40 protein-coding genes, 1 tRNA gene and 3 pseudogenes are annotated in these 48,477 nt (G+C 74.9%); 22 read left to right on the top strand and 22 right to left on the bottom strand.

The features are described 5' to 3' along the window. The 6 genes and pseudogenes from AB0E96_RS05510 to AB0E96_RS05485 all read right to left on the bottom strand — a co-directional run. Window positions 1–172, bottom strand: a 172-nt coding sequence (locus AB0E96_RS05510; protein ID WP_359818841.1) for a transposase domain-containing protein, incomplete at its 3' end; no start/stop codon positions are given. Window positions 173–271: 99 nt separating this feature from the next. Then, window positions 272–469 (bottom strand): annotated as a pseudogene (locus AB0E96_RS05505) (transposase); the annotation flags it as partial. Between the two features lie 92 nt (window positions 470–561). Beyond that, on the bottom strand, window positions 562–1,470 hold the full coding sequence (locus tag AB0E96_RS05500; protein ID WP_359818840.1) for a hypothetical protein: 909 nt from the start codon (window positions 1,468–1,470) through the stop codon (window positions 562–564). Window positions 1,471–1,568: 98 nt separating this feature from the next. Further along, a complete protein-coding gene (locus AB0E96_RS05495) occupies window positions 1,569–1,928 on the bottom strand; it encodes a hypothetical protein (RefSeq protein WP_359818837.1) in 360 nt (119 codons plus the stop codon). 465 nt (window positions 1,929–2,393) lie between these two features. Further along, window positions 2,394–2,885, bottom strand: a complete 492-nt coding sequence (locus AB0E96_RS05490; protein WP_359818835.1) for a YfbM family protein — start codon at window positions 2,883–2,885, stop codon at window positions 2,394–2,396. Between the two features lie 85 nt (window positions 2,886–2,970). Then, on the bottom strand, window positions 2,971–4,578 hold the full coding sequence (locus AB0E96_RS05485) for an alpha/beta fold hydrolase (RefSeq protein ID WP_359818833.1): 1,608 nt from the start codon (window positions 4,576–4,578) through the stop codon (window positions 2,971–2,973). Between the two features lie 316 nt (window positions 4,579–4,894). On the opposite strand from AB0E96_RS05485, the gene AB0E96_RS05480 reads away from it, so the two are divergent. Continuing rightward, window positions 4,895–5,590 (top strand): alpha/beta fold hydrolase, encoded by a 696-nt coding sequence (locus AB0E96_RS05480; RefSeq protein WP_359818831.1) that lies wholly within the window; start codon window positions 4,895–4,897, stop codon window positions 5,588–5,590. Window positions 5,591–5,614: 24 nt separating this feature from the next. On the opposite strand, the gene AB0E96_RS05475 is transcribed toward AB0E96_RS05480, so the two are convergent. The 4 genes from AB0E96_RS05475 to AB0E96_RS05460 all read right to left on the bottom strand — a co-directional run bounded on the left by AB0E96_RS05475 (window position 5,615) and on the right by AB0E96_RS05460 (window position 10,779). Then, entirely contained in the window at window positions 5,615–6,124 is a 510-nt protein-coding gene (locus tag AB0E96_RS05475) for a DUF2690 domain-containing protein (RefSeq protein ID WP_359818828.1), read from the bottom strand. A gap of 258 nt (window positions 6,125–6,382) precedes the next feature. Further along, a complete protein-coding gene (locus AB0E96_RS05470) occupies window positions 6,383–9,748 on the bottom strand; it encodes a hypothetical protein (protein ID WP_359818826.1) in 3,366 nt (1,121 codons plus the stop codon). A 205-nt stretch (window positions 9,749–9,953) separates the two neighbouring features. After that, the gene (locus tag AB0E96_RS05465; protein WP_359818824.1) at window positions 9,954–10,259 is read right to left on the bottom strand and encodes a hypothetical protein; all 306 of its coding nucleotides are present in this window, start codon (window positions 10,257–10,259) and stop codon (window positions 9,954–9,956) included. Window positions 10,260–10,431: 172 nt separating this feature from the next. After that, the gene (locus AB0E96_RS05460) at window positions 10,432–10,779 is read right to left on the bottom strand and encodes a VOC family protein (protein WP_359818821.1); all 348 of its coding nucleotides are present in this window, start codon (window positions 10,777–10,779) and stop codon (window positions 10,432–10,434) included. A 277-nt stretch (window positions 10,780–11,056) separates the two neighbouring features. Between AB0E96_RS05460 and AB0E96_RS05455 the strand changes: the two genes are divergently transcribed. Continuing rightward, window positions 11,057–12,514 (top strand): erythromycin esterase family protein, encoded by a 1,458-nt coding sequence (locus tag AB0E96_RS05455; protein WP_359818819.1) that lies wholly within the window; start codon window positions 11,057–11,059, stop codon window positions 12,512–12,514. Between the two features lie 228 nt (window positions 12,515–12,742). On the opposite strand, the gene AB0E96_RS05450 is transcribed toward AB0E96_RS05455, so the two are convergent. The 4 genes from AB0E96_RS05450 to AB0E96_RS05435 all read right to left on the bottom strand — a co-directional run bounded on the left by AB0E96_RS05450 (window position 12,743) and on the right by AB0E96_RS05435 (window position 16,918). Beyond that, entirely contained in the window at window positions 12,743–14,209 is a 1,467-nt protein-coding gene (locus AB0E96_RS05450) for an alpha/beta hydrolase (protein WP_359818816.1), read from the bottom strand. 247 nt (window positions 14,210–14,456) lie between these two features. Next, entirely contained in the window at window positions 14,457–14,813 is a 357-nt protein-coding gene (locus AB0E96_RS05445) for a beta/gamma crystallin domain-containing protein (RefSeq protein ID WP_359818814.1), read from the bottom strand. 296 nt (window positions 14,814–15,109) lie between these two features. After that, the gene (locus tag AB0E96_RS05440) at window positions 15,110–15,862 is read right to left on the bottom strand and encodes an SMI1/KNR4 family protein (RefSeq protein ID WP_359818812.1); all 753 of its coding nucleotides are present in this window, start codon (window positions 15,860–15,862) and stop codon (window positions 15,110–15,112) included. Window positions 15,863–15,922: 60 nt separating this feature from the next. Next, the gene (locus AB0E96_RS05435) at window positions 15,923–16,918 is read right to left on the bottom strand and encodes a YafY family protein (protein WP_359818809.1); all 996 of its coding nucleotides are present in this window, start codon (window positions 16,916–16,918) and stop codon (window positions 15,923–15,925) included. Window positions 16,919–17,069: 151 nt separating this feature from the next. On the opposite strand from AB0E96_RS05435, the gene AB0E96_RS05430 reads away from it, so the two are divergent. The 4 genes from AB0E96_RS05430 (at window position 17,070) to AB0E96_RS05415 (ending at window position 20,926) form a co-directional block, all read left to right on the top strand. Continuing rightward, window positions 17,070–17,468, top strand: coding sequence for a VOC family protein (locus tag AB0E96_RS05430; RefSeq protein WP_359818806.1), 399 nt, complete (start codon window positions 17,070–17,072; stop codon window positions 17,466–17,468). Between the two features lie 365 nt (window positions 17,469–17,833). Beyond that, window positions 17,834–19,378, top strand: coding sequence for a S8 family serine peptidase (locus AB0E96_RS05425; protein ID WP_359818803.1), 1,545 nt, complete (start codon window positions 17,834–17,836; stop codon window positions 19,376–19,378). A gap of 469 nt (window positions 19,379–19,847) precedes the next feature. Then, entirely contained in the window at window positions 19,848–20,315 is a 468-nt protein-coding gene (locus tag AB0E96_RS05420) for a hypothetical protein (RefSeq protein WP_359818800.1), read from the top strand. Between the two features lie 218 nt (window positions 20,316–20,533). Next, a complete protein-coding gene (locus AB0E96_RS05415) occupies window positions 20,534–20,926 on the top strand; it encodes a peptidoglycan-binding protein (RefSeq protein WP_359818798.1) in 393 nt (130 codons plus the stop codon). A 51-nt stretch (window positions 20,927–20,977) separates the two neighbouring features. Here the strand turns inward: AB0E96_RS05415 and AB0E96_RS05410 are convergent, their stop codons facing one another. The 3 genes from AB0E96_RS05410 to AB0E96_RS05400 all read right to left on the bottom strand — a co-directional run bounded on the left by AB0E96_RS05410 (window position 20,978) and on the right by AB0E96_RS05400 (window position 25,171). Then, on the bottom strand, window positions 20,978–22,777 hold the full coding sequence (locus AB0E96_RS05410; RefSeq protein WP_359818795.1) for a hypothetical protein: 1,800 nt from the start codon (window positions 22,775–22,777) through the stop codon (window positions 20,978–20,980). Beyond that, window positions 22,774–23,838 (bottom strand): MoxR family ATPase, encoded by a 1,065-nt coding sequence (locus tag AB0E96_RS05405; protein WP_359818793.1) that lies wholly within the window; start codon window positions 23,836–23,838, stop codon window positions 22,774–22,776. Before AB0E96_RS05405 ends, AB0E96_RS05410 begins: the two co-directional genes overlap by 4 nt. 88 nt (window positions 23,839–23,926) lie before the next feature. Beyond that, the gene (locus AB0E96_RS05400) at window positions 23,927–25,171 is read right to left on the bottom strand and encodes a serine hydrolase domain-containing protein (RefSeq protein ID WP_359818791.1); all 1,245 of its coding nucleotides are present in this window, start codon (window positions 25,169–25,171) and stop codon (window positions 23,927–23,929) included. A 223-nt stretch (window positions 25,172–25,394) separates the two neighbouring features. On the opposite strand from AB0E96_RS05400, the gene AB0E96_RS05395 reads away from it, so the two are divergent. From AB0E96_RS05395 to AB0E96_RS05380, 4 genes are all read left to right on the top strand, one after another. Then, a complete protein-coding gene (locus AB0E96_RS05395) occupies window positions 25,395–26,192 on the top strand; it encodes a MarR family transcriptional regulator (RefSeq protein WP_359818790.1) in 798 nt (265 codons plus the stop codon). Window positions 26,193–26,394: 202 nt separating this feature from the next. Further along, complete coding sequence (locus AB0E96_RS05390; RefSeq protein ID WP_359818789.1) at window positions 26,395–28,578, top strand: SdrD B-like domain-containing protein; 2,184 nt, start codon at window positions 26,395–26,397, stop codon at window positions 28,576–28,578. Between the two features lie 110 nt (window positions 28,579–28,688). After that, complete coding sequence (locus AB0E96_RS05385) at window positions 28,689–29,282, top strand: transglutaminase family protein (protein WP_359818788.1); 594 nt, start codon at window positions 28,689–28,691, stop codon at window positions 29,280–29,282. Between the two features lie 200 nt (window positions 29,283–29,482). Continuing rightward, a complete protein-coding gene (locus AB0E96_RS05380; RefSeq protein ID WP_359818785.1) occupies window positions 29,483–30,961 on the top strand; it encodes a cytosine permease in 1,479 nt (492 codons plus the stop codon). A 105-nt stretch (window positions 30,962–31,066) separates the two neighbouring features. On the opposite strand, the gene AB0E96_RS05375 is transcribed toward AB0E96_RS05380, so the two are convergent. Further along, window positions 31,067–31,137 (bottom strand) — tRNA-Cys (locus AB0E96_RS05375). Between the two features lie 195 nt (window positions 31,138–31,332). On the opposite strand from AB0E96_RS05375, the gene AB0E96_RS05370 reads away from it, so the two are divergent. Beyond that, on the top strand, window positions 31,333–32,178 hold the full coding sequence (locus tag AB0E96_RS05370; protein WP_359818783.1) for a hypothetical protein: 846 nt from the start codon (window positions 31,333–31,335) through the stop codon (window positions 32,176–32,178). 7 nt (window positions 32,179–32,185) lie between these two features. Here the strand turns inward: AB0E96_RS05370 and AB0E96_RS05365 are convergent, their stop codons facing one another. After that, window positions 32,186–32,857: a polysaccharide deacetylase family protein gene (locus AB0E96_RS05365; RefSeq protein ID WP_359818780.1), complete on the bottom strand. Its 672-nt coding sequence runs from the start codon at window positions 32,855–32,857 to the stop codon at window positions 32,186–32,188. 370 nt (window positions 32,858–33,227) lie between these two features. On the opposite strand from AB0E96_RS05365, the gene AB0E96_RS05360 reads away from it, so the two are divergent. Next, the gene (locus AB0E96_RS05360; RefSeq protein WP_359818777.1) at window positions 33,228–33,875 is read left to right on the top strand and encodes a hypothetical protein; all 648 of its coding nucleotides are present in this window, start codon (window positions 33,228–33,230) and stop codon (window positions 33,873–33,875) included. Between the two features lie 46 nt (window positions 33,876–33,921). On the opposite strand, the gene AB0E96_RS05355 is transcribed toward AB0E96_RS05360, so the two are convergent. After that, window positions 33,922–35,328, bottom strand: coding sequence for a DUF4157 domain-containing protein (locus AB0E96_RS05355; protein ID WP_359818775.1), 1,407 nt, complete (start codon window positions 35,326–35,328; stop codon window positions 33,922–33,924). A 209-nt stretch (window positions 35,329–35,537) separates the two neighbouring features. Here AB0E96_RS05355 and AB0E96_RS05350 point away from each other — a divergent pair, with 209 nt between their 5' ends. From AB0E96_RS05350 to AB0E96_RS05340, 3 genes are all read left to right on the top strand, one after another. Then, window positions 35,538–35,828, top strand: a complete 291-nt coding sequence (locus AB0E96_RS05350; RefSeq protein ID WP_359818772.1) for a hypothetical protein — start codon at window positions 35,538–35,540, stop codon at window positions 35,826–35,828. A gap of 296 nt (window positions 35,829–36,124) precedes the next feature. Continuing rightward, window positions 36,125–36,649 (top strand): SigE family RNA polymerase sigma factor, encoded by a 525-nt coding sequence (locus AB0E96_RS05345; protein ID WP_359818769.1) that lies wholly within the window; start codon window positions 36,125–36,127, stop codon window positions 36,647–36,649. Continuing rightward, the gene (locus tag AB0E96_RS05340; protein WP_359818767.1) at window positions 36,636–37,493 is read left to right on the top strand and encodes a hypothetical protein; all 858 of its coding nucleotides are present in this window, start codon (window positions 36,636–36,638) and stop codon (window positions 37,491–37,493) included. The genes AB0E96_RS05345 and AB0E96_RS05340 overlap by 14 nt, the downstream gene beginning before the upstream one ends. 136 nt (window positions 37,494–37,629) lie before the next feature. Here the strand turns inward: AB0E96_RS05340 and AB0E96_RS05335 are convergent. Together AB0E96_RS05335 and AB0E96_RS05330 are read right to left on the bottom strand one after the other, a co-directional pair. Beyond that, window positions 37,630–37,755: pseudogene (locus tag AB0E96_RS05335) on the bottom strand (carbohydrate-binding protein); the annotation flags it as partial. Window positions 37,756–37,767: 12 nt separating this feature from the next. Continuing rightward, window positions 37,768–39,642 (bottom strand): annotated as a pseudogene (locus tag AB0E96_RS05330) (M4 family metallopeptidase); the annotation flags it as partial. 928 nt (window positions 39,643–40,570) lie between these two features. Between AB0E96_RS05330 and AB0E96_RS05325 the strand changes: the two are divergent. From AB0E96_RS05325 to AB0E96_RS05295, 7 genes are all read left to right on the top strand, one after another. Continuing rightward, window positions 40,571–41,908 (top strand): PLP-dependent aminotransferase family protein, encoded by a 1,338-nt coding sequence (locus AB0E96_RS05325; RefSeq protein WP_359818764.1) that lies wholly within the window; start codon window positions 40,571–40,573, stop codon window positions 41,906–41,908. Continuing rightward, a complete protein-coding gene (gene dpgA, locus AB0E96_RS05320) occupies window positions 41,905–43,026 on the top strand; it encodes a 3,5-dihydroxyphenylacetyl-CoA synthase DpgA (RefSeq protein ID WP_359818761.1) in 1,122 nt (373 codons plus the stop codon). Before AB0E96_RS05325 ends, dpgA begins: the two co-directional genes overlap by 4 nt. A gap of 30 nt (window positions 43,027–43,056) precedes the next feature. Further along, window positions 43,057–43,740, top strand: coding sequence for an enoyl-CoA-hydratase DpgB (gene dpgB / locus AB0E96_RS05315; protein ID WP_359818758.1), 684 nt, complete (start codon window positions 43,057–43,059; stop codon window positions 43,738–43,740). Continuing rightward, a complete protein-coding gene (gene dpgC, locus AB0E96_RS05310; protein WP_359818756.1) occupies window positions 43,737–45,023 on the top strand; it encodes a (3,5-dihydroxyphenyl)acetyl-CoA 1,2-dioxygenase DpgC in 1,287 nt (428 codons plus the stop codon). The genes dpgB and dpgC overlap by 4 nt, the downstream gene beginning before the upstream one ends. 70 nt (window positions 45,024–45,093) lie before the next feature. Next, a complete protein-coding gene (locus AB0E96_RS05305) occupies window positions 45,094–45,321 on the top strand; it encodes an MbtH family protein (protein ID WP_359818754.1) in 228 nt (75 codons plus the stop codon). After that, window positions 45,318–47,345 carry an ABC transporter ATP-binding protein gene (locus AB0E96_RS05300; RefSeq protein ID WP_359818751.1) on the top strand — a complete coding sequence of 676 codons (2,028 nt, stop codon included), beginning with the start codon at window positions 45,318–45,320 and terminating at the stop codon, window positions 47,343–47,345. The genes AB0E96_RS05305 and AB0E96_RS05300 overlap by 4 nt, the downstream gene beginning before the upstream one ends. Continuing rightward, the coding region (locus tag AB0E96_RS05295; protein WP_359818749.1) for a condensation domain-containing protein at window positions 47,345–48,477 on the top strand (1,133 nt) is incomplete at its 3' end. The genes AB0E96_RS05300 and AB0E96_RS05295, both read left to right, overlap by 1 nt.

Genomic DNA, 48,477 nt, shown 5'->3' with positions numbered 1-48,477 from the left:
AGTACACGACCACCCGCGCCGGCAGCAGACGGCTGCGCTTCTCACCCCGACCGGTCTCGGCGATCACCTCATCGACCAGACCCGGAGGAAACGCCCGGGTCAGCACCCCGATCGCGATCCGGTCCGACAACCGCTCACCCGCAGGCGACTTGACCTGCCCCACCCTCGCCACACCACGACCAACGAGGCATGGACCACAAAGTCACCGGCATTGCGCCTAAGCCCCATCCGGGCGATCATGTGCGGAGCCAGATGACGAGGGCGGCTCCCGCTGGAGCAGGCGCTCCCAGGTCCCGTCGGCCGACCACAGCCGGTGGCGCTCGTGGACCGTCGTCCAGGGACCGAACCGCTCGGGCAGATCCCGCCAGTGCACGCCGGTCCGCACCCGGTGCAGGATCCCGTCGATCACCTGCCGGTGGTCCCCCCAGCGGCCACAACGCCTGTTGCTGACCGGCGGGAACGGCCGCAGCCGCTCCCACTCGGCATCCGTGAGATCTCCCCGCCCCGTGCCCGGACCAACGAGCACAGCGAGCGATAGTCACATGATCGACCGGGCAAGTCCTAGCCGGCGGCGCCCGCCGCGATGACCTGCTCCGCGTCGGCGACGTGCCTGCTGACGCCCTGGGCGAACGTGGCCAGTTCCGCCGGGTGGGCCGCGATGTACTGCCGGTCGTAGGCGGCCTGGACGGCCACCGTGATCCCCATGAAGTTGGTGGACCGTTTGCAGGCGTCGTCGGCGGTCGCGGTGGCGAGTTCGGCCGGGGTGTGGCTGACGGGCGTCTCGGCACTCCGTGTCCGGTCGCGCCAGCGCGGGTCCATGTAGGCGGCCGCCGGGGTGGCGTAGGTGAAGCCTCGGTCCTTCATGCAGGTGCTCCACTGCCGGTCGGCGGCCACGACGCGGGGGTCCGTCAGGGGTTCTTTCGGCCCGCCGCCGGGCAGGGCCGAGGGGTCGGAGTTCAGGAACATCGCTCCGCCGACGGCGTCCAGGCCCGCTTGGAGGCAGCCGCCCTTGGGGACGGCCCGGCCCTGGAACTCGGTGACCGGGGTGCCGGTCGCATCCCGTCCGGTGAGTACCTGCCGGGTGGCGGCGGAGGCCGGCTGCCCGGTACCGACGGCCACGACGGCGTCGTAGCCGGTGGCGGCGACGCGGTCGGGCGCGAAGTAGCCGTAGAGCTGGGACCGGATGTCCCGGGCGGCGGGTTCGGTCCCGGCCGGGTCCGGGCCGGGGGCCTCCGTGATGCCGAGCCGTCGCAGGCAGTCGGCGCTCGTCAGATAGGCGGCCCGTTCCACGGTCCGGGTCTGCGCCGTGGTGGGGAGGTAGGCGTCGATCGGGCGTATCACCTGGGCGACGCCGGTGATGGTGGGGATCTCGCCCAGTTGCGGGGGCGCCGGGCGGGCGTCTCCGGTGCCGCAGCCCGCGAGGGCCGCCAGCAGGGCGAGCGTCAGGGCCGAGGTCGTGGAGCGTTTCATTTCCGTCCTCCGGGGGCGGGCGCGGCGGAACGGCACCCGCCACGGGCGACCGTGGGTCGGTGGCGGGTGCCGGATTCACGGGCCGGTGGGGCCGGGGATCACGTCCAGTTCGGGTTGTCGATCTCCAGCGCGTAGGTGATCACGCCGCCGAGGTAGCCGGTGGACTGACCGGGCTGCAGCTTGATGACGCCGCTGGAGTTGTAGAAGGCGGCCCAGTTCCACTGGGTCGACTCGTAGGTGACGTGGTCGATCTGGCCGATCCCGAACAGGCTGCTGGTGTTCTTGTAGCCGATGGAGCCCGCCGCGCAGTAGTTGCCGTTGCCGCTGGTGGTGACCGTGAGCCCGTTGGTGGGGCAGCCCACTCCGCCGATGGCGTTCGCCGGTGCCGCCACGGCCACCCCGGCCAGGGCGAGGCCGGCGGTGGCGGTGAGGGTGAGGAGCTTCCTGCCGATCTGCATGGGGAATCCTTCGGTCGAGGTATCGGGTACCGGGTGTCGAGGCGCCGGGGTGATCGCGGCCCATGAAGAGAATGGCCGTCGGACGCAACGGCGGTGCGAGTTGTTCGACCGGGGTCGGAGGATGGCAAACCGCCCCGAACTTGCACGGAACATGCCAAGAAATCCCCTGCAGGTCGCCGGACCGCCGAGGGAAGGAACGCGCTCGTCTTGCGCTCCACCGTACGGCCCCGGCGGCCGGGAGTGCGGATCGCGAGGTCCGACCGCGGCCGCCGGGGGGCGGCGTGGGCCGTCGGCATCCCAGGAACCTGGGATACCGGCGATCGAGCGCGCGCTGACAAGCTGACGGCGGTCGGCCGGCCGGTCCCCGGAGCCGACCGCACAGCCCCGCCTCGGGGAGGAGGCGGAAGGGGGGAACAGGGGCGGGCGTCCGCACAGGGGGTGCCCGCCCCCGCTGCTACTGGTCGACTACTGGTCGACGGTGAAGACCACCGCCAGGCCGTCCGCCGCCGCCGTCCGGTAGAACTCCCGCAGGTCGGGGAAGAAGGCCTCCGTGTAGTCGAGGTCCTCGTCTCCGCGCTCGCCGTCGTAGTCCTCGAACTCCAGCTCCGCGTACCGCTGCCGCAGCCACGCCCCGTCCAGCGGGGCGAGCGCCTCGGCCACCGCCCGGACCTGGGCCGGGTCCAGGTAGCTGACCTCGTAGTCCTCCCCCTCGTGCAGCGGCCGTCCGCCGAGGACCGCGTGCGACAGCGGGAACTCCCCGTTGTCGCCGTGCAGCCGGCCGTCCGTCAGGCAGCGGTGCAGCGCGTCCCACGCCTTGTCCAGCTCGCACACCCGCGGCACGTCCCAGGCCTCCTCGATCTCCTCCACCACCTCCCGCACCCGCTCGTCTCCGCCGCCCGCCAGCAGCCGCGCCGACTGGTCCCGCGTCAACGCGAACAGCACTCCCAAGCACGCCATCCCGGTGCCTCCTCTCCGCCCCGGATCCAACCGCACGCCACTGACAGCCGGTCGGCCGGTCGGCCTGGCGCCGGGGCGGCGGGGCCTACGCGGCGCAGGTGCGGTCGCGGGCGGGGAGGCGGCCGGTGGCGAGGTAGGCGTTGACGGCGGTGTCGACGCAGGAGCTGCCGTGGACGCCGTAGTTGGCGTGCTGGTTGGCGCCCGCGAGGGTGAGCAGGCGGGAGCCGGGGAGGCGGTCGTGCAGGGCGGTGCTGTCGGTGTAGGGGACGCGGGGGTCCCCGGTGGAGGCGACGATCAGGGCCGGGGCGTCGCAGCGGACCCGGACGGGGGCCTCGCGGGGGCTGTCCCAGAAGGCGCAGGGGGTGATGTTCTCGGCCAGCGGGGCGAACAGCGGGTGGGCGGCGCGCTCGCGCTGGATGTCGCGCCAGTACGTCTCGGGGTCGCGCGGAGCGGGCACGTCACCGCACAGGATCGCGGTCTGGACGCTGCCGACGGCGGAGCCGGCGGAGGTGAACACCGAGCGCAGGAACTCGGCGAACGCGGGCGGCAGGGGGGCGGTGCGGCCCTGGGCGGCCCGGGCGAGCAGGGCCGCCTGCTCGGCCAGGGCGGCGCGCGCCGGGTCGGTGTCGTCGGCCATCCCCGTGAAGAGCAGCGCGGGGACCTGGCTGTCGTCGAGGCGGAAGGTGTCGGGGGCGGTGCCGACGGTGAGCGGTTCCCGGGAGGAGGCGGCGATGACGCCGTCGACGGTGGCGCGCACCTCGCCGCGGGTGCGGCCGAGGCCGTAGGTGCTGTCGCGCGCGGCCGTCCAGTCGGCCCAGTCGTCGTACGCCTTCTCGTTCGCGGCCTCGGTTCCCTTCATGAGGCGGGGGTTGTAGCGGTCGGGGTCCAGGGCGCTGTCGAGGACCACCCGGTCGTAGCGGGTGGGGAACATCTGGGTGTAGGCCGTGCCCAGGTAGGTGCCGTAGGAGTAGCCCAGGTAGGAGATCTTCCGTTCGCCGAGCACGCCGCGGACGACGTCGATGTCGCGGGCGGTGTTGCGCGTGGTGACGTGCGGCAGGACGTCGGCGTTGGTGGCCCGGCAGCGCTCCGCGACGTCCCGGGCCCGGGCGGTCTGGCGGTCGAAGCCGGCCCGGTCGGGGCCGGCCGACAGCAGGCCGGGCCCGGAGGACAGCCCGCAGTCCAGCGGGGTGCTGCGGCCGGTGAAGCGCGGGTCCATGCCGATCACGTCGTAGCGGGCGCCGGTCTCCTTCATCGCGGGGCGCACGGTGAGCCCGATGCCGAGGCCGGGGCCGCCCGGGCCTCCGGGGTTGACCAGCAGGGAGCCGATGCGGTGGCGGGTGTCGGTGGCCTTGAGCCGGGATATCGCGACGGTGATGGTCCGGCCGCCGGGGTCGCCGTAGTCGAGCGGGACGGTCACGTCCGCGCAGCGCGCGCCCGCGGCGTCGAGGGCGCGGCCCGTCGGGTCGTCCCCGGCCCGGGCGCAGCCGTGCCAGTCGGGGCGCTGCTGGTAGTAGCGGCCGAGTCCGGCGGCGGGGGCCGCGTCGGCGGAGGCGGAGGCGGAGGCGGAGGCGGAGGCTGCGGGGGGTGCCGCGGCGAGGGCGGCGGGGGCGGCGGCCAGGCAGGTGGTGAGGCCGGCGGCGAGGGCGAGTCCCGCGGCCGAGGCGCGCCGGGCGGTGGTGCCGGTGGTGGTCATGCTGCTTTCTCCCGGGGGTGGCGGACACGTGCGGCCCGGAGGGCGTCCGGGCCGTGCCGGTCGAGCCTCCCAGCGCGCCCCGCCCGCGGGCATCGCCGTACGGCACGAACTGGCGGTACGTCAGACGCAGCAGGGCCGGCCTTCCGTGTACGTCCGGTGCAGCACCCGGCCGCAGCCGGTCGGCGGGCGCGGGCGCGGTGCGGGAGCGTGTCGGGGAATCCGCGGGGCCGGCGGCCCACTCCGTCACACGGCCGAAACGCCCACGAAGTATCGTCGGGCCCCTGAGCGCGATCACTGGACAACGGAGGTACTGCGCATGGGCGTTGACACCGAGCGGCCCACCTTCCTGCTGGTCCACGGCGCCTGGCACGGGGCCTGGTGCTGGGATCCGGTGCGCGAGGCGCTGGACGGCGACGGCTGGCGCTCGCACACCGTGGACCTGCCCAGCACCGGCTCCCCGGACGGCCGGCCGGCGGGTGTGCCGGACGACGCGCGGGCCGTCCGGGAGGGCCTGCGGCGCATCGACGGACCGGTGGTGGTGGTCGCCCACTCCTACGGCGGCGTGCCCGCGACGGAGGCCGTCGCGGGTGCCGCCGGCGTGGTCCGGGTGGTGTACGTCGCGGGGTTCCAACTGGACGTGGGCGAGAGCCTGTTCAGCTGTCTCGGCGCGCCCGTGCCGGACGACGACAGCGGCCAGGCCCCGCCCTACCGGGACGCGCGGAACGTCCTGTTCGCCGACGTGCCCGAGGCCGAGGCGGAGCGTGCCGTCGCCCGGCTGCGGCCGCAGAGCGTCCGTTCCTTCACCGGGCCGGTGACCACGGCGGGTTGGCGCACCGTGCCGTCCAGCTACGTCGTCTGCGAGCACGACCGGGCGCTCGATCCGGCCCGGCAGCACCGGCTCGCCGCCCGGGCCGGTTCCGTCCACCGGCTGCCGAGCGGCCACTCGCCGTTCCTCTCCATGCCCCGGCGGCTCGCCGCCCTGCTGGGCCGGACCGCGTCCTGCGGGGGGTGAGCGGCGGCGCCGGGGCGGGGTTCGTCACCCGCAGATCTGGGAGCCCGCGCTTCCGTTGGGGTAGGCGAGGTTGACGCCGGTGTCGGCGTACCCGGTGCCGCACGCGCGCGTGTTCGGCGTGTGGACCATGAGGCTCCACTGGTACGGCTGGCCGGACGCGGAGGACGGGCTGCGGCCGTACCAGCCGGTGCCGCCGTCCGACGTCGACGCCGTGCGGTGGATCTTCGCGCCGTTGCCGCACGGCTGGCCGCTGCAGTTGGTGACCTGCGAGTACACGCGGATCCACTGCGTCAGGCAGCTGGGGCTGTACCGCATCTCGATCGTGCCGATCCGGTCGCCGGCGCTGGTCTTCAGCGGGGCGGAGGACAGCGTCGTGGAGTTGTTCGAACAGCCGGTGCTCTGGGGGTCCTTTCCGTCGTAGGAACCGGCGGCCTGGGCCTGGGAGGTGCCGCCGAGCGTCAGGCCGATCGTGCAGGCGAGGACGGCCAACGCCGACGCCGCCGTCTTGCGGCGGGCACTGCTGGTGTCGCGCATCGAAAGGTCCCTTCGTGGGTGAGCCGATCGCTCGCACCAGCGTGACCGGCGCCCGTTGACGGCCGATAAACCGTCGATGGACACCGTCTCGTCGGCCGGGCGAGGGGCTTCGTTCACCGAAGGGCGGAGTGGACCGGCGGGCCGCCTCCCCCGTCCTCGGCGGTCGGGACGGGCTTCGGGGGGCCGTCCGGCCCCTCGCCCGGGGCGGTCGGGCTCCGGGCGAGGGGCCGGGCGAGGGGCCGGGTGAGGGGCCTGCGGTCACTCCCGGTGCGTGACGACCGCGAGGGCCCGTTCGCGGACGTCCGCGCTGGGGTGGCGGCGCAGTTCGCGCAGCAGGTCCCGCCATTCCGGGGGCCAGCCGAGACGGCTGCCGCAGGCTTCCGTCAGCGCCGTCGCGAACAGGGCGGCGGCCGGGCCGGTGTCGCCCTGGCGGCGGGCGGTCCGGGCCAGCGCGTCGGGTGTGCCGGGCGGCGGCAGCGGGCCCGAGGCGTGTTCGCCCAGCAGGGCCTGGGCGGTGAGGGCGGCTGCGGCGGGCCGGCCGTGGTGGGCGGCGGCGAGGGCATCGAGCGCGGCCGTCAGGGCCTGCGGTCCGGCGGCCGGGTCGACCAGCCGGCGCAGCGCGGTCGTCCTGACGCCGGCGAGCTCGGGTTCGGCGGCGAGCAGCTCGGCGACGCCGGCGAGCAGCGGGCGGTGGCGGTCGTCGGCGGGGAGGTCGACGAGGTGGGTCAGCCTCCGGCGGGCCGGCAGGTCCCGGTCGTCCCCGGCGTCGGGGGCGTCCGCCCGTGCGGCGGCGGCGAGTTCGGCGAGGGTGTCGTGCAGCAGGCTGCCGGGGGCGGCGCCGCCGAGCGGGTGCGGCAGCCCGGAGGCCGCGAGGGCGCGGACGGCGTCCGCACCCTGGCGCCAGCCGCCGCGGACGGCCGGATCGGTGACGGCCCGCCGGGCCACGTCCGCGGTGTCCGGGGCCCAGGCGGCCCACTGCGGCAGGACGGCGAGGGCGGGTGCCGCGACCTCCGGGTCGGACGCGGCGGCGACGGAGGCCACCAGGCGGGCATAGCGGGCCCGGTGGGCGGCGGGCAGGTGGCGCGGGTCGGTGCGCAGGACGGCGAGGCGCACGGGCGGCGGGGCCTGCCCGGCGGCCTCGGCGAGCAGGCCCCAGACGGGTTCGGCGTCCAGCAGCGCGGTGCTGAAGGCGACCGCGGCGGCACGGACGTCGCGGTGCTGGTCCTCGGTGCGGTACGCGGCCACCAGGAGGTCGGCGGCGGTGCGCGGCGGCAGGTGTTCGGCGGCCAGCCGTACGGCTTCCTTGCGGCTGGTCACCTTGCTGCCCCGGGTCCCGGAGAGCAGCGTGCCGAGGTGTCCGGCGAGTTCGCCGGGCGGGGTGAAGCGGGCGGCGCGGGTGGCGGCGTACACCGCGACCCGGGCGCGGTCGCCGCCCGCGTGGGCCAGCAGGTCGGGCAGGGCGTCGGCGGGCCGGTCGGTCCGGGCGAGCGCGGCGAGGGCGGCCTCGGCGAGCACCACCTCGGCGGAGTCCAGTCGGGCGCGGATGACCGCCTCGCCGTACTCGGGGATCGCGGCGGCGGCGTGGACGGCGGCGGCGCGTCCGTGCAGCGGCAGGGTGGGGTCGTCGGCGGTCGCGGCGGCGAGCCGGGCGGCGGCCTGCCACTGGCGGGGCGTCCAGCGCTTCGCCGACCAGGTGGGGGGCATGGGTGCCCGCCGCGGGCGCTTCAGGAACCTCCCGTACGGCGGTACGGGGGCGAGCAGCGGGTCGAGCAGGTCGGTGCGCCGTTCGGCCAGCACGTGGTGGACGGCCGGCAGGACGGCGGCGGAGGGTTCGAGTTCGAGGATCCCGGCGACCCTGGCGTCGCGGGTGCGCGGGTCGTCCAGCCACAGGGAGGCGGCGGTCGTGAACGCGCCGTCCGACCCGAACTGGAGGGCGTGCAGGAGGAGTTCCTGCAGTTCGGGGATGCCGCGGGCGCGGCGGCCGAGCGAGCGGGCCAGGGTGAACAGCAGCCAGTACTCGGCGGTGTCGGCCATGGCGTCGAGCCATGGCCGCAGGGTCGCGAACACGGCGTGCTCCTGGCCGCGCCGCAGCCGGTGCTCCAGTCGGCCGAGTTCGACCGTGCCGGTCTGCCCGGCGATCCGCCGCAGGCTCCGCAGCGCCCAGTCGACCAGTTCGGTGGCGCCGGTGACGGCGTGTTCGCGCAGCACGTCGGCGATCAGTCGCTGGAGGGCGGCCCGGGTGGCGTAGGAGCAGTCGCGGGCGTCGACCGCGTCCCCCACGGCGGTGTCGAGGGCGGGCACCGCCGCCGGGGTCAGCAGCCGGGCGGGCACCCGGGCGAGCGCGGTCAGGGCCGCGCAGCGCACCGGGTCCTGTTCGTTGCGCAGCCGCGGGAGCAGCCCGAGGGCGTCCTGGACGGCGGCCCGGTCGTCGCCGGCGGCGGCGTTGGCGAGCAGGCCGGTCCAGGCGGCGGCCCGGTCGGCGGCGTCCGCGCGGGAGAGGGCGGCCCGCAGTTCCGGCTGGGCCTCCTCGGGGGGCAGGTGGGCCAGGACGGGGACGACCTGGGGCCAGGGGCGGCCCTCGGCGCGGCGTGCGGCGGCCTGCCGCCGGGCCTCGGCGTGGCGGCGGGCGTGGGGGAACAGCGGTAGCAGCAGGGCCAGTTCGGCTTCCTGCGGGAGGGCGTCGGCGTACACGGCGTCGAGGAAGGCGTCGCGCCGGGACGGCGGAAGGGCGCGCAGCAGGGCGGCGAGGCAGGTGGGTGAGGCCAGCCAGTGGCGGCCGAGGGCGGGGAGCGAGGGCGGGTCGGCGCGCGCCAGTCGGCGCAGTGTGCCGCTGGTGGGCGGCGCGGTGTACCGCTCGACCGCGCCGCGTCGCGGGTCGGCGAGGACGCGGACGGTGCGTTCGGCGTCCGCGGCGGCCAGCGCCGACAGGGAGGAGCGGCGCAGCGGGAGGTCCGGGCCGAACCGCTCCAGCAGGTCGAGGACCCGTTCGGGGCGGGTGCGCGCGGTGGTGGCGAGGACGTCGGCGAGGGCGGGCCAGTGCCTGAGCCGCAGTGTCTCGGGGTGCTCGGCGAGGACCTGGTCGAGGTGGTCCAGGACCTCGTCGGGGAAGCGTGCGGCGAGGCGGGCGAGCGGTGCGGCGTGGGCGAGGTGGGGCAGGGTCCGGGCGACGAACGCGGGGCCGCAGGCGGGGAGCAGGCGGGCGGCTTCGGCGTCGCCCCATTCGGCGCGCAGGCGCTCGACCAGTCGTTCGGCGAGCCGGTGGCGGCGGCCCTGCCGGACGATGCCGGTCAGCTGGCGGCGCAGGACGCAGGAGGCTCCGGTGAAGGCCGCCTCGATCGCCTCGTCCGGGACGTCCTGGGTGCGGGCGGCGCGCAGGGCGTGTGCGCGGACCACCGGGTCGGGGTCGGTCAGCCGCTCGGCGAGGTGGCCGGTGGCGCGGGCGGCGGTCGCGGCGAGGGCGGCCAGCCGTCGGCCGTGGGTGCCGGAGCGTTCGAGCGCGGACAGCAGTCCGGGGAGTTCCTTGTCGGGGTCGAGTTGTCGGGCCGTGCGGGCGACGAGCTGTTGGCGCTCCGGGTGGGAGAGCGGGTCGAGGTCGGCGAGCAGCTGATCGGCTTCGTACGGCATGCGGTCATTGTGGCCGGGCCGGGCGGTGCCTCCCACTGGTTTTCCGCTGCCGCGACCGCGTGCGGGGGTGTCGGCCGGGCGGCGGGCGGCTCGGGTTCGGGGGTTCGGGGCTCGGGCAGCCCCGCGGTGTGGCGGGGCCGCCGGAGCGCGGCGCTCGGGGTGGCCACCGGTCCGCCCGGGGCGGACCGGTGGCGGACCGGTGGCGTCAGGCCGTCTGGTACCCGCCGAGCATGAGCGAGGAGCCCACGCTGGTGCAGTACGCGTAGCTCCAGACGCCCTTGCCGACCGGCTGCCAGGGGCCGTACACCCGCACGCCGTTGTTGCACGTGGCGACGGCCCGGAAGGAGGTCGCGCCGGTGTAGTCGGCGCAGTGGACGCCGGTGGTGTTGTTGTCGTTCCAGCTGCTGCAGTCGGCCGTCGCCGTGGTCGCCGACGCCGGGGTGGCGGCGGCTCCGAGCGCGAGCGAGGCCGCGGCGACGGCCGCCGCGGCGAGCGTACGCATCTTGATCATGGGGTTCCCCTCCTGTGTGCGACGGCGGGCCGCTCTCGGGTGGACGCGGCCGCCGTCTCCGAGGAGGTTAGGAGCCGGAGCGTTCCGGTCGGCGGCTCCTGACGGCCGGGAAGACGCGCTGTCGAGAACCGGCGACGCCGTGCCGAGTCGGCGCCGGCGCGGGGACGGGCCGTCAGCGGTGGCCCAGCACGTTGACCACCCGTCCGCTGGGGTCGCGGACGAAGAACCGCCGCACGCCCCACTCCTCGTCCTGCAGCGGGTGGACGATCTCCGCGCCGCTCGCCCGCATGACCGCGTAGGCCGCGTCCACGTCGTCCACCTCGATGCTCATGTCGGGGGCGACGGGCGCGGTCCGGTCCCCGGCCATGACGCTGATCTGCGCCGCGGGGGCGGACGGGGAGGCGAGCGTCATGATCCAGCCGTGGTTCATCACCTCCTCGAAGCCCAGCAGGCCGTAGAACTCCCGGCTCTCCTGCGCGGCCTGCGACCGGATGTTGGGCACGACACGGCGAACTGCCATCGACGACTCCGAACGAGAGCGAACCTGTTTTCTGTGTCTCCGCAGGCGTACTACAGCACGTCCGGCCGCGCGTGCGGCATCGGGGGCGGGGCGTCGCGGCCGTAACGGACGGCGGGCGGGCGCCGGCCGGGGGGCCTGCCTCAGGATCCGGCCCCGGGGGTGCCCCCCGGTGAGGACGGTGGTCCTCCCCAGCGCGCCGCGGGCACCGCCGGCGTGAGGATCGACCCATCGAACGCCGAGGTCGTCGGCGTTCCCTCGAGTCGGGGTGATCACAACGATGGCAGGCAACGAGCGGATCGCGCGGCGCGGACTGCTGGCGGCGACGGCGGCGGCCACCGCGGCGGCCGTGCTGGCACCGGTGACGGCGGTCGCCGCGCCGGCCGCGGCCAAGGACGCCGGTACGGGCGCGGGTACCGGTACGGGCGCGGGCGCGGATCCGGCGACGGCGCGGCGCTCCGTCGTGGTGGAGGCGTTGGAGGGCGTCGCCCGGCCGCTGCGGACGACGGAACCCGGCGGTGGCACCGCCGATCTGAGCGCGCTGGTCCGGATGATCGGCGACGCCGAGGTGGTCGGCCTCGGCGAGGCCACCCACGGCTCGCACGAGTTCTTCGCGATGAAGCACCGCCTGTTCCGCTGCCTCGTCGAGGAGCGGGGCTTCACCACCTTCGCCCTGGAGACGAGTTGGACCAGCGGTCTGCGGATCGACGAGTACGTCCGGGGCGGCCCCGGCGACGCGCGGCAGGTCGTCAAGGAGGCCCTGGGCGACAGCCCGTGGGACCGCGAGGAGTTCGCCGACCTGATCGCCTGGATGCGGTCCTACAACGCGGGCCACCCGCGGAAGCCGGTCCGCTTCCTGGGCGACGACCTCGGCCTGCCGAGGCTCGGCGACCGGATCTTCGACGAGGTCACCTCCTACGTGCGCGGGGCCCGCCCCGACCTCCTCCCCCGGCTCGAGGGGCTCTACGCGGGCCTGCGGCCGTTCGACGACGCCTTCGCCCACCTGAAGAGGCCGCTCGCCGAGCGCCGGGACGACGCCGCCACCGCGCAGCGGGCGCTCGACCTGGTCACCGCGGTCGGGGCCGGGGACGGGGACGGGACGACGGACGGGACGACGGACGGGGCGAGGGGCGGGGCCTCCGGCGACGACGCCCACGCGTGGGCCGTGCAGCACGCCCGGAACATCGCCCAGACCTTCGCCTTCGCCGCGATGGACCTCGACGACCCCGCCTCCGTGTCCGCCTCGGAGCAGCTGCGCGACCGGGCGATGGCGGACAACACCGCGTGGTGGCAGCGCCGTACCGGCGGCAGGGTGCTGCTGTCGGCGCACAACGGGCACGTCGGCTACCTGTCCACCGACACCTTCCTGTACCCCCACCCGCAGGGCGCCCGGCTGCGGGAGGCCTACGGCGGCGGCTACGTGGCGGTGGGCTTCTCCTTCGCCGGCGGCTCCTTCCTCACCAACGACGCGGTGCTGAGCAGCGATTGGAAGACCGTCACCGTGCCGGCGGCCACGCCGGAGATGAACGAGTACACCCTCGACCGGGTCCGCCACCGGGACTACTACGTCGACCTGCGCACCGCTCCCCGGGCGGCACGCGACTGGCTGGACGTCTCCCGTCCCACCTACGACGCGGGCTCGGTCTACGTCGCCGACCCGATGCCGCGGCTCGCGATCGGCCGGGCCTACGACGTCCTGGTCCACCTGCACCAGGTCACCCAGGCACGCAAGTTCTGACCGCGCGCGTTCCGGCCGCGGCGCGGAGGCCGTCCCGGCCGTCGGCACCCCTCGCGCCCGGCCGCCGGTGCGTGGTCGTCACGGTGGCCGGGCTCTGCGCCGTCGGCGGCGGGCCCGGACGGCCACCCCGAGGGGAGGGGGTGGGTGCCGTCCGGGCCGCTCCCTGCCGACCCGTTCCTCGTCTCACCCCGATCCGGCCGGCCAAACCTGCGGATCGGGGGCTCGGCCTCAACCGCCGCAGGTCTGGTCCTTCGCGGGCAGCCGGCCCGTGGTCAGGTAGCGGGTGACGTCGGCGTCCGCGCAGGACGGGCCGGCCACCACGACGCCGTGGCCCTCGCCGCCGTTCACCGTGACCATCCGCGCGCCGTGCAGGGCCCGGCGCATGCCCCGGGCCATCTCCAGCGTCGCCTGCGGGTCCCACTGGTTCTGCACGATCAGCGCGTTGACGTCGTTGTCGACCACGGTGGCGGGTTCCCCGCCCGTCGGCTTCCAGAACGCGCACGGCTGGATGTTGGCTCCCAGGTCGCCGGCCAGCGGGTACCTGGCCCGGTCGCGGGCCGCGTCGCGGCGGTACTGCTCGGGGTCGCGCGGCCAGTCGCGGGAGTCGCCGCAGAAGACGGCCCACACGGCGGCGGTCGTGTTGTCGGAGGCGACGCCCGCCGGTACGGCCGGAACGGCGGGCCCGCCCGCGGCCGCGGCCTTCAGCGCGGCGATCCAGGGGGTGACGGCCTCGACGTGGACGAAGGCGGCGTACCCGGCGCGGATGGCGTCGCCGTCGAGCGTGCCGTCCTCGGTCGGGACGGGCGTGCGGTCGGCGTGGGCGACCAGGTCCCAGTAGGTCCTGCGGACCTCGGCGGCGGTGGCGCCCAGGCCGTAGGTGGCGTCGCGGGCGGCGGCCCACTCGGTCCACCGGGTGAAGGCGCGTTCGGCCCCCACCGACGCCTCCCGGAGCGTCCCCCGCCACGCGAGCGCCGGGTCGAGCGCGCTGTCGAGCACGAACCGGTCCGAGCGCTGGGGGAACATCTGGGTGTAGACGGCGCCCAGGTAAGTCCCGTAGGAGTACCCGAAGTAGGAGATCCTCCGCTCGCCCAGCACCGCCCGGACGACGTCCATGTCGCGGGCCGTGTTGCGGGTGGTGAGGTGCGGCAGCACGTCCCCGGACTTGGCCCGGCACTTGTCGGCCACCGACTTGGCCCGGTCCACGTCCTTCGCGAACGTCCGTGCGTTGTAGGGGTGTTGGAAGGTCCGCTCGTCTTCCGTCAGGTCGCAGCCGATCGGCGAGCTCTGCCCGACCCCGCGCGGGTCGAAGCCGATCAGGTCGAACCGCTCCCGCACCTGCGCGGACAGCAGCGGCTCCATCTCCACGGGCATGGTCAGCCCCGGGACGCCCGGGCCCCCGGGGTTCATCAGCAGCACGCCGTGCCGTTCCTTCGCGCTGCCCGCCTTGACCCGCGATATCGCGATGTCGATCTTCCGGCCCGCCGGGGCCCCGTAGTCGAGCGGCACCTTGACCTTCGCGCACTCGAACGCGGCCGGCCCGCCCGCGTCGCAGCGCTCCCACCGGAGTTCCTGCTGCGCGTACCGCTGGAGCGGATCGCCCGCCGCGAACGCCGTCGCGGGGGTGAGGGCCGCCAGCGCGGCCGTCACCGCCCCGACCGTGACCACGGAAATCGTTCGCCCGTCCTGCAGCGCCATGCCGGTCCTCCGTACGGAATCAAGTGCCTCGGTGCCTCCAGTCTCCGGGCGGCCCGGCCCGCGCCGCGTACGGCGCGGGAACGGGCTCGGGATCCGACTCACGGCGTACGGCGGAGCACGGACGTCCTGCCGGAGTGGCATGTTCCCCTTGTCTGTCGCCTCGGGGTGAACGGCCGACGGGCCGCGAGCCGTTCCGGCCGCGGCGATCGCGGCGATCGCGGCGGTCGCGCGGGCCGCTGCCGGCATGTCACCCGATCTGGATGGCGGCGACCCTCGGCGGGCGGTTCGGGAAGGTGATGTCGGTCCAGCGTTCGATCCGCACGGAGTCGCCGTTCACGTCGTCGTAGGTCAGGTCGTTGTTGCCGGTGGAGATCCGGTCGACCCACCACCCGCCGAAGTCGGTCCTCCCCCCGTTCGCGTAGCAGTCGACGCTGTCCCGGCCGTCGAGGTGCGACCAGATCTTCAGGAAGTCGTTGCGGCCCCCGTCGCACGGGACGTGGTCGATGGCGAAGGCGCCGGAGTTCGGCAGGCCGACGGTGAAGGTGGCGGCCGCGGCGAGCGCCACGGCCAGGGAACGGACGGCCCTCTTGGTCGTCGAGATCACGGGTTCTCCCTCGTGCGAGGGCCGGGACGCGGCCCGGCGCTGTCGGTGACGCCACGTCATGACGCGACGCGCGAACGGGGTTTCGCCGGTGCGGCGCGCGGCCGGCCGCGCGCCGGTCCGGCTCCTCACGGGCGTGCCTTCCGGTGGCACGGCCGCGGGACCCGAGGCCTCAACGTAGTGACCCCCGTCCCCCGTCCGGCCGCAACACTCCGCGTCCGGACCGACGGGCCGGGACATCACCCGATCGTGGCGCGGGCGGCAGCGCACGGGGTCTCGACGCCGGCCCGCTCCGGGGGTCAGCCGTTCGCCGGCCCGGGGAGCCGGTCGAGCCAGTCGAAGAGGTCCGTGCCCAGCAGCTCGCCGTGGTCCGCGACATCGCCCCGCAGGGGGCCCGGCGCGAGCCGGTACAGGGACGAGCGGTCCCGGCCGTGCCGGCGCATGAACAGGCCCGCTCCCCCGCCGTCCTCGCCGACCAGGACCCAGTGCGGCGCGTACGTACGCACCTCCCAGGCGTCGTTGCGGGCCCGGAAGGCGTGCGGCCCGAACAGCGCGCCGCCGTCCGGCAGTCGGAGCCCCGGGGTGGCGCGCCACAACCGGGCGACGGCCGGGTTCGGCCCCTCCCGCAGCCCGACGGCGAGCGCCGTCCACACCGTCAGGAACCCGGCGAAGGAGTCCGCGACCGGCCACTCCTCACCGGTGACCCGGCTGTGCGCCACGACGGGCCACTCACCGTCGGCGGCCCGGTCGAGGGCGAAGCCGTGGCGCTCGTGGTCGTCGTCCTCGTGGAACCAGAGCCGGTCCCCGCCCGACCGGCCGTCGAGGAGCCCGGGTTCACCGAGCCCGGGCACGGGCTCCACCGTGGCGATCGGACGGCCGCGCAGCGAGCCCTCCCCGTACGCGGCCAGCCACCAGCGGTACGAGCGCGGCAGCGGACCGGTGACGGACTCCGCCGCGCGGATCACGGCCTCGGGTCGGCCCCGGCCCGGCCGGGTGGCGATCCCCGGCGTCGTGGCGATCAGGTCCCGCAGAAGTTCTGGATCGGCCCGCATGACGGGCAGTCTCACACGAATGGCGGGGCAAGCCTTACCCGGCCCCCTGACCGCCCCTCGTCAGGTCCGGCGGGCGCGGGCGGCCAGGCGGTCGGCGAAGGCGGTGACGAGGGTGCGCAGCTCCTCCGGGCGCTCGATGACGAAGGGCCGGTCGAGCGAGGCGAGCAGCGGCGGCAGCCAGTCGAGGCGCTCCGCCCGCAGCTCGGCGCGCAGCCAGCGCTCCGCGGCCGGGCCCCCGTCCGGCGGCGGTGCCGGTCCGTCCTCCTCCAGCGTCGCGAGGCCGGCGGGCAGGTGGGCGCGGACCTGGTCGGGCGTCCCGTGGATCCGCAGCGTCACCTCGTACCGGTAGCCGGCCGTGGCGAAGCCCGACAGCACGCGCTCGGCCGGGTCGGGGCCGGCGGGGACGTCGAACGAGCCGGGCAGGGCCCGCGCGTCGGTGACGCGGTCGAGGCGGAAGGTCCGGTCCTCGCCGACCCCGGGGTCCGCGCCGGTGACGTACCACCGGTTCGCGTGGGCGACGATCCCGTACGGGTGCACCGTGCGCTCGCTGGGCCGGCCCTCGCGGTCGGTGTACCGGACGGAGACCGGCCTGCGGTGGCGCACGGCGTCGGCCAGGGTGAGCAGGACCCCGGCGTCCGGGACGGCGTCCGCGCCGGAGCCGTCCGTGAAGGAGAGGGCGTCCAGGAGCGCGTCGAGCCGAGCCGCGACGTGCCGGGGCAGCACCCGCCGGATCTTGGCCGCCGCGGTCTCGCCCGCCGTGCGCTCGGCCGTCGCCAGTCCCGTACGGCGCCCGGCGATCAGCCCGAGCAGCACGGCCAGCGCCTCGTCCTCGCCGAGCATGAGCGGGGGCAGGCGGTGGCCCGGGGAGATCCGGTAGCCGCCGTACCGGCCGCGCACCGACTCCACCGGCACGTCGAGGTCGATCAGGTGGTCCACGTAGCGCCGCACGGTGCGGCCGTCGACGCCGAGGCGGTCGGCCAGTTCGGCCACCGTCCGGGTGCCGCCCGACTGCAGCAGTTCCAGGAGGGTCAGCACGCGGCCGGTGGGTCGGGACATGTCCACAGCCTAGGCGGATAGTGGACGGATTCTGTCCACTATCCCTCCTAGTCTGCGGAGCGCACGACGGCACCGCCGTCCAGCCAACCGCGCGGCCGTCAGCCGCGGCCGCCCGGCCGTGGCCGGCCCAGGCACATCCCAGGAGGACACCATGGAGTTCGTTTCGATCCGCGTCATCACCGGCGACGTCGCGCGCCTGGTCGGGTTCTACGAGCGCGCCACGGGGGTCCGGGCGCAGTGGGCGACCGAGGACTTCGCCGAACTCCGGACCCCGGGCGCCGCCCTCGCGATCGCGAGCACCCGCACCGTCCCACTGTTCGCCCCGGGCTCCGCCCGCCCGGCCGCCAACCAGAGCGTCATCACCGAGTTCCTCGTCGACGACGTGGACCGCGTCCACCGCGACCTGGCCGGCTTCGTCACGGACTTCGTCACCGAGCCCACCACCATGCCCTGGGGCAACCGCTCCCTGCTGCTGCGCGACCCCGACGGCAACCTCGTCAACTTCTTCACACCCGTCACCCCGGCGGCCCTCGCGAAGTTCGCCCGCTGACCGGGCCGTGGCGCCCGCGGGGGGCGCCGGCGACGGGCCCCGCGCGGCCGGCGGCCGGAGGGCAAGCCGTTTTCGTGCGCGGGTGGGGGTCACTTTTCGGATAGTCGCGACGGCCGGGGCGGGTGAGGCTTGGGGCGTTCCCCGGGGACCGAGTGGGCCGGCACACCGCTCCCCGGAGACGCGCCGCCCTCTCGACGGCCCGTCAAAGAAGGGGAACCCCACCACGCGGGCCGTCCTGGCCGCGGCCGGCGCCCCCACAGGGCGGGGCGGCGGGAAGGCTCCCTTCCCGTACCGGCCGCCCCGCACCCGCCCGGCCGGCGCTCCCACCCCGGCCGGGCCCGGCACCCGGAAGATGCGGAGACCACATGGCCCGACGACGTTCCCTGCCCCGGCTCGGCCTGGCCGTACCGATCGCGCTGTCGCTGACCGCCTCGCTCGGATTCCTGCCCGCCCCGGCCTCGGCGACGCCCCGGACACCGTCCGCCACCCAGGCCGAGGACGCGAACACCCTCGCGTACGTCGTCAACACCAAGACCGACCGCCGCACCGTCGCGGCCGTGCAGCGGGCCGTCACCGCGGCCGGCGGCACCGTCGTCGTCACGTACGACGAGATCGGCGTCATCGTCGCCCACTCGGCGAACCCCGACTTCGGCAGGCAGCTGCGCGCGGTGCGCGGAGTGGAGTCGGCGGGCGCCACCCGGACCGCACCGCTGAGCGCCGCGGGCACCACCGACGACGGCGGGGTACGGCCCCTCTCCGAGGCCGAGGCGGCGAGGATCGCCGAGGCCGCGAGGACCGGAGAGGCCGCCGGCGACGGCGCCGAACCCCTCGAAGCCGAGCAGTGGGCCCTGCGGGCGATCGGCGCCGACAAGGCCGCGAAGACCGACCCCGGCAGCAGGGACGTCACCGTCGCCGTGATCGACACCGGCGTCGACGACACCCACCCCGACCTCGCCGCGAACTTCTCCCCGTCGCAGTCCGCGAGCTGCGCCAGCGGCAAGGCCGACACCACGTACGGCTCCTGGCGGCCGGTGGACCCGGACTACTTCCACGGCACCCACGTGGCGGGCACCATAGCCGCCGCCCGCAACGGCATCGGCGTCGCGGGCGTGGCACCCGGCGTGCGGGTCTCCGGCATCACCGTCTCCCAGCCCACCCCGCGCCAGCTGATCTACGCCGAGAGCGTCGTCTGCGCCTTCGTGTTCGCCGCCGACCACGACGTGCAGATCACCAACAACAGCTACTACATCGACCCGTGGCAGTACAACTGCCTGGACGACCCCGACCAGAAGGCCATCGTCGACGCGGTCGACCGCGCCCAGCGCTACGCGCAGCGCAAGGGCACCCTCACCGTCGCCGGAGCCGGCAACGCCAACCACGACCTCGACTCCCACGCCTTCACCGACCCCGGCAGCCCCGACGACTCCACCCCGGCGAGCCGGACCGTCGACCCCCACACGTGCTGGGACCTGCCCGCACAACTGCCGGGCGTCGTCACGGTCAGCGCCACCGGCGCCAAGAACGCGAAGGCGTACTACTCCAACTACGGCCTCGGCGTGATCGACGTCGCGGCGCCGGGCGGCGACCGGTACGTGGCCTCGGACACGCCGTCCGGGCACCCCGGCGTCCTGTCGACGCTGCCGAACAACCAGTACGGCTACGAGCAGGGCACCTCCATGGCCACGCCCCACGCCGCCGGCGTGGCCGCACTCCTGAAGTCCGCCCACCCCGACGCCACCCCGGCCCGGCTGCAGGCGATGCTCAAGGCCCAGGCGGACAACCCGGGGTGCCCGGCCGCCCCGTACGACGGCAACGGCGACGGCGTCGTGGACGCCACCTGCGCGGGCGGCAAGCGCGTCAACGGCTTCTACGGCTTCGGCGTCGTCAACGCGCTGCGCGCCGTCGAGTAGCCCCCTGTCCCACCCCGGGCGAAGCGCCCCCGGCCGCCGGCGGGGGCGCTTCGCCACGCCCGGCCACCGGCGCGAACGGGGCCGCGGGGAGGACGGGTCGGCGGGTCAGGGAAGCGGCTGTGGAGGCCGCTTCTCGGCCACCGTCAACGACCGTCGGCCCGGCCCGGCCGGATGCGGGAGCGGAGGAGCGGCGACGCGCTGGGGCGCGGACAGCACGGTCCGTCGGGTACTGACCATCCGCCAACGGACAATCCGTTTTCGGCTCGCTGACGCGGACGGTTTTGGATAGCGGCGACGATCACCGGCACGCGAGACTCAGAACGTTCCCGGGGCCTGAACAGAGCGGTGCACGACGCCGGCCCCGCGGTATGCCGCGTGTTCGGCAGACCGCCCCAGAAGAGGGAGTTCACACAAGAGCGCGCACAACGCCATGGTCGCGGCCCGCGCTCTCGAGTCTCAAGGAGAAGAAATGAACCGTGTCATCCGAACCGCCACCGTGGTGTCGGCCCTGTGCCTGGCGGGCCTGAGTGTGACGGCCAGTCCGGCCTCTGCCACCGCCGGGTTCCAGATCCAGAACAAGGCGACGGGGCTCTGCCTCGCCGGGACGGTCGACAGCCCCGACCACACCCCCGCCGTCTACGAGGCGCCTTGTGGCAGCCGGGACACCCAGCGCTGGGCGAACAGCCGGAACACGTTCATCATGACCGCCGGCGGAATGGTCAGCCTCTGTATGAGCGCGGACAGCTACGGCGACGTCTTCACCGCGGGATGCTCCCTGGGCACTGCCTACGGGCAGAACTGGAAGGTCGCCTCGCTCAACGGCTCCTACACCAACTTCTACAACGAGACCAAGGGCTGCTACCTGCAGGTCATCTCCGGTCAGGCCGCCTGCATGCCGGGCTGGACCGGTGACTCCAAGCAGTTCCGTGTGATCTGACGGAGCGCAGCACCCGGCCGCGGCCGACCGGGGTTCGAAGCCGAGGCGCCGGCCCGTAGGGCCCGCGCCTCGGCTTTCCCACCGGCCCGGTCGGCCGCGGCGCGGCACGGCGCCCGCACGGCATTGTGCCGCGACGCGCCGATACGAACCAGGAACCACCCGTACCGAGGGCTGCCGGCAGGTGTCCGGGCGTGCCCCGGCCGAGCAGGAGGTATGAGATGAACCTTGTGACAAGGGGCGCCAAGTTCGCCGTGGCGCTGGCGATGGCCGGCGCATCGGTGCTGGGCGTGGCGGGCAGCGCGGACGCGGCCCCCGGCGCGCCGTATCTCGGATACGGCCACACCACCTCGGGCACCGGGGTGTGGTGCGTGCAGCACCTGGTCAACGACTGGCTGCGGCTGGGCGGCCGGTCCACCATCGATGAGGACGGCCAGTGGGGCCCGAAGACCGACGGCGCCGTGCGGTACTTCCAGCAGAGCATCCTCGGCAGCGCCCAGGCGGACGGCGTCGTCGGTCCGCAGACCGGCAACAAGCTGATGAACATCGACTGGACCGACCCGTACGGCGGGCCCGACGGCAGCTGCCGGCCGTTCATCCCCACCACCAGCTGATCGCCGGACCGGACCGCTTCGCGGCCCGGGACCGGGTGCGGTCCCGGGCCGTCAGCCGGCGGGGCTCATCCGGAAGACCGGGCCGCGTGGGGTGAACGGCAGGACGGCGCCGCGCGGGACGAGGAAGGCGTGTTCGCGGCGCAGCCGCAGGACGTCGCACTCGCCGTCGGTGATGACCAGGACGGGTGCGCCGGGCGGGAAGTCCTCGGCCCGTTCGAGGAGGTCGATGCCGGGCTGGAGGACGGTGCCGCCGCGTCCGTGCACCCGCAGGCGGCCGGCGATCTCCTCGACCGGGAGGTATCCGGCGTCGTGCGGGGCGGCGTCGCAGTGCACCAGCCGGGCGGCGGGGACGTCCCGGGCGGCGGCGTAGGAGGCGATCGCGCCGAGGGCCTTGCCGAGCAGGGCCCGGTCCATCGAGCCGGAGGTGTCCAGGACGACCCCGAAGGTGCAGCGCGGCACCTCCTCCTCGGGGAAATGGCGGCCGGCCCGGGGGATGTCCGGGGTCACGGACTGGCGGCGGGCGGGGCGGGAGTAGCTGCGCACCGGTTCCGGGCTCGGCACGAACTCGTCGAACCAGCGGGCCAGTCGGGCGTCCCAGGGCAGTGGGGGGTGGGCGAGTGCGCGGATCTCCTCGACCAATCCGGCCGGGAGCAGGCCGCGTTCGCGCTGGTGCAGTTCGAAGCCCTGTTGGAGGCCGCGCCGGTAGAAGTCGTCGAGGTCGACGTAGTCCCGGGGCGGGCCGAGGGGCTCGCCGAGGACGTCGGGGCGGTTCTTGCCGGCCAGGGTGGCGAGGCGGCGGATGCGGCGCTGGTCGCGGGCGATCCGGTCGTACACCTCCTCGGCGGACAGCCCCTTGAGCCGCGGGTCGTGCAGCAGCCCGTCGGGCATCTCGCCGACGCCCATCTCCAGCAGCCAGCCGTTGATGACGTAGTCGGCGGCGACGTTGAACAGGAACGGGTCGCGGCCGCCGCGGCGTTCGCCGTGCCGCAGGGCGGCGTGCAGGATCTCGTGGCCGAGGATGAACCGCCATTCCTCGTCGGTGTGGTGGCGCAGCGGGTTGACGTAGATCTCGGCGGCCTCGGCGTTGACGGCGGCGACGGCGATGTCGTGGGCGCGGGCGAGTTCGGCGTCGGCGACGACGGTGAGGCCGGCCGCGATGCCGCCGAGCAGGGGGTAGGAGGAGACGAACCAGTTGAGGGCCCGGGTCCAGGGCCGTTCGGGCAGGCGTTCGCCGGTGTCGGCGTCGATCCGGCCGCCGGCCCGGTCCATCGCGGCGGACATGGTGCGGGTGAGGGCGGCGGCGAAGGCCGTCGGCCAGTCCTCGCGGGCCTGGCCGTGGCCGCGCCACTCGACGAGCAGTTGGTCGCGTTCGGCGGTGCCGGCCGTCCCGGCGGTGGTGGGCGGCAGGCCGTCGCGGCGCCAGCGGGCGGCCAGTTCCTCCTCGTCGCCGCCGGGGTACTCCTGGGGCAGGACGACCGGGGCACGGCCGACGGGGAAGGTGGCGAGGAAGCGGTTGACGACCGCGCAGCGGGCGGCGGCCTGGTGGGCGTCGGGCTGGGTGCGGGGGCCGCGGGCGCCCGGGAGGTGGCCGAAGCCGAGGTGCAGCAGGCAGTGCGCCAGGACCCAGGCCCACTCCTCGGGTTCGGCCCGGCGGCGCGGGTTGACGTGCAGGGTGCCGTTGGAGTCGGCCACCGCCCAGCCGTCGGGCGGGGCGGTGGTGCAGTTCTCGGTGCGGCAGACGTCGGCGCGCAGGGCGGCGAGGGCCGGGTTGCGGCGCAGCAGTCGGACGCCCTCGTCGAAGGCCTCGGTGCCCGGGTCGGGCTTCTTCGCGGCGGTGTGGGCGTGCTTCACCGGCGGGCCTCGACCAGGCGGGGCATGTCCCGGGCGGCCTCGATCAGGAACCAGGCGGGCAGCAGCGGGTTGCCGTCCGGGCCGTCGGCGATCACCGTCTGGGCGACCTCCACCGAGATCTCGGCCAGTTGAACGAGCAGCGACTTGGCGCGGAAGGCGGTCTGCCGCTGCGCGCCGGAGGCGTGCTCCTTGCGGGCGGGCAGTTCCTTGACGAGCCGGCCGCGGAAGGCGTCGGCGAGGTAGTAGAGCAGGTCGCGGTCCTCCAGCCGGTGCGGCCAGCGGGCGTCGCCCTTGAGGATCGCCTCCAGGCCGTAGGAGTTGCGGACGATCTTCGCGTAGCCGCAGAAGGCGACGGCGTGGGGCGCGGTGAGCAGGCCGTGGGCGACGACCTTGAGGGTCTCCTCGTCCAGGGTGGGGCCGAAGGAGTGCAGCGCGTCGGAGAGCATGTGCCAGGCGCGCGGGGTGGAGAACGGCTCCTCGGTCTTGGGCGGGGCGGACCACAGGTGGTCGGGCCGGTCGGTGAGGTGGTCGACGATCCAGGGGTGGATGCCGGCGCCGGCCGCCCAGTGCAGCCAGTCCCGGGCGCTGGCCCGCAGGTGGACGTGGACCATGCGGTTGACCAGTGCGGAGGCCATCGGGCGGGCGAGCGCGCCGTCGGTGGCGCGGTTGCCGGCGCCGATCACGATCGAGCCGGGCGGCAGTTCGTACGAGCCGATCCGGCGGTCCAGGATCAGTGAGTAGAAGGCCTTCTGGACGTCCGGTGAGGCCGCGTTGAGCTCGTCCAGGAACAGGCAGTAGGGCTCGTCGCGGGCGATCTGCTCGGGCGGGCAGAACCGGGAGCGGCCCTCGGGGGTGAGCTGCGGGACGCCGATCAGGTCCTCGGGGGCGAGCTGGGTGCCGACGAGGCTCACGCATTCCAGGCCGAGCGATTCGGCGAACGCCCTGACCAGGGAGGACTTCCCGATCCCGGGGGCGCCCCAGAGGAACACGGGGCGGACGGTGGCCAGGCCGAGCAGCAGCTCGGGGGCCTGGGCGGGCGAGACGCTGACTGCTCCCTGCACGGGGCTCCTTCGTGGCGACGGTGCGTGACCGGCCCAGTGTGCGGCGGGAGTCGGTGCGGGCGCACCCGGATTTCCGGCGGGCGCGGTCTCAGAGGGCGGCGGGGGCCTCCGGGGCAGCCGGGGCGGCGGGGGCGGCGGGGCAGAACTCGGCCTCCAGTTCGGCCGTGAAGACCCCGACCGGCGAGCCCCAACTCCCGGCGGCCCAGTCGCCGTTCACCTCGGTGGCGAGCAGGTGGCGGCCGTCGCGGGTGCCGAAGGTGTAGGACCAGGAGCCGTTGATGGCGCCGCCCATCCCCCACACCGTGCCGCAGGACAGCTTCTGCTCGGCGATGCCCAGGCCGTAGCGGGTGTCCGGGATCCAGTGGCCCTGCGGGTCCAGCGTGGTGAACATCTCGCGCTGCTGGGCGGGCGGCAGCAGCCGTCCTTCGAGCAGCGCGCGGAAGAAGACGGCGAGGTCGCCGGTGGTGGAGATCATGTCGCCGGAGGCGTACCCCCAGGAGGGGTTGAGGTCGGTGACGTCGTGGACGGGGGCGTCCGCGCGCTGCTCCATCAGCTTGGAGTAGTGGCGGGCGTGCGGGCCGTGGATGCGCATGTCGCCGGCGGCCGGTTCGTAGGTGTTCGCGAGGTGCAGCGGCCCGGTGATCCGGTCGGCGATCTCCTGGGCGAGGCGGCGGCCGGTGGCCTTCTCGACGATCAGGCCGGCGAGCGCGTAGTTGGTGTCGGAGTAGGCGAAGCCGGTCCCGGGGGCGAACTTCGGCCCGTTGGCGACGGCGACCTCGACGAGGCGGCGCGGCGTGAAGTCGTCGAAGCGGTGCGCCAGGAACGACGGGCCGGTGAACTCGCGTGCGAGCTCCGGGTCTTCGGCGTAGTTGTAGACGCCGCTGGTGTGGTTCAGCAGCTGGCGGACGGTGATCCTGGAGCCGTCGTAGCCGTTGCCGTCCAGCAGGCCGGGCAGCCAGTGCTCGACGCTGTCGTCCAGGCCGAGCCGCTGCTCGGCGGCGAGTTGGAGGACGACGGTGGCGACGAAGGTCTTGGTGGTGCTGCCGATCCGGAACCGGTCGCGGGGCGTGATCGCGCGGCCGGTGTCCAGGTCGGCGGTGCCGGTCGCGGCGAACCAGGTCGCGTCGCCGTCCCGGACCTCGGCCCGCGCCCCCGGCAGGCCGGCCTCGGTCACCGCGCGCTCCAGCACGGAGCGGACGCCGTCGTGCGGGCGGGCGGTGTGCGGGCGGGAGCCCTCGGCGGAGGCGGCCGGGGCGGCTGCCAGCAGGGCGCCGGCGAGAGCGGCGGTGAGCGCGGCGCGGGCGGTACGGGCGGTACGGGCGGTGGTCTTCACGGTGGTCTCCCCCTGGTCGCGAACTGTTTCGCGTTCGAGGAAAAGGCTAGGCCCGTGTTCGCCTTTCCATCAATGCCCTGACCTTCCTTCAGGGACGTTCTCCCAGGCCAGCACGGGTAATTCCTTGCAATGGCCCTGCCGACTAATGCAATCGGCTTGAGGGCCGGCTGTTGCAATGGGATCGTGGGGGCCCGTAGGTCCGGCAGCGACGAGAGGAGCGCCCGTGCCAGGCGCCAGGCTGACCCAGGAAGAACGCCGGCGGATCGCCGCCGGGCTCACCGCGGGGCTGGGCTACGGGGAGATCGCCCGGGGGCTCGCGCGCCCCGCCTCCACCGTCACCCGCGAGATCGCCCGCAACGGCGGCCCGTCCGGCTACCGGGCGGACAACGCCCAGCGCGCCACCGCGCGGCGTTCCCGGCGCGGCAGGAGCGCGTTGCCCCGGGTGCCGGAGGGCAGCGCGCGCCCGGACGACGGGCGCGATCCGGCCGCGCTGGAGGAGTACGCGGCGCGGCTGGCCGAACTGCTGGCGCACCTGGGCATGCCGCGCATGGTGGGCCGGGTCCTCGCCTGCCTCTACCTCACCGACTCCGGCAGCCTCACCGCCACCGACCTGGTGCGGCGTCTCGGGGTGAGCCCGGCGTCGGTCTCGAAGGCGATCGGCTACCTGGAGGGCCAGCAGCTGGTGCGGCGCGAGAAGGAGGGCGGCTCGCACCGCGAGCGGTACGTCGTCGACGACGACATCTGGTACCGGGCGCTGCTGGCGAGCGCGCGGCGCAACACGCTGCTGGCCGAGTTCGCGCGCGACGGGGCGGACCTGCTCGGCGCGGCCACCCCGGCCGGGGCGAGGATGGCCGAGGCCTCGGTGTTCCTGGAGCACATGGGAGCGGACATCGTCCGCGCGGCGCAGCGCAGGCGCCGGCGGCCCGGGGAGGCCGGGGAGGCCGGGGAGGCCGACGCCATCGAGGAGGCCGACGCCGTCGAGGAGGCCGGGAACGAGGGGGCGCCCGGGCCGCGGGCGTGAGGGGCCGCGGCCGGAGCGGGAAGTCGGCCCGGCGGGGCTCGCGGGGCCGGGCCCGCGGTGATGATCCGATGTGCGACGGCCCGCGTGTCACACGCACCGGTGAACGTGCCCCGAAGCGCGGGCGCGGGCGGCCGGTTGCCGTTCTCCTGGGGGTCCTGTCCGGATCGGGCGTCATGCCCGCCGATCGGAGAGTGGGGCCCAGATGGGGACGAGAAGACGAAGGACGGCCGTCGGGCGGGCCGCGGTGCTCGCCGTCGCGCTGGCCGGCGGCGGGCTGCTGACGGCTCCGCCGGCGTTCCCGCAGAGCGCGGACGGGACGGTGACGGTCCGGGTGGTGCGGGCCGTGGACGCCTCGGGCGCGTGGACGCCCGCGCTGGAACCGGGGCTGGCGGGCGTGACGGTGACGCTCACCGGCGCCGGCCGGACCCGCGTCGAGGGCACCACGGGGGCCGACGGGACGGTGACGCTGGCCCCGCCGCCGCACGGGCCGGAGCGCGGCGGCACGTACCGGGTGCAGGTGGTGAACCCGAGGCCGGGCGTGCTGTTCCCCGCCTTCGCCTCGCGGCAGGGGCTGGACGGCGCGCCGGGCGGGTTGAGCTCCAACGAGGAGTTCGTCGACCTCTCCGACGGCGCGGACGTCTCGTACACCACCGGGCTGTGGAGCCCCGGCGACTACTGCCAGAAGAACGCCCCGCTGGTGACGACCTGCCAGAACACCGTGTGGCAGGGCGGCGCGCAGCGCACGCTGGTGTCGTTCCCGTACGGTGCGCGCGGCCAGGACGGCGTGGACGTGAACGTGACGGACCTCGCCACCGGCGCGCAGACCGGGACGCTGTTCGGCATCGCGTGGAACCGGGCCGACCGGCGGGTGTTCTCCTCGGCGGCGGCCAAGCGCACCACGGCCTACGGCCCGGGCGGCTCCGGCGGGATCTACGTCACGGACCCGGCGCGGGGCACGACCGCGCTGTTCGCCACCGTCCCGGACGCCGGGGGCACGGCGCACGGGCCGGGGGCGGACGAGGCGTTCCTGGCGGTGCCGGGCAAGGAGAGCCTGGGCGGGCTCAAGGTGACGGACGACGGCAGGGACCTGTTCGTCGTCAACCTCAACGACCGCCGGCTGTACCGCTACGACGCCACCGCGGCGAGCGCGTCGGCGCCGCGGGCGGTGTACCCGATCCCGGACCCGGGCTGCCCCTCGGCGGGCGACTGGCGGCCCTTCGGCCTGGGCCTGCAGGACGGCAGGGGCTACCTCGGCGGTGTCTGTTCGGGCGCGTCGACGGGCCTGGCCTCGGACCTGCGGGCGGTGGTGCTGCCCTTCGACCCGGCCACCGGCGGCTTCGGTCCGGCGGTGCTGGACCAGCCGCTGGACTACCCGCGCCAGTCGACGGTGGGCGCGGGCCCGTGCGACGGCGCGGGCTGGTTCCCGTGGACGGACACCTACCCGGAGGTGCAGAACGGCCAGGCCTGCTCGGGCTACCGCGCCCAGCCGGAGCCGGAGTTGGCCGAGGTCGGTTTCGAGGCGGACGGCTCGATGCTGCTGTCCTTCCGCGACCGCCTGGCCGACCGGGCGACGGGCCAGGCGGCGGCGGGCGCCGCGGTCGGCGAGGTGCTGTCGGGCGGTGACCTGGACAAGGCCTGCCCGGCGGGCGGCACGTTCGTGATGGACACCAACGGCGGCTGCGGGCTCTCCCCCCGGGGCACCCGGTTCTTCGACACCAGCCGGATGGGCTTCCACCACAACGCGGCCTACGCCGGGATGGCGCTGTCCAAGGTCGAGACGACCATCGCGACCTCCGGGTTCGACCCGAACAGCACGGCCTTCGGCTACGGCACGTCGTTCCTGCGGCGGGCGGACGGCGGGCAGGATCCGGCGTTCGGGCTGCGGCTCAACCCGGCGGACGTGCCCGCGCCGTTCGGCAAGGGCGCCTCGATGGGCGACCTGGAGGTGCTCTGCGACCGGGCGCCGCTGCAGATCGGCAACCGGGTCTGGTACGACCCGGAGCGCACCGGAGTCCAGCAGCCGGGCCAGCGCCCGGTGGCGGGCGTCACCGTCCACCTGTACGACGGGGCGGGCCGGCTCGCCGGGACGGCGAGGACGACGGCGCGCGGCGAGTACTACTTCGACGACGCGAACGTGGACGGCGGCCTGCGGCCGCACACCGCCTACACGATCCGGCTGGACGAGCCGTCCGACTACGCCGAGGGCGGTCCGCTGTACCGGTGGGTGCCCACCCGGCACGACGTCGGCGGCAATCGATTCGTCGATTCCAAGGGCGTCGTCCCGCCCGGAAAGCGATATCCGGAGCGGGCGCTGACCACCGGCGGGCCGGGCGAGAACGACCACACGCTCGACTTCGGATTCCGGCACTGCGGCTGCGGGCACTGACGCCGGCCGGACGGAAAAGCGCCCCGGCCGGCCCGGGGCGCTGTCCGAGGAGCTGTCCGAGGCGTGGAATCGTGCCCGCGGCGGCCGGTGCGCGCGCCACCGTGGAGGGCATGATCCTGCGACCGGAGACCGACGACCCCGCCGCCTTCCTCGTGGCGGACGAGGTGATCGACCACCACGACCCGCGGCTGCGGCGGCTGGCCGCCGAGCTGGCCACGCCGCGGGCCGCGTTCCACCACGTCCGCGACGAGGTGGCGCACTCGGCGGACGCGGGCGCCTACAGCGGGGCGTTCCGCGCCTCCGAGGTGCTGGCCGCGCGCAACGCGATCTGCCACGGCAAGTCCCACCTGCTGGCCGCGCTGCTGCGGGCGCAGGGCGTGCCGGCCGGGCTGTGCTACCAGCGACTGGAGGACGGCGCGGGCGGCTTCGTGCTGCACGCCCTGAACGCCGTCCACCTGGACGGCCGCTGGGCCCGCCTGGACGCCCGGGGCAACCGGGAGGGCGTGGACGCGCGGTACGACCTGGAGCGGGAGCGGCTGGCCTGGCCGGTGCGGCCGGAGCTGGGCGAGCGCGAGTACCCGGGGGTCTTCGCCGCGCCGCCGGCCGCGCTGGTGGAGGCGCTCGCCCGGGCGGTGCCGGGCCGGTTCGGCTACGACTACCTGCCGTCCGGTCTCCCGGACGGGGCGGCGGGCGGCCGCGGGTGAGCCGGGCGCCACGGTCGGTGACCCGCCCGGGCGGGCGGGTCACCGACCGTGGCGGCGCCCTCGCCCCGCGCTCCGGGCCGGATCGGGAACGAAGTGGACAAAGTAGGATGGCTGAACTCCCGCGCTACGCGCGAAGAGTTCAGTAAATGTTCCATTTGTCTGTTTTCACCTCCCCGCTTCACACGCACGGAGCCACCCTCATGGACAACCTGTCCACCGTCGACGTCGACGGCGCGATAGAGACCCGCGGTATCGAACCCGTCCCTGACCACGAGCGCCGGGGCAGAGTCCGCGAGCTCTTCCCGACCTGGGTCGCGGCGAACATCAGCGTCCTGCTCCTCACCATGGGTGCGGCCCTCGTGGTGTTCAACCAGTTGAACTTCTGGCAGGTCCTGGTCGTCGCCGCGTGCGCGGCGCTCGCCTCCTTCGGCATGGTCGGCCTGCTGTCGGTCTCCGGGAAGTGGGGCGGAGCCCCGGGGGCCACGCTCTCCCGGGCCACCTTCGGCGTGCGCGGCAACCTCTTCCCCGGCGCGATCCTGTGGATCGCCCGCTTCGGCTGGGAGACGATCAACGCCGTCACCGGCGCCTACGCCGTGCTGACTGTCCTCGACCTGCTCTTCGGCGTCAAGAGCAACACCGCGCTGATCGTCGTCACGCTCTTCGCGTTCGTCGCCTGCACCTTCCTGGTCTCCGGCATGGGCCGCAAGGCGCTGAACGTCTGCAACACCTGGTCGACGTACCTCTTCGGCGTCTTCAGCATCCTGGTGCTGGGCTACCTGGTCGCCACCATCCACTGGAGCGAGGTCTTCGCCAAGCCCGCGGGCACCACCGCGATGATGATCGCCGGCATCGGGACCATCGCCGCCGGCGGCATCAGCTGGGTCCCCACCGGCCCGGACTTCACCCGCTACCTGCCGCACGCCGCCTCCGGCCGCAGGATCGTCGGCGTGACGGTCTCCGGCGCCGGCCTGGTGATGGTGCCGATGGTGCTGATGGGCGCCGTGATGGCGGTGGCCTCCCCTGGCCTGGCGCAGGCCGCCGACCCGGTCTCCTTCCTCGGCGACCTGCTGCCGACCTGGCTGGCCGTGCCCTACCTGCTGACCGCGATCGTGGGCATGCTGCTGATCAACAGCCTCTCCATGTACTCGGCCGGCTTCACCGCGCAGACCATGGGCGTCAAGCTGCCGCGCGCCATGGCCGTCAGCATCAACGCCGTGATCTCGCTGGTCGGCGGCCTGCTGCTGATGCTGGTCGCCAAGAGCTTCCTCGGCTCCTTCATCACCTTCCTGATCCTGCTCGCCGTCTCCTTCTCGGCCTGGATCGGCGTCTACGCGGTGGACATGTTCCGCCGCCGCTCGCGCGCGGTGCGCTACGACGCCGCCGCGCTGATGGACACCGGCCGGACCAGCCGCTACTGGTACAGGGGCGGTTTCTGCTGGCAGGCGATGGTGTCCTGGGTGGTCGCGCTGCTGTTCGGGCTCGCCTTCACCACGTGCGACTGGTTCGCCGGGCCGCTCTCCGGCACCTTCGTCGGCAAGTACGGGCTCGCCTGGGCGGCGACCATCGTCATCTCCGCCGCGATCATGGCCGTGCTCCCCACGCCCCGGGAGAACACCTCCCCCGCCGCCGGGCAGCCCGCCGGCCTCCCGGCGGAGCGGAGCGAGAAGACCGCCGTCTGACCGCCCCCGGCCGCGCGACGCGGCCCCGCACACCCGTGACCGCCCGGTCGCCGGCTCCATCGAGCCGGCGGCCGGGCGGTCCGGTTTCGGCGCCCGCGGAGGAAAAGGTGGAGATAGGAATCGAACCCATCTGAACGGCCCTGCAAGCCGTCGCCTCGCCACTCGGCCACTCCACCCCGGCAACGGTGGGAACATTACACGCCTGTGAACCCGGGCCCTCCGGAAATGCCGGTTTTTCACTCAAGAAGGCTCTTAGTTGGTCTAGTGCTATTTCTTTCGACATGGCATCGAACAGGGCCCGGAGCCGGGCCGGGGAAAGGCAGGTTGCGCTAGCCTGTGCCGATATCTCCAAACCCGATGGGATTTCATTGATGGCCGTCGAGGAATCACGGTTCACCCGTGCCACGGAGCTGCGCTGCGGGACCGCCGCGAACCGGTGCCAGTACAAGAGCCTGCCGCTGCGGGACCTCCCCCCGCTCGGCGTCGTGCGCCGCGCACGGATCGCCCGCGAGGGCCTGCGCGAGCGCCGCGCCGACATCCCGGCACCCGGGCGGCCCTCCCGCTTCGCCGAGGGGGACTGGGTGCGGGTGAAGGACGAGGCGGCGGTCCGCGCCACCCTCGACGACCGGGACCGCCACCGCGGCCTGTGGTTCACCGGCAGCCAGTGGTCCTTCTGCGGCGGCGTCTACCAGGTCGAACGCGTCGTGCGCCGCATGATCGACGACCACTACCGGGTGCGGCGCCTGTCGGGCACCGTCGCGCTGGCCGGCGCCACCTGCCACGGCGCCGACGGCACCCAGGGCTGCGGGATGGACTGCGCGCTGCTGTTCCGCGACGAGTGGCTGGAGCCCGCCCCCGCGCCGGCCCCCGCCGCCCGGCCCGTCGCCCTGTGGGCGACCGTGCGCGGCCTGGCCGAGATCCGGGCGACCCTCGACCCCGACGGGCGCCTGCGGGGCGTCCCCTTCCAGCCCGGGATGGAGCGTTACGCCGGCACCCGGCACGGCGCCGTCGAGCTGCGCCACCGCTCCCTCGCCTGGTGGCAGTACCCGACCGGCGGGCGCTGGTTCATCCTGCAGGGCCTGCGCTGCGGCGGCGAGCCGCTGGCCACGGGCTGCGACCGCCGCTGCGCCCTGCTGTGGCACGAGTCCTGGCTGCGCCTGGAGCCCGCCGCGCGGCCCTCAGCGGAGCCTGTCGAGGAGCCCGCCGCCGCGCGCTGAGCGGTGGTCAGCGCCGCCAGCGGTCGCGCACCAGCTTCGCGGTCAGGTGCAGCGGTCCGTCCCGGTCGCCGACGTAACATCGGGGAAGCGCGAACACCCCGCTGTGGGCGCCGGGACTGACCGCGCACCCGTAGTCGTAGCCGGCCTCGGCCACCGCCTCCACCGCGGCGTCGTCGAACGAGCCGTACGGGTAGCAGAACCCGTCGACGGGCGAGCCCGTGACGTCCTCCAGCAGGCGGCGGCTGTCGGCGACCTGGGCGGCCAGGTCCCGCGCGCCCACGCCGGCCAGACGGCGGTGCGTCAGCCCGTGCGAGCCGATCTCCACCCCGGCGGCGGCCGCCTCGCGGACCTGCCGGGCCGTCATCAGCGGCTTGCGCGGGCCCTGCCGGTCCCAGTCGTTGTAACCGCCCAGCCGGTCGGCCACCACGTAGACCGTCGCGGTGAAGCCGTGCTCCGCCAGCGCGGGCATGGCCTCCTCCACGAAGTCGCGGTACCCGTCGTCGAAGCTGAGCCCGACCAGGCCCGCCGCGCGGCCCTCCCGGTGGGAGCGCATCAGGGCGCCCACCGACACCCCGCGCAGCCCCCGGGCGGACAGCCAGCGCAGCTGGCGGCGGAAACGCGCGGGATCGACGGTGATCAGATAGGGGTCCTCGGCCGCCGATGTCACCGAGTGGTACATGAGCGTCCACGGGAAGCATCCCGTTCCGGCGCCGGCCCCTCTTTCCGGACTATTGCGTGGTCGAATGATTCGCATGTTCCGCTCCAGCTGTCCGGCGGCACCCCCTGTGCGGGTGGCCCTCGAAGAAATTGCATTCTGGCAGCGTCGGACCCGGCTTCCTTTCTCGCCAGGCGACTCCGCGTCATTTCACCCGGATGCCCGAGCGGGCGGGGGAAGGGGACGGGAAGGGCGCCGGGACCGGCTCCGGGGCGAGGGGGCGCCGACGCCGGGGCGGCCGCGGCCGGGGATCCGTCACCGCCCGACCCTGACCAGGCCATGCCATGTGTCGATAGCATGACGGTCCGACACACCCCTCCCCCGAGGAGTCCCGTTGACGAACACATCCCGGCGGCGGATCGCGTTACCCGCCGTCATCGCCGTCCTGACCGCGGCCGCCTCTGCCCTCGGCGCGGGCACCGCCCACGCCGACCCGTTGGACGAGCCCTGCGACCCGCGCGTCCCGCAGACCCAGCTGTTCGAGGTCTCCACAGCCACCGTCGACCCGGTGCTGACGCACTGGAAGGGCATCACCATCGCCCCGGGCACCACCGGCACCATCGAGACCACCGTCTCCGAGGTGCAGGCCGTCAGCACGACGTTCAACGCATCGACCGAGATCAGCTCGGCGGCCAACGCGCTCTTCGCGAAGGTCGCCGTCAAGGTCGGCTTCTCCGTGCAGACCGGCAAGTCCACCACCAGCAGCTGGTCCCAGAAGATCACCCTGAACTTCTCCCGCCCCGGCGACTACGCGGTGTTCAAGGGCACCCACCGCGTCCAGGGCACGGCCGACGCCTTCACGTGCGTCAACTCCGGGCCCATCGGCGGCGACCCGAGCAAGGGGCACTGGGCGTACGTCTTCGGCTACCACCCCACCTACAGCACCTTCGACGCCGAGATCGAGGGCACCGTCTCCTGCGACACCCCGGTCTCCCCCGGCACCGTGCAGGAACTCGCCCGCAACAAGCTCGTCTGCCACTGAGCCTCCCCGCTCGCCGCCCCCGGGCCGGCGAGCGGGCCCCGGCGGGTCAGACGAGCTTGCGGCGGCCGGACTCCTCGTCGAGTTCGCCCAGGTTGACGGGCTGGAGGATGACGGTGATGGCGCCGTCCGAGAAGTTCTGCGTCTCGCCGCCGGTGTTGCGGCCGTGGAAGCTGTGCGGCAGCGCCCGGCCGGTGGTCGGGTCGGTGCCGGCGGTGTAGATGTCGACGATGCCCTCGTGCCCCTGGCGGGCCTGCGCGTCGTTGCCGTCCGCGGCCTGCTCCACGGTGATGTGGTCGTCGCCGTCCACGGCGACGACGGCCGCCACGTGGTAGGGCCACCCGGTGGTGTTCTCGGGGTGCTCGAAGTCCTCGTCCCAGGCGGTCTCCACGATGGCGAACGCCTGCCCGGGCGCCGGCCGCTCCTCGCCGTCCGCCTGCGGGCCGCCGGGCCTGGCGTTCGCGTAGGCCCGGGCGCCCGCCACGTTCTCCTGCTCGCCCAGGCCGAACTGGTTGCCGCCCAGGGCGAATTCGCTGGCGTCCTGCCCCAGGGCCAGCCGCTGCCCGTGCATGATCTCCTCGGCCGTGTGGGCGCAGTCCGCGAGGAAGGACGTCTTCGGCTCGTACTGGGTGTAGGTGTGCTCCCCGATCAGCCCGCTCTGCTTGGTCCGCTTGCAGTACCGGGGCGCCGGGGCGTCCTCCCGGACCCAGATGACGGTGGTGTCCGCCCCGGGGTCGACGGTCAGCAGGTAGAGGCCGTTCTGCGAGGCCCGCACGGGCCCCAACTCCTCGGTGGTGACCTCCGTGAAACGCTGGACGGCCGTCGGGCCGGCGGCGCGCGCGGCGTCCCGGGCCCCGGCGTCGGCCTCCCGCTGGACGGCGGCGCCCGGCCCGGGCACCCGTGCCATCACCCGGGTCGCGTTGGCCTCGGCCTCGCGCTCGAAGCGGTCGCCGGGGTCGGAGACGCTCAGCCCCGACCCGTTGTCCGTACCGGCCACCGGCCCCCGGCGCTGCTGCAGGACGTGCGTCAGCTCGTGGGCGAGGGTGTGCTTGTCGCCGCCGCCCTCGCCGATGACGACGTGGCTGCCGGAGGTGTAGGCCCGGGCGCCCACCTCGGCCGCGGACGCGCGGGCCGCGGAGCCGGTGTGCAGCCGGACGTCGGAGAAGTCGGCGCCCAGGCGGGACTCCATCTCCCGGCGCAGCGGTTCGTCCAGCGGCTTGCCGGAGGCGCGCAGGACGTCGTGCACGGCGGAGCGCTGCACCGGCTCCGCCGGGTGCGGGTAGGGGTGGCGGCCCCGCTGGATCATGCGGACGACGGCCGCGTTGCCGGCGGTGCGCTGCAGTGCGAGGAGCGCGTCGGGCAGCTGCCCGCTCGCTGCCCGTCCCGGCCGTTCGGCCGTGTTCCCGGTGCTGCGCCGCGGCTGCCCGTCCTTCTTCGTCGGCTCGTGCGCGTGCATGGAACTCCGCTCGTAGGGCTGGCAGTTTCGCTGTGCCCTCCCTGCATACCCGGTGCGGCGGGCCGCGGGTAAGGGATGTACGGGCAGGATGCGGTGCCCGGGCGGGCAGCGCGGCGATGAGGCCGTCCGCACTCCCCGGGGGGTGTCGGTGGCTGGTCCGGATGCCCGCGCGCGTTGCAGCGGACCCGCGGGGCGGCGAAGTTGTGGAGATGGACACCGTCATCGTGCTCGAACCCGATACGCCGACCAATGTGCGGATCCTCGGCCCCGGCCGCGTCCCGGCGGACCCCGAGAACCCGGTGCGCCTCGCGCACGCCGCCGTCGCGGAGGCCTCCGGCGTCTGCGGGCCCCTCACCCTGTGCGGCCTGCGCACCGGCGACATGACCCTCGCTCCGCACCGCTCCCCCGCTCCCGGCCGGCCCCGCTGGAACACCTGCGGGGCGTGCCGCGAGGCCGACGGGGGCGCGGCGGCCCTTCCGGGCGGCTCCCCGCCCCACTGAGACCGGCGGCCGGGAGCGGCAGGCGGCTCCGGCGGCCGGGCTCGCGGCCGGGAACGGGCGCGGGCTCAGGGCGCGGGCTCAGGGCGCGGCGAAGAGCCCGGGGAGGGCCGGGGCCGGCCAGGGGCGGCGGCCCCAGGCGAGGACCTTGCCGCGGGCAAGGAGCACGCCCGCGGCAGGCAACCCGAACGGCTCCCCACCGCGTCGAGCTGCCGTGAGAGGAAGAACGAGACAGCGGCCCGAGCGGCCGACACGGCGGACGGGAACGGCACGGGCACCATGGCGGGGACGACGGCAGGATGACGAACGCGATACCGCCGGACTTCGAGGAGTTCGTGGCCGCCTGCGGGCCGAAGCTGCTGCGCACCGCGTGGCTGCTGACCGGCGACCCGCACCAGGCCGAGGACCTGCTGCAGACGGCGCTCGCCAGGGTCTGGCCCAAGTGGGCGCGCGTCGCCCCCGACCGGCCCGAGGCGTACCTGCGCAAGGTCCTGGTGAACTGCCACGTCTCCTGGTGGCGGCGGCGCTGGACCGGGGAGCTTCCGCACGGCGAGCTGCCGGAGCCGCCGCCGCGGGAGGACCCGTTCGACGGGGTGGTGATCGGCCAGGTGGTCGCCGAGGCCGTACGGTCGCTGCCGCCGCGTCAGCGGGCCGTGGTGGTGCTGCGCTTCTTCGAGGATCTCAGCGTCGAGGAGACCGCCGAGGTGCTGCGCTGCAGCACGGGTACCGTCAAGAGCCAGACGCACCGGGCGCTCACTGCCCTGCGCGGACGCTTCCCGGCCCGGGAACTGCTGCTGGACGGGGGACCTCGTGAACGGAACTGAGCTGCTCGGCCCGCCGGGGCCGGACGACGGCGGGCACGACGAGGAGGAGCTGCGGGTGCTGCTGCGCCGCGCGGTGCCGGCGCTGGCCTCGCCCGAGGACCGGATGGAGCGCGTCCTCGCCCGGGTCGAGAGGTCCAGGCGCCGGCGGCGGGCGGCCGGGCTGGCGGCCGGACTGGCCGTCGGCCTGAGCGCCGCAGTGCTGGCCGCCGCCCCCGCGCTCGCGCCGTCCCCGGTGCGGGGGGCGGCGCTGGGGCCGGCGGGCTCCGGGGCCGCCCAGGCCCCGACGGTGCCGCCCCTGCCGACGGCCTCGGCCACCCCGACGGCCGCCCCGACCGGGAGCAGGCTGTTCTTCCCGCGGCTGCCGGAGATGGTGCTCGACCCGCCGCCGGGCTGGCACGCCATGGCCACGCTGCCCGCCGACCCCCAGGAGAAGTTCGGCTACCTCGGCACCGAGGCGCTGGGGCCGGAACCGTCCTGCACGGCCGGTGCCGCCCGCTGCCCGCTGTACGGGCGGCTGCCCGTGGACGGCGTCGTCCTGTCGTTCCGGCTGCTGGACGGGCAGGGGTTGGCCGGCAAGATCGGCGCGAGCCCGCCCGCGCTCGCCGACACGGGCCTCGACAAGGACTGCGCGGCGCTCGGCGGCAGCCGCGAGCTGGCGGGCCTGCGCACCGTGGACCGGTCGGGGGCCGGGGCGGTGGTCGAGGTGACGGCCTGTCTGCGGCAGCCGTCCGAGCCGACGCTGCTGCGGGTGCGGCAGGTGTTCGCCTCCATCCGCTCCGTCCCGGTGACACAGCCGCCGTTGCCGTCACCGCCGGGCACCGTGAGTCCCGCGGCGACGCCGTAACCGCGGCGGCGCCCGACGGCGGAAGCGGTCACGCGGGAGCGCGGGGTCCTGTTGCCGCGCGCACACGGCTGCGCCGCGGTCCGTCCCCCTCGACGGGCCGCGGCGCAGCAGCTCAGTGGGTGTCAGCGCGGGTGGGTCACACGGCCTGCCACAGGGCGGGGACGTTCGGCGGCTCCCAGCCGACGAGGGCGGTGTGGCCCTGGAGGCAGCGGTAGCTGACTCCGTTGTAGGTCACCACGTCGCCGGCCTGGTAGGTGGTGCCGGCGGTCCAGGTGCCGCCGGGGTTGGGGGTGCCCCCGCCGCCGACGGTGAGGCTGTACTGGGCGGTGTGGGTGGTGGCGCCGGCGGTGCCGGTGACGGTGATCTGGTACGTCCCGCTCGCGGCGCTCGCGGCGGCCGACAGGGTGAGCGTGGCGGACGAACCGGCCTGCACGGAGGAGGGGTTGAAGCTCGCGGTGACGCCCGCCGGGAGGCCGGAGGCGGTCAGGGCGACGGTCTGGGCGGTGCCGGAGGTGACGGCGGTGCCGACCGTGGCGGTGGTGGTGGCGCCGGGCTGGACGGAGCCGGAGGACGGGGTGAGCGACAGCGAGAAGTCGTTGCTGCCGTTGCCGGTGCAGGTCGGGTCGCCGGCCTGGGCGGGGACGCTGACGGCGTCCCAGGCGGCCTTGGTGCGGTTGAAGAAGGTGCAGGTCGGGTCGAGGTTCTTGGCGGCGGTCAGGGTGGTGGTGCGGTAGCGCTTGTAGGTCATGCCGCTGGTCTTGAGCAGCATGCCGCCGTAGAAGACCTGGCCGGCCTGCTTGACGCCGATGCCGGTGACGGAGGAGTTGTTGCAGGTGGGGCTGGAGGGCTTGCCGCCGCCGGGGTTGGAGCCGTTGGACAGCAGGTAGAACCAGTGGTTCAGCGGGCCGGCCGCGGCGTGCACCTCGGTGCCGGGGATGGCGGAGGAGTAGCAGTTCGGGTCGTTGTTGACCAGGGACGGCTGGTAGAGGTTGCGGATCGGGCCCTGGCCGACCAGGTTGATCAGGCGGCCGACCTGGTAGTCCGGGTAGTCGTACGGCGCGGGCTCGTTGTTGTACTCCTTGGTGAGCGCGCCGAAGATGTCGCCGGTGCCCTCGCCGAGGCCGTTCTCGTTGTTGGCGCCGCCGGGGGTGTACTGGTCGATGCCGTGGCCGAACTCGTGGCCGACGACGTCCTGGGCGGCTATCCACTCGCCGCTCTGGCTGTGGCCGATGGAGACGGAGCTGCCGTCCCAGTAGGCGTTGACGTCGTTGAGGCCGACCTTGATCGGCCAGCTGCCGCCGTTGCCGTCGTGGCCGTTGCGGCCCAGCCAGTCGCGGAGCATGTCCCATTCCTTCTGGGCCGCCCACATGGCGTCGCCGCAGCCGGTCTCCTTGGTGGACGGGCTGCCGTTGCCCCAGGAGTCGCTGGACTTGGAGAAGACCTGGCCGGTGCTGTAGTCGGAGCAGCTCAGGCCGGGGCGGTTGGGGTCGCGCAGCGAGTAGGAGCCGCCGGAGTTGGTGGTGCTGATGGTCAGCGGGCCGGGGCCGTTCCACTTGCTGTTGACGGTGCCGGCGCGGGCGTCGTCGTAGCTGTCGACGACCTCGCCGGTGGTGGCGTCGACGAAGACGTGCAGGGTGCTGGGCGCCGCTTCGGTGCGGCCCTTGAGGACGGTCTCCCAGGCGAGGCTGCTGCTGCCGTCCTTGGCCCGGACGACCAGGCGGCGGGAGTCCACCGAGTCGACGGCGGCCAGCTTGGTGCGGGCGGTCTTCTCGGCGTGCTCGGCGCTGACCTTCGGGGTGGTCGGGGCGCCGAGCGGTCCGGTGGTGGCGGACTGCAGGGCGCGGACCTTGCCCTGGCCGTCGGCGAGGACGACGGCGTCGCCGCCGACCACGGGCAGGCCGTGGTAGCTGCGCTCGTAGGAGACCGAGTAGAGGCCGCCGAGCCAGGGGGTGACGGTCCGGCGCTGGTAGGTCTCCTCGGATCCCTTGGCCAGGGCGTCGAGTCCGGCGTTCGCGGCGGCGTCGGCGGCGTTGACGGCGGCGGCCAGGGCGCTGGGCGCCGGGGTGGGCGCGGGTGCGGCGGTGGCCGGGCCGGCGGCGGTGGCGGCGATCGTGCCGGCCAGGAGGGTCAGGGTGGTCGCGGTGGTCAGCAACCGGCCTGCGGTGACTCTGTGTCGCATCGGGGCTCCTCGCATGTGGGGGTCCTCGATCGCGGACGGCAGTGGCTGGGGGCGCGCCGCGGGGCCGCGTCCGGGGGGCGGCCGTGCGGGCCGTCCGCGCTCGGGTGCCCGAACACTCACACGGCGTCATGCGCAGGTCAATGCCTGGTGCGGGTGGGGTGCGGGGTTGGCAAGTTCCGTCAAGTCGGCTGGTCCGGCTTTGCGTCGAGCTGGGGTTTTCTTCCAGTGGTTGAGACCACGTCAGGTGTCGGGCGGCGGCGGGCGGGGCCCGGATCCGGGCGGCGGGGCGGAGGCCGGGGGCGGGTGGGCGCGGGCCGCGGGGGCGCGGGCCGGCGGCGCCCCGGGCGGTTCGGCGGCGCGGGGCCGCGGGACCGGGCGACGGGTGGCGCGGGGTCCGGGGCGGCCGTCCGCCGTCCGCCGGTTCGTAGCGGAGCGTGATGGAGGGGAAACCCTCAGCGCTTGACAGTCCCTTGCCCGAAGGCGCGTACTGGAACAAGGACAAACAGCAGACAGGGCCCTGTGCTCCAGGTATCCGTTCGATATCCGTGGCCGGCGCGAAGCGGCGACAGGGCGTGCCGGTATCTCCGCACCCCCGCGTCGCGTTCGGTCCGCGCCTTCGACGGCCGTCCTCCCGTGCGAGCACCGCGCCTGCGCCGCCCGATGCGGCGGCGCACCCGTGGTGGCGCCGCCGGGGCCGGAGCGCACGGCCCGGGTCGAGGGGCCGCCATGAGGTTGACGTCGAGATCGGTCGATGTTGGAACGCGGGAGGACGGTACCGGCGAGCCGTCGGCAGGGCGCCGCCGGATCGCCGCCCTGCCCTGCGTGCTGCACGCGGGCCCCGGTATCCGCCCGGCGACGGGGTGCCGGCCCGCGGCTCGTCCACGGAAAGGCGGACACCATGGTGCTCGATTCGACCACGCTGCATTCGAGCATCGAGGACCCGGTTCTCGACCGGCTGAGCTTCCTGAACGAGATCACGTTCAGGTACCCGGACGCGGTGTCCTTCGCGCCGGGGCAGCCGTATGACGGCTTCTTCGAGGTCGAGGACGTCCACGCCTGCCTGCGCCGGTACGCGAAGTACCTGGAGGACTCGGGCGCGGGGCCGGCGCAGGTGCGCGCCGCCTTCCACCGGTACGCGCCGGCCGCGGGGCAGATCCGGGAGCTGATCGCGCACTCGCTGCGCCAGGAGGAGGGGTTCGAGGTCGCGCCGGAGTCGATCGTGGTGACGGTCGGTGCGCAGGAGGCGATGTTCCTGGTGCTGCGCACGCTGTTCGCGACGCCCGAGGACGTGCTGCTGCTGGTGACTCCCTGTTATGCCGGGATCATCGGGGCGGCGCGGCTGCTGGACGTCACGGTGGCCGCGGTGCCGGAGCGTGACGGTCGGCTGGTGGTGGCGGACTTGGAGCGGGCGGTGCGGGCGCAGCGGGCGGCGGGCCGGCGGCCACGGGCGGTGTACGTGGTGCCGGACCACGCCAATCCGACCGGGTCGACGCTGGACCTGGCGACGCGGGTGGAGCTGCTGGAGCTGGCGCGGCGGTGCGGGCTGCTGGTGCTGGAGGACTCCCCGTACCGGTTGAGCGGTCCGGGGCCGCGGCCCGCGATGCTCAAGGCGCTGGACGGGTCGCGGTGCGTGGTGCAGCTCGGCACCTTCTCCAAGACGGTCTTCCCGGGGGCGCGGGTGGGCTACGTGGTGGCCGACCAGGAGGTGCGGGACGGCCGGGGGCGGATCCGGCCGCTGGCGCGGGATCTGGCGAGGGTGAAGAGCATGGTGACGGTCAACACCTCCTCGCTGGGCCAGGCGGTGGTGGCGGGGGCGCTGCTGGGGGTGGACGGGCGGCTGTCGGTGCTGAACGCGGGGGCGGCCGAGCACTACCGGCGCGCCATGGCGGCGACGCTGGCGGAGTTGGAGCGGTGGCTGCCGCCGGGGCGGCGCCGGGAGCTGGGGGTGGGGTGGAACCGTCCGGGGGGCGGGTTCTTCCTCACGCTGCGGACCGGTTTCCGTACCGGTACGGCGGCGTTGGAGCGTTCGGCGCGGGAGTTCGGGGTGCTCTGGACGCCGATGGAGTTCTTCCATCCGTTCGGTGGGGGCGAGCGGGACATCCGGCTGTCGATCAGTTCGCTGACGCCGGGGCAGGTGGTCGAGGGCGTGGAGCGGCTCGTGCGGTTCGTGGAGGCGTCCAGCGGGGGGCGTGCGGCGGCCGGCCCGGTACCCGGAACGGAGAGTGACGCATCATGACCGCGACCCTGGACCGGGCGCCGGCCGCGACGGCCCCGCGCATCCTGAGCGTGGGCACGGCGGTGCCGCCGGAGCACTATTCGCAGGAGGAGCTGCTCGACCTGTTCGAGATCACCGACCGGAAGGTGCGCTCGGTGTTCCTGCTGGGGTCGATCCGGCAGCGTTCGCTGGTGCTGCCCCCGGCGGGGCCGGACGGCGGGCGGGTGCGGGAGTCGCAGGGCGACCTGCTGGACAAGCACAGGGCGTGGGCGGTGAGCATGGGGGCGGACGCGCTGTCGGTGTGCCTGAAGCGGATCGGGGCGGACCTGTCGGAGGTGGCGTACCTGTGCTGTGTGACCTCGACCGGGTTCCTGACGCCGGGGCTGAGCGCGCTGATGATCCGCGAGATGGGCATGGACTGGCACACGGCGCGGGCCGACATCGTCGGCATGGGCTGCAATGCGGGGCTCAACGCGCTGGCGGTGGTGGGTAATTGGGCGGTGGCCAATCCGGGCCGGCTGGCCGTGATGGTCTGCTCGGAGGCCTGCTCGGCGGCGTACACGATGGACTCCACGATGCGCACGGCCGTGGTCAACAGCCTGTTCGGCGACGGCGCGGCGGCGGTGGCGGTGATGGCCGGGCCCCGGGAGGACGAGCGGCCGCAGGGGGACGGCGAGGGTCCGGGCCCGCGGCTGGAGGGGCCGCGGATCCTACGCAGCGCGAGCGTGACGGTCGTCGACGCCATCGACGCGATGCGCTACGACTGGGACCGCGACCAGGGCCGGTTCAGCTTCTTCCTGGACCCGCAGATCCCGTACCTGGTCGGCGCGCACGTGGAGGGCGTGATCGACCGGCTGCTGGCGGGCACGTCGCTGCGCCGTGACGACGTGGCGCACTGGCTGGTGCACTCGGGCGGCAAGAAGGTGATCGACGCGGTGGCCGTCAACCTCGGGCTGACCCGGCACGACCTGCGGCACACCATCACCGTGCTGCGCGACTTCGGCAACGTCTCCAGCGGTTCGTTCCTGTTCTCCTACGACCGGCTGTTGCAGGAGGGGGTGGTGCGCGGCGGCGACTACGGCGTGCTCATGACCATGGGCCCGGGTTCGACGATCGAATCCGCGCTCATCCAGTGGTGACAGTGGTGACCCGACGCGAGGGAGTCCCCGATGCCCGTCAACGCCCTGCCCGAAGGACCCGTGCTGCACGTGGACGGCGCCCGGGAGATCTCGGCCGAGCTGACCGCCGCCCTGTCGGCGCTGTGCGACGAGGCGGAGGCCGCCGGGTCCGACGTCGCGGCCGTGTACGTCTCCGGCGCGCCGAGCGGCGAGGCGGTGGGGAAGGTCGCCGACGTCGCCGCCGTGACGAAGTGGGAGCGGGCGGTGCGGCGCTTCGAGCGGCTGCGGCTGGCGACGCTGGCGGCGGCGAGCGGGGAGTGCGGCGGCGTGGCGCTGGACCTGCTGCTGGCCTGCGACGTGCGGGTGGCGGCGCCGGACGTGCGGCTGCTGCTGTCCTTCCACGGGCAGGCCACCTGGCCGGGCATGGCCGGGTTCCGGCTGGTGCAGCAGCTCGGGCTGGCCCCGGCCCGGCGCGCGGTGCTGTTCGGGGTGCCGATCACCGCCCGCGAGGCCCTGGAGCGGGGCCTGGTGGACGAGGTGAGCGAGGACCCGGGGCGCGCGGTGGCGGCCGCGGCCCGGCTGCTGCGCCGGCTGTCCGGCCCGGAGCTCGCGATCCGCCGCCAACTGGCCTTCGACGCCCAGTGGATGAGCTTCGAGGACGCGCTCGGCCCGCACCTGGCCGCCTGCGACCGCTCGCTGCGGCGCACCCGGGCCGCGGACGGGGTGAGGACGTGAGCGCGCCGAACGGGCGGGCGCCGGCCGCCGTACGGGAGCGGGCCGGGGACGGGCTCGACCGGGCCGCGCGGCTGCTGCCGCCGTTCCCCGGGCCCCCGCCGGACGCCGGCACCGAGCGGGCGCTGGAGGCCGGGCGCGCACAGCGCACCGCCTTCCTGGAGCGCCACGCCGGCGAGCTCTACGACCGGCTCACCCGAGGCGGCGTGCTGCGCCCGCGCCTGGACGAGCTGGTGGAGGGCGCCGCGGCGGCCGTGCCGAACCTGGTGCCCTCGCCCGCGCAGCTGCGGGCGGAGCGGGCCGTCCCGGTGCCCGAGCGCGTCGGCTACGAGATCGACGTCGGCGTCCTGCTGCGCGGCCTGCTGCGCTGCCCGGCCGCCGGGCAGCACCTGATGGACTCCATGCTGCGGCCCACCGGGCGCGCGCTGGGCCTGCTCGGGGAGTTCCGGGCCACCGGGGTGGTGCGGATGGAGAGCACCGTCCTGGAGCGGGACGCGGGGGTGGCCCGGATCACCATGTGCGCCGGGGACCGCCTCAACGCCGAGGACGAGCAGCAGGTCGACGACATGGAGACCGCGGTGGACCTCGCGCTGCTGGACGGGCGGTGCGCGATCGGGCTGATCCGCGGCGGTGTGATGACGCACCCGCGCCACGCGGGCCGGCGGGTGTTCAGCGCCGGGATCAACCTCAAGCGCCTGCACGCGGGCGAGATCACCCTCGTCGGCTTCCTGCTGCGCCGCGAGCTCGGCTACCTGCGCAAGCTGCTGCTGGGGCTGCGCACCGACGAGCCGTCCTGGCGCTACCCGTTGACGGACATGCCGTGGGTGGCCGCGGTGGACGGCTTCGCGATCGGCGGCGGCATGCAGCTGCTGCTCGCGGTGGACCACGTGCTCGCGGCCTCGGACGCCTATCTGAGCCTGCCGGCCGCGCAGGAGGGGATCGTCCCGGGCGCGGCGGACTTCCGCCTCCCGGCGGCGGTCGGCCCGCGGCTGGCCCGGCAGATCATCCTCGGCGGGCGGCGGGTGCGCGCGAGCGACCCCGAGGCCCGCTCGCTCGTCGACCGGGTCGTCGACCCGGCGGACCTCGACGCGGCCGTCGAGGAGTCGCTGGAGCTGCTGCGCGACCCGGCCGTCACCGCCAACCGCCGGATGGTGAACCTCGCCCTGGAGCCGGCGGACGGCTTCCGCGCCTACATGGCGGAGTTCGCCGTCCAGCAGGCGCTGCGCGTGCACGCGGCGGACGTGCTCGGCAAGGCGGGCCGCTTCGCGGCCGGGCCCCCCGGGTGACGCCGCGCCGGTGCCCGCCCCTCCCCCGCCGCCCCGGCGGCCCCGGACCCGAACGACCGAGGAGACCGAGATGACCAGCCCCTTCGACGACCCGGACGCCCGCTACCTGGTGCTCGTCAACCCGCTGGGCCAGTACTCGCTGTGGCCGGCGTTCGCGCAGGTGCCGCCCGGCTGGCGGACCGCCCACGGCCAGGGCACCCGGGACGAGTGCCTGGCGTACGTCGACCGCGTCTGGACCGACCAGCGGCCGCCGGGGACGGTCACGGCCGCCGACGGCAGGGAGGTCGCCGCGTCATGATGTCCGGCCCGGGCCCGCTGATCACGATCCGGGCCACCCCCGGGGACGGGACGGACCCGGCCCGGGGCCGGGTGCGGCCCGGCACCGCGCGGCGGATCCGGCCCTACCTGCGGCCCTACCGGGGGCAGATCGCCGCGCTGCTGAGCCTGACCGCGTTCGACGCCGTCATCACCGTCTCCACGCCGCTGCTGTTCAAGGTCCTCATCGACCACGGCATCGTGCCCCGCGACCGGGGCGTGGTGGCGGGCGCGGCCGCCGCGGTGGCGGGCCTGGCGCTGCTGCAGGCGCTGGTGGGCTTCCTCGTCAGCCGCAGTTCGGCGCGCATCGGCGAGGGGCTGATCTACGACCTGCGCACCGAGGTCTTCCGGCACGTGCAGCGCCAGCCGCTGGCGTTCTTCACCCGCACCCAGACCGGTTCGCTGGTGAGCCGGCTCAACACCGACGTGATGGAGGCCCAGCAGGCGGTGACCGTCCTGCTGTCCAACGTGCTCTCCAGCCTGCTGGTGCTGGGCCTGGTGGTCGCCACGATCTTCTACCTGTCCTGGGTGGTGGGCCTGGTGGTGCTCGTCACGGTGCCCCTGTTCGTGCTGCCGGGCCGGGTCGTCGGGCGCCGGCTGCAGGGCAACCTGCGCACCTCGATGCAGCTGGACGCCCGGCTCGGCTCGCTCATGCAGGAGCGCTTCAACGTGGCCGGCGCGCTGCTGGTCAAGCTCTACGGCGACCCGCGGCGCGAGGAGCGGCACTTCGCCGACACCGCGGCACGGGTGCGGGACGTGCGGGTGGTGACCTCCGTCTACGCGCGGATGCTGCTGGTGACGGTGACGCTGCTGGCCTCGCTCGCCACCGCGGTGGTCTACGGCGTGGGCGGCGAACTGGTCGTCGGCGGCGCCATCCGGATCGGCACCCTGGTGGCCCTGGCCACCCTGCTGGCACGGCTGTTCGGCCCGATCAACCAGCTGTCCAACCTGCAGTCGAACTACCTGACCGCGCTGGTCTCCTTCGACCGGCTCTTCGAGGTGCTGGACCTGCGGCCGGCGATCGTGGAGCGGCCCGACCCCGTCGTGCTGCCCGCGGTCGCCCGCTCGGCGGCCCCGGAGGTCGCGTTCGAGGACGTCTCCTTCCGCTACCCCGCGGCCAAGGACGTCTCCCTGGCCTCGCTGGAGACGCTGTCGCTGCCGGCCCCGGAGCGCCCCGACGACACCCCGGCGCTGCGCGGGGTGAGCTTCCGCGCCCCGGCCGGCCGGCTGACCGCCCTCGTCGGGCCCTCCGGCGCGGGCAAGACCACCGTCAGCCAGCTGGTGGCCCGGCTGTACGAGCCCACCGCGGGCACCGTGCGGATCGGCGGCCACGACGTGCGCGACCTGTCCCTGGCCTCGCTGCGCGACACCGTCGGCATGGTGACCCAGGAGGCCCACATGTTCCACGACACCATCCGCGCCAACCTGCTCTACGCCAAGCCGGACGCCACCGAGGCGCAGCTCGTCGAGGCGTGCGGGGCCGCCCAGGTCTGGGAGCTGGTCCGCGCGCTGCCCGACGGCCTGGACACCGTGGTGGGCGACCGCGGCTACCGCTTCTCCGGCGGCGAGAAGCAGCGCCTGTCGATCGCCCGGCTGCTGCTCAAGCAGCCGTCGGTGGTGGTGCTCGACGAGGCCACCGCGCACCTGGACTCGGAGTCCGAGGCGGCCCTGCAGAAGGCGCTGTGGACCGCGCTGTCCGGCCGGACCGCCCTGGTGATCGCGCACCGCCTGTCGACCATCCGCGAGGCCGACCAGATCCTCGTGCTCAAGGGCGGGCGCGTGGTCGAACGCGGCCGGCACCCCGACCTCGTCGACGCCGGCGGCCTGTACGCGGAGCTGTACCGGACCCAGTTCGCCAAGCCGCCCGAGCCGCGCCCGGAAGCCGAGCGGCCCCCGGCGAACGGCTACGGCGACCTGCCCCCGCTGCCGCCCGGCGGAGGGCCCCTGCGCCGGCTGCCGCCGCCCGACGCGGCGCCCGAGCCCGGCCGACCCGAACGGAGAGCATGATGAGCCAGTTGACGGTCGAGGACGTGTGGCCGCTTTCCCCGCTGCAGGAGGGACTGCTGTTCCACGCCTCGTACGACCAGGACGCGCCCCGGGACGTGTACGTGGGGCAGCGGATCCTCAACCTCGACGGGGACCTGCGGCCCGAGGTGCTCCGGGCGTCCTGGCAGGCGCTGCTGGAGCGGTACGCGAGCCTGCGGGCCGCGTTCCGCTCCCGTTCGGCCGGCGACACCGTCCAGGTGATCGCCAAGGGCGTGCGGATCCCGTGGACGTACGCGGACCTCGGCGACCTGGGCGAGGCGGAGGCCGAGCGGGAGGCCGAGCGCCTGGCCGCGGTCGACGCGCGGCGCTTCGACCTCGGCAGGCCCCCGCTGCTGCGGGTGCTGCTGCTGCGCGCGGGCCCCGGGCGGCACCGGATGGTGGTGACGATGCACCACATCCTGATGGACGGCTGGTCGCTGCCGATCGTGTTCGGCGAGCTGTGGGAGATCTACGAGAACGGCGGCGACGCCTCGGCGCTGCCCGCGGTGCCGCAGTACCGGGACTACCTGGCCTGGCTGGTGCGCCGGGACACCGACGCCTCCCGCGAGGCCTGGCGCGCGATGCTGGCCGGCACGCGGGAGCCCACCCTGGTGGGCCCCGGCGACCGCGGCGGCCCGCCGGTGATGCTGCGGCACGTCATCGTGCGGCTCGGCGACGACCTCGCCGAGCGGCTGCGGGAGGCGGCGCGCTCCGCCGGGGTCACCTTCAACCGGGTCTTCCAGGTCGCCTGGGCGCTGCTGGTGGGCAAGCTGTCCGGCCGGCTGGACCCGGTCTTCGGCGCGACCGTCTCCGGGCGCCCCGCCGAGGTGGCGGGGGCGGACCGGATGGTCGGGCTGTTCATCAACACCGTGCCGGTACGGGTGCCGCTGGACCCGGCCGTGCCGTTCCGGCGGGCCATGGCGGCGCTGCAGGACCAGCAGGCCGCCCTGCTGGACCACCAGCAGCTGAGCCTGCCCGAGATCCAGCGCGCCGGCGGCCCGGGCGCGGTCTTCGACACCCTGATGGTCTTCCAGAACTATCCGCGCGGGCCGATGGCGGCCCCCTCGGCCGGCCCGCGGCGGCCCGGCGCACCGGGCCACGCGCCGCGGCCCTC

It is taken from the genome of Kitasatospora sp. NPDC036755 (assembly GCF_040636595.1).
In the GTDB taxonomy this organism is placed as follows: Bacteria; Actinomycetota; Actinomycetes; order Streptomycetales; family Streptomycetaceae; genus Kitasatospora.
Note: the sequence above shows the minus strand (reverse complement) of the source record. Positions and strands in the feature narration are given on the sequence as shown.

Bases quoted from the DNA above. Each gene is read 5' to 3' on its own strand.
- AB0E96_RS05500 (WP_359818840.1), bottom strand. From the start codon at position 1,470: ATGAAACGCTCCACGACCTCGGCCCTGACGCTCGCCCTGCTGGCGGCC.
- AB0E96_RS05495 (WP_359818837.1), bottom strand. From the start codon at position 1,928: ATGCAGATCGGCAGGAAGCTCCTCACCCTCACCGCCACCGCCGGCCTC.
- AB0E96_RS05490 (WP_359818835.1), bottom strand. From the start codon at position 2,885: ATGGCGTGCTTGGGAGTGCTGTTCGCGTTGACGCGGGACCAGTCGGCG.
- AB0E96_RS05485 (WP_359818833.1), bottom strand. From the start codon at position 4,578: ATGACCACCACCGGCACCACCGCCCGGCGCGCCTCGGCCGCGGGACTC.
- AB0E96_RS05480 (WP_359818831.1), top strand. From the start codon at position 4,895: ATGGGCGTTGACACCGAGCGGCCCACCTTCCTGCTGGTCCACGGCGCC.
- AB0E96_RS05475 (WP_359818828.1), bottom strand. From the start codon at position 6,124: ATGCGCGACACCAGCAGTGCCCGCCGCAAGACGGCGGCGTCGGCGTTG.
- AB0E96_RS05470 (WP_359818826.1), bottom strand. From the start codon at position 9,748: ATGCCGTACGAAGCCGATCAGCTGCTCGCCGACCTCGACCCGCTCTCC.
- AB0E96_RS05465 (WP_359818824.1), bottom strand. From the start codon at position 10,259: ATGATCAAGATGCGTACGCTCGCCGCGGCGGCCGTCGCCGCGGCCTCG.
- AB0E96_RS05460 (WP_359818821.1), bottom strand. From the start codon at position 10,779: ATGGCAGTTCGCCGTGTCGTGCCCAACATCCGGTCGCAGGCCGCGCAG.
- AB0E96_RS05455 (WP_359818819.1), top strand. From the start codon at position 11,057: ATGGCAGGCAACGAGCGGATCGCGCGGCGCGGACTGCTGGCGGCGACG.
- AB0E96_RS05450 (WP_359818816.1), bottom strand. From the start codon at position 14,209: ATGGCGCTGCAGGACGGGCGAACGATTTCCGTGGTCACGGTCGGGGCG.
- AB0E96_RS05440 (WP_359818812.1), bottom strand. From the start codon at position 15,862: ATGCGGGCCGATCCAGAACTTCTGCGGGACCTGATCGCCACGACGCCG.
- AB0E96_RS05435 (WP_359818809.1), bottom strand. From the start codon at position 16,918: ATGTCCCGACCCACCGGCCGCGTGCTGACCCTCCTGGAACTGCTGCAG.
- AB0E96_RS05430 (WP_359818806.1), top strand. From the start codon at position 17,070: ATGGAGTTCGTTTCGATCCGCGTCATCACCGGCGACGTCGCGCGCCTG.
- AB0E96_RS05425 (WP_359818803.1), top strand. From the start codon at position 17,834: ATGGCCCGACGACGTTCCCTGCCCCGGCTCGGCCTGGCCGTACCGATC.
- AB0E96_RS05420 (WP_359818800.1), top strand. From the start codon at position 19,848: ATGAACCGTGTCATCCGAACCGCCACCGTGGTGTCGGCCCTGTGCCTG.
- AB0E96_RS05415 (WP_359818798.1), top strand. From the start codon at position 20,534: ATGAACCTTGTGACAAGGGGCGCCAAGTTCGCCGTGGCGCTGGCGATG.
- AB0E96_RS05390 (WP_359818789.1), top strand. From the start codon at position 26,395: ATGGGGACGAGAAGACGAAGGACGGCCGTCGGGCGGGCCGCGGTGCTC.
- AB0E96_RS05385 (WP_359818788.1), top strand. From the start codon at position 28,689: ATGATCCTGCGACCGGAGACCGACGACCCCGCCGCCTTCCTCGTGGCG.
- AB0E96_RS05380 (WP_359818785.1), top strand. From the start codon at position 29,483: ATGGACAACCTGTCCACCGTCGACGTCGACGGCGCGATAGAGACCCGC.
- AB0E96_RS05370 (WP_359818783.1), top strand. From the start codon at position 31,333: ATGGCCGTCGAGGAATCACGGTTCACCCGTGCCACGGAGCTGCGCTGC.
- AB0E96_RS05365 (WP_359818780.1), bottom strand. From the start codon at position 32,857: ATGTACCACTCGGTGACATCGGCGGCCGAGGACCCCTATCTGATCACC.
- AB0E96_RS05355 (WP_359818775.1), bottom strand. From the start codon at position 35,328: ATGCACGCGCACGAGCCGACGAAGAAGGACGGGCAGCCGCGGCGCAGC.
- AB0E96_RS05350 (WP_359818772.1), top strand. From the start codon at position 35,538: ATGGACACCGTCATCGTGCTCGAACCCGATACGCCGACCAATGTGCGG.
- AB0E96_RS05345 (WP_359818769.1), top strand. From the start codon at position 36,125: ATGACGAACGCGATACCGCCGGACTTCGAGGAGTTCGTGGCCGCCTGC.
- AB0E96_RS05325 (WP_359818764.1), top strand. From the start codon at position 40,571: ATGGTGCTCGATTCGACCACGCTGCATTCGAGCATCGAGGACCCGGTT.
- dpgA (WP_359818761.1), top strand. From the start codon at position 41,905: ATGACCGCGACCCTGGACCGGGCGCCGGCCGCGACGGCCCCGCGCATC.
- dpgB (WP_359818758.1), top strand. From the start codon at position 43,057: ATGCCCGTCAACGCCCTGCCCGAAGGACCCGTGCTGCACGTGGACGGC.
- AB0E96_RS05305 (WP_359818754.1), top strand. From the start codon at position 45,094: ATGACCAGCCCCTTCGACGACCCGGACGCCCGCTACCTGGTGCTCGTC.
- AB0E96_RS05300 (WP_359818751.1), top strand. From the start codon at position 45,318: ATGATGTCCGGCCCGGGCCCGCTGATCACGATCCGGGCCACCCCCGGG.